The organism is Enterobacter cloacae complex sp. P6RS, from assembly GCF_014982245.1.
In the GTDB taxonomy this organism is placed as follows: domain Bacteria; phylum Pseudomonadota; class Gammaproteobacteria; order Enterobacterales; family Enterobacteriaceae; genus Enterobacter; species Enterobacter bugandensis.
On sequence record NZ_JADCLB010000012.1, the window covers coordinates 57,672 to 115,342 of the forward strand.

Here is a 57,671-nt window from a genome sequence, read left to right on the forward strand (position 1 = left end):
GCCAATACCCGGCACGTTGGTCTGATAGACCCCGCTCATCACATCTTCACGCGCATCCGCATCCGTGAGGTACAAATACCCGCGTCGAATTTGCGCGTCACCGCTACAATCCACCGTCACCGCTTTACTCTCGACGCTGGCGTCATAAAGCACGGTGCCGACGGGCGTGTCGGGGGCGACAATAATGACCGGGGGAAGCTGAAACGTCACCACGGCATCCGCGTCAGCGCTGCCGTTGAAGGTACAATCTGCCCGGGCTGAATGGCAAAATGCCCCTGCCAGCACAAGCATTACCGGTGGCAGGAATGTGTTAACGATACGACGTAGGTTCATGAGATACCTCAGTTAAGGCAGTTGACCGTGGCTTTCACGATCCCTGCCGCGCTGTGCGAGGGAAGATCCAGCGTCCCGTGACACTGCCGATCGCGCTCTTCTCCCCACTGCACGCTAAACGTTGTTTTGCCGGACAGCCCGGTCAGGTAAACCTCCCCATCATCGCCCACGATGGCCGTGGTGTTGTCCAGCGCCACCAGGGCGCCAAACGGCACGGGCTTACCCGCGTAGAGCAAGGTCACCAGCGCGCGTCGTCCCACGCGCGCGTCGAACGTGGCCGGCACTGCCGCCCCTTTCGTCGGCACGAGATCCAGCGTTGCCGCGTCGATATCAATATCTTCCCGATCCTGCGTATTCACGGTGATGATGTTGTGCCGGTAGGCCGTCAGAGAAGGAACAATCGCGTTACCAAAACGGTCCGTCGTGATGCCGCGCCCGTTTTGTACTTTGACGTTATCACCATCTTTAATGTGCACAATGGCGAAGGCGTCGCGTACGGGTTGCCCCAGCGTCACGCCATGCTCGTGGGCCACAATCGATCCCTGAGCGCTGTAGTTCCATTGCCGGTTATCGCCACCGTAGCTGTACCCCATGCCGACCTCGCCGGAAGCCCCCCGGTAACGACCGGAGAGGCTGCCGCCGTAGCCCGTATTCTGATTGGCATAGCTCTGCTGAAGGTTGTAGCTCAGCTTATTGTCCTCCAGCGCGGTACCGCCAAGCCCAACCTGATGCGAGACAAATCCGCCACTGGAGGTATTAGCACTGTAGGTTGCCCAGGAATTCGGCAGCCACTTTGATAACGGAATGTTGACCGTCAACGCCATTTGCCGGTCGGTAACGGCATCTGGCGTGCGGGTCAGGTTGTAGCTTATCGACCAGGTGATGTCGCGCCAGCTGGAGCTGAACCCCGCGCTGACGCTGCGCTCATGGCCGTCCATATCCCAGTAGTCCTGCTGATAGCCGTTAAGATAGGCCGAGCCCCAGTCAGAAACCCGCTGGGAAAGGTTGAGCTGCATGCGGCTACGGCGGTTATTAGTTCTGCGGTAGGTATAAATGCCGTCATCGATTTCGCTGTCACGCTGATCGATAGCTTCCTGAAAGGTATAGAACCCCGATGTGGAGTAGCGATAGCTGGCAAGCGTGATGGTGGTATCCGTATCGGGAATATCTTTTGAATACTGCGCCCGCCAGGATAAACCGCTGGCATCGTCACGCCCGTCATCAAACGCGGTACGCGCGGCCGTGAGGTCGACAGAGGCGGAGCCGAAATGCCCCAGATCGGCACCGAGCCCCAGCAGCAGCGCGTGATACAGTGATGCCCCCAGCGCGCCGGTATACGCCGTGACGCCGTAAGGCAGACCATAGATGGCTGTGCCTTGCGCAAAGGTGGGTTCGTCTTCACCTTCATTACCGCGATAGCGCCCTGCGGCCAGCGAATACTTAAAGCCGCCTTCCCGCTGTAACACCGGCACCGACGCGCTGGCCTGGATGAAGCTATGCTCGCTGCCGTCCGCCTCTTCGACGGTCACTTCCAGATCGGCTCCGGATGTTACCTGGCTTAAATCGCGGATCTCGAACGGCCCCGGCGAGACGTTTGCCTGATAGATGGTGTAGCCGTTTTGCTTGATAGTGACTTTCGCATCGCTATTGGCAATACCGCGCACGACGGGCGCAAAGCCCTGCTGACTAACAGGCAGCATAGAAGTATCCGTTTCCAGCTTCACGCCGGTCATCTGAACGCTGTCAAAAAGTTCACCATTGGTATATGTCTGACCAATCTCAAGCTGGCTTTTCAGCGTTTTGATGTCGCGTTGTAACGTGCTGGCAATGGCCTCCCAGCCAGAAGCGTCGCTCCAGGTGCTGTTATTCCGCAGCCGCCACGCCCCAAGGTTAATCCCCGACTCCAGGCCAAGCCAGGTCGAAGAGGTTTTGCCCGAACTGTAGTGCTGCTGAGAACCGCTGAGTTGATAGCTTGTCCAGGCGGCAGGCGCGCCGTCATCCCAGAATTTTGGATGTATCGCGCCAGCGGCAGCATGGTCGCGATACGCCTGCGGGATGACCAGTTTCAGGGTCTGGTCATCCTGATTGTATTCGTAACGGGCATTTTCAATGAAATGGGAGATATCGCGGACATAAGCGCCGTCATCCAGATCTTTTAAGTCCGGGATCGTGTCGACTTTCACGCCGTAATCGCGCAGATCCGCTTTCGTCAGCTCCGGCAGCAGGCGCTGTTTATCGTCAGACAGCACGAAAGCGATGGGACGTTTATCCACAACGTCCCGATCCCACATAACAGTCGTAAGGTAGCTTCCGGCAAGTAGCCCGTTATCGTTAATGAAGTTTTTTAATGTAGAGGTATTTTCGAGGGGCGTATCCAGCTCAAGGATCCGCAGGTTAAATTCGTCATCAGCACTTGCAGGCTGGATCGCGGCGAGCAGCGTCAGCGCGATCCCGTACAGTACCTGTTTGTGAAGCAGAGATGACGACATAAAATACCAACATGATGATTTAAAGAGCCTGCTTGCGCTGCGGGGTTTGCCCACCGAAATCATTGATTGCTGTCCAGGTCACCGCGCCCTTTGCTGAATTCGGTAACGCGAAACGCTGCTCGCTGAACGGAGCCACCATCATTGAAATGGCGCCTGGCGTGGTTTTGGTCTCTTTCACCGGAACACTTTTCCCACCAACGGCCAGCTCGCCAAACGAGACGTAAAACGGGGTCGGGTTGTTTGCAATTAGCGTGTCGCCCTGACGCTTGAATGTGATTTTTGCGTAGGCTTCCAGGGCATCGCTTTCCTTCAGCTGAGCCGGACGCCAGAAAAGCTTCAGCCGCGTTTTCATTGCAAATTGCAGCGTGTTTTTCTCTTTCAGCTCCGGCGAGAGTGCCGATACGGATTTAACGTTTGCCAGAAACAGAGATTCCCGGTCTACGGGCAGGCTTTTTTTATCGCCGGTAAAAATAACGTGCAAAAGGGTTTGACGATTTTCCTGCAATTTGTAAACAGGGGGAGTAATAATAAACGGCGCTTTCGCATCATTGGGGTAAGTGACCCAGCTTTGCACCAGATAACGTGTATGCGGATCTTTATTTTTAAGTGCTATCTGAACTTCTGATTTATTCGATGGATAAATAATTCGCGTACCACCGAGAACAACACTTGCCTGTACTGAACAGCAGGAAATAATTAAACAACCACATAACAATTTAAATAAAGTCTTCATACAATGTTCCAAAAAGGCAGCCGTTCAGGCTGCCCGTCATTGCTTAGCGATAGACAACCTCGAATGTCGCAGAGGAGGAGTAATGGCCCGCGGTTGGCGCGGTATCCCCCACCTGAATCACTTTCGCGGTGTAGTTAAAGACAGAAGCCGTTGCCCCGGTTGCGTCGTTGTTCACATCGGTACCCGCATCCGGTACTGAACCGTCGAAAACAACATCGCCTTTAGCGCCGTTCTCATTGCTGACGATGATGCCAACGTTGGTCGCATTGCCTGCGCCAGTCAGATCGTTCTTCAAACGCTTGTTAGCGGCGTCTGTTGTCGTGCCGCTAAACTTGAGGTTCAGTTTAGCGACCAGCGGGTCACATTTTTTCACTTCAATCTTAAAGGCTTTTGAGGTGCCAACCGTACCGTCAGCGCCAAAATCCGAAGGATAGGTATCTGCGAAAGTGACGGTGGAAGCGTTAGTTCCTGTGCCATCAACGTTAATTTCACAGGTATCGGCAACAATTTTTCCGGCGAAGTTCACCGTACCGGAATCGTTTGACGCAAATACAGGCAGAGACAGCGCGGCCATAACGCTTCCGGCTAAAAATGCAGAGACAACTTTTTTGTTCATGAAAAATATCCTTATATTTGACAATTGTGGCATCCATTCGCACTACAAATATTTTGAGTCGAAATGTTATCCAGCATGTTACGCATGACTGACTATTTAGGAATATCCTTTGAGCCAGTGAATTTCTTATGGCGATTACATCAGATTATTCTTCATTGTGTCCAGAGAGGATAAAGTTACGCAACATGTAGAAGATTTCAAATGCATGTTTTAGATGAAAAAAATGAGAACTTAAAAATTCTAAATTAGATATTTAATTTTTTTAAAAATTGCAGAATGTAAAAAACAAAAAAGCCGCTTTATATTAAAGCGGCTTTTTATTCAGGGAATTAATTAATTCCCACCAAACATATCCTTGATCCAGCCGGCCACGCCATCACTGTCTTTCTTCTCGTTCTGCTGCTGGGCCGGTTGTTGTTGCGGCTGCTGCGGCTGAGAAGATTGATCGAACGGGTTGCCCGTTGGCTGTTCTGGCTGGCTCTGCTGGCACAGTGAGTCCGGGTTGGTCGTCCAGACCGGCAGGGTACGCATCCCGCCGCCGCAGATAAAGTTCCCGGAACCATCCACGCCCATATCGACGATATCTTCCGGCGCGACCAGGTTCAGCGGCACAGGTGACTGGTTCGCCAGGTAGCGCTGGTAAATCGACATCGCCCCGCTCGCCCCGTAAAGTTTGGTCGGCTGGTTGTTGTCACGGCCTACCCAGGTGATCACCACTTCACGGCCATCAATACCGGCAAACCAGGTATCGACGTTGTTGTTGGTGGTCCCGGTTTTACCCGCCAGATGCAGACCAGGATACTTCGCCCCCAACTGACGACCGGTACCGCGCTGCACAACCTGCTGCATCGTCCACAGCGTCATGTAGGCTGCCTGCGCAGGAACGGCACGTTCAGCCTGCGGGAAGCTCTGATACAGCACGGAGCCATCTTCGGCAATCACCGAACGCAGGGCAGAGAGCGGTGCGCGGTTACCTCCGCTGGCAATGGTCTGGAACGCCTGCGCCACTTCGATCGGCGTCAGGTTAAGCGCCCCCAGAATCATCGCCGGAACAGGGTGCAGCTGATCTTTCGGTACGCCCAGCTTCTGCCAGGTGTCGACAATGGCCGGCAGGCCCAGCGCCATACCGAGGTTAACCGTAGGTACGTTCATGGAGCGGGTTAACGCATCCACCAGCATCACCTGTCCGCTGAACTGTTTATCATCGTTCTGCGGTGACCAGACCTGGCCGTTAGGCTGACGCAGGGAGATTGGCGCATCGGCGATCCAGGTGTTCAGGCGATACAAATTCGGCTGGCTCAGCGCGGTGAGATAGGTCGCCGGTTTAGCCAGAGAGCCAATCGAACGACGCGCCTGCATGGCACGGTTGTAGCCCGCATACTGCGGCTCTGCGCCGCCCACCATCGCGCGCACTTCGCCGGTGTTACGGTCAACCACCACCATCGCGGTTTCCAGATCGGAGAGCTTGCGCTGCTTCTTCAGCACCGGGATCCCTTCAACCGCCGCTTTTTCTGCCGCGTCCTGGGCTACCGAATCAAAGGTTGTGAAGATCTTCACGCCGGAGAGATCTTTGACCTTATCACCGAGCTTGCTTTGCAGCTCCTGGCGCACCATCTGCATGAAAGCAGGCTGCGGAGAGATCACCCCACCGCGCGGCTGCACGCCCAGCGGACGTGCGCTAAGCATGTCGTATAATTCCTGGTCAATCACCTGCTGCTGTTGCAGCAGACGCAGTACCAGGTTACGACGCTCCAGCGCCAGTTTCGGGTTGCGCCACGGGTTATAAATGGACGCCCCTTTCACCATGCCCACCAGCAGCGCCTGCTGGTCAAGGCTGAGCTCTTCCACCGGACGGCCAAAGTAGTACAGGCTCGCCAGCGGGAAGCCGCGGATCTCGTTATCGCCGCTCTGGCCGAGGTACACCTCGTTCATGTACAGCTCAAGGATACGATCCTTGCTGTAGCGCGCATCCATCAGCACGGCCATGTACGCTTCGTTGGCTTTACGCCAGTAAGAACGCTCGCTGGAGAGGAACAGGTTCTTCACCAGCTGCTGGGTAAGCGTACTCGCCCCCTGCACGGTACGACCCGCAGTCAGGTTCGCCAGCACCGCACGGCCGATGGAGTAGAGACTGATACCGTCGTGCTCGTAGAAATGGCGGTCTTCGGTTGCCAGCAGGGTATCCACCAGCAGATCCGGGAAGCCGTTACGCGCCACGAACAGGCGCTGTTCGCCATTGGCGGACGAGAGCATGGTGATCAGACGCGGATCAAGACGGAAGAAACCGAACTGGCGGTTATTGTCCATGTTCTCAATGGTTTCCAGCCGATCGCCGTCAAAAGTCAGACGCGCGCGCACCTGCCCCTCTTTGCTGTCCGGGAAGTCGAACGGGCGGCGGATCATCTCAATGCTTTTCGCCTGGACGGTAAATTCGCCCGGGCGGGTCATTTTCGTGACCTGACGATACTGCGTAGCTTGCAGCAGTTTCACCATCTCGTTCTTGCTGATGGACATGTCCGGCTCAAGGTTCACCATGCGACCATACACTGCCGCAGGCAATTGCCAGACTTTCCCGTCGATACGGCTGCGGATCTTCTGATCCAGATACACGCCGTAAATCGCGATCAGCACAACAAAAACAATGAACAGCTTCAGCAGCAGCCAGAACCAGCCGCGCTTCCCACGAGGCTTACGCCCTTTGCCTTTCCCTTTACGCGGCATCGGTTCTTCATCCTCATAATCGTCTTCATAGTCATCGTCATAGTCCTCATCTCTGAGGCGACGACGGCTTACTTTTTCTTTCGCCGGACGCGCGGGTTTTCCCTTACGTCCTATTGGCTCGCGGTCATTCCCCGCCATGCTTTTTCTCCGCAACTTTCAGGCGCAAAGGCCAGATTTTCCTTTCTTTCACAGGTCTGTGGAAGAAGAAATCTCTCAAAATAAACAGCAAGACTTTCCTGTCAGGAATACTTCTTCGTCCGCCGCGTCGGCGCCGTATTCGCCGGATCGTCCGGCCAGACGTGTTTGGGGTAGCGCCCTTTCATCTCTTTCTGCACTTCACGGTAGCTCCCGGCCCAGAACGCTCCCAGATCGCGGGTGATCTGCAACGGACGATGCGCAGGCGAGAGCAGCTCAAGCACCAACGGCACCCGCCCTTCCGCAATAGACGGTGTGGTTGCCTCACCAAACATCTCCTGCATCCGAACCGCCAGCGCCGGAGGATTATCCTCATGATAACGAATGGCAATCCGGCTCCCGGTGGGCACAGTGTAATGCCCAGGAAGCTCACTATCCAGACGTTGACGTAATGACCAGTCCAGTAAATTCTGTAACGCAGTCTTAACATCAAGCGCCTTAAGGGCGCGCAGAGAGTGCACGCCGCTCATTTGCGGCAGCAGCCACTGCTCAAGCGTCGCGAGCAGCGTCTCATCATCCACCGCGGGCCAGCCGTATTCCGGAAGCCACTTCGCGGCGCAGTGCAAACGAATGCGATACTGTTCAGCTTCCGGCGTCCAGTTCAGAACGTTAAGGCCCTTTTCCCGAATGCCGTTCAGCATTGCCTGGTGTAACTCTTCTTCCGACGGCTTCGCCAGCGGTTTCGTCCCGAGGATCAGTTTGCCAATCTGACTACGCCGAAACGCCTTTAGCGTCCCCTGAGCGTCATCCCATTCCACGATGTCCGATTGCTGGAGCAGCTGCGGGCAGGTACGCGTCAGGGCATCTATGTCCACGGCAATCGCCTGTAAAATACGGGCATCAGGAGACTGGCTGCCCTGAAGCAGGAGCGGCGCGATCAGCCATTCATGTCGCGTCAGGGCATCATCGCTGTCCAGCATCGCCCCCATGCCGTTTGCCAGCTGGTAGCGTCCATCCAGCCCGCGGCGGCGCGCAATCCTGTCCGGGAAGGCCAGCGCCAGAAGGGAGGCAATCTTATCGCCGTCAGGTGAACCGCCCCGGCAGTTCAGGCGTTTGCACAGCTGCTGCGCCCGCTGCTGCCAGTTTCCCTGATTGCGCGAAAACGCCTGCCCCAGATCGCTGCTGCCTCCGCGCGGCGGCTCCTCAAGAATAGCCGCCAGTTTCGCCGCTGTGGCAATTTCATCTTCGCCCTGCGCGGCCACCAGCATCGCCGCCAGACGCGGATCGTTGCCCAGCGCAGCCATTTTCTGGCCGCGCGCCGTCAGACGTTCACCTTCCAGCGCGCCAAGCTGGGTGAGCAGGCTGCGCGCGGCGGCGAGATTCACGACAGGCGGTGGATTAAGCCAGGTGAGCTGTTCAGGATCCGGGCAGCCCCACAGCAGGAGATCCATCACCAGCCCGGAGAGATCGCTTTGTAAAATCTCCGGCGTGCTTTGCTGTGCCGCGCGTTCAGCCTGCTCCGCGCTGGTCAAATGCAGGCAAATACCCGGCTCAAGACGCCCCGCACGGCCCGCGCGTTGCACCATTGACGCCTGGCTGATGCGTTGTGTCAGCAGTTTAGTCAGCCCGGTGCGCGGATCAAAGCTAGCCACCCTCTCCTGCGCGCTATCCACCACCAGGCGAATGCCTTCGATGGTCAAACTGGTTTCGGCAATGTTGGTTGCCAGGACGACTTTACGCTGCCCCGCCGGGGCGGGAAGGATAGCTTTACGCTGCTCGGTCAACGACAGGGCGCCATAGAGCGGGCAAAGCAGTACGTCACTGCCCACCCTGGAGGCCAGCCGCTCCTGCACGCGCTGAATCTCCCCCACGCCGGGCAAAAACAGCAGCAGCGAGCCGGGCGCCTGGCGAAGCAGGTCAGCAGTGGCAATAGCTACCGCTTCGTCAAAGCGCTGATGGGCAGGAAGCAGCTGATAGCGACGCTCAACAGGAAATGCCCTTCCTTCTGAGCTGATGACCGGCGCATCGGGTAATGCCTGTCGTAGCCGCTCGTTATCCAGCGTTGCCGACATAATCAGCAGCCGCAGATCGTCGCGCAGCCCCTGCTGAACGTCGAGCAACAGCGCGAGGGCCAGATCGGCCTGCAGGCTGCGCTCGTGGAATTCATCCAGGATCACCAGCCCGACGCCGTTCAACTCCGGGTCGTTTTGCAGCATGCGGGTAAGAATGCCCTCGGTGACCACCTCAAGCCGCGTGGACGGGCCGACGCAGGTTTCGGCGCGCATCCGGTAGCCTACCGTTTCACCCGGTTTTTCATTCAGCAGTTCCGCCAGGCGCTGCGCCACGTTGCGCGCGGCCAGCCTGCGCGGCTCCAGCAGGATAATTTTCCCGGCAATATTCCCCTCTTTAAGGATCTGCAATGGCAGCCAGGTAGATTTACCCGCCCCCGTAGGCGCGTTAAGCAAAACCTGCGGGGCATGTTGTAAGGCAGCGAGAAGCTCAGGAAGAACGACGGCGACCGGCAATGAGGACACTAACAGCTCCAGAGGGTTAACATTAGTCGGCGTACATTGTAGCATCGGCGCATATCATTACCGAGTCCCCCCTATGTCTGAGTCGAAACGGCTGTTTTTTGCCATTGAATTGCCCACCACCCTACAGCGGCAAATCGTTCGCTGGCGCGCGGAACATTTTCCGCCGGAAGCGGGCCGGCCCGTTGCGGCGGCAAACCTGCACCTGACGCTGGCCTTTTTGGGTGACGTGAGCGCCGAAAAGCAGCGGGCATTAGCCGCCATGGCCGGGCGTATTGTCCAGCCGGCGTTTACGCTGCACCTTGACGATGCGGGTCAGTGGCTGCGTTCGCGCGTGGTCTGGCTGGGTACGCGCCAGCCGCCGCGCGGGTTGTTACAGCTCGCCAATATGTTGCGCGCGCAGGCAGCGCGCAGCGGCTGTTACCAGAGCCCGCAGCCGTTTCATCCGCACGTCACGCTGCTGCGCGATGCCGGTCAGGCCGTTGCTATTCCGCCGCCGGGTTTTCACTGGGCTTTTCCGGTTAATGAATTCGCGCTTTATGAATCCGTCTTTGCACGGGGACGCACCCGCTACAGGCCGCTACAGCGCTGGACGTTGGGCGACACCACAAGGAATTCCGATGAAGTTTAGTCCTGCACTACAGTCCGCGACGCTTGTCCAACGCTACAAACGCTTCCTCGCCGACGTGGTGACGCCGGAAGGCGAAGAGCTCACCCTGCACTGCCCCAACACCGGCGCCATGACCGGTTGCGCCGCGCCGGGTGACACGGTCTGGTATTCCACTTCAGAAAATACTAAACGCAAATATCCCCATACCTGGGAAATAACCGAAACGCAAAACGGGGCGTTTATTTGTGTTAATACTCTGCGTGCAAATCAGCTGGTTAAGGAAGCGCTGACCAATGGCGCCATTCCCGAACTGGTGGGTTACGGTACGCATAAAACAGAAGTGAAATACGGCGATGAAGGCAGCAGAATTGACTTCATGTTACAGGCGGAAGACAGGCCGGAGTGCTATATTGAAGTAAAATCAGTGACGTTAGCGGAACAGGAAAACGGCTTCTTTCCGGATGCGGTAACGCTACGCGGGCAGAAGCATCTGCGAGAGCTAATGAGTGTTGCGGCGGCGGGCAAACGCGCCGTATTGCTGTTTGCGGTGTTGCATACAGCGATTGAACGGTTTTCCCCTGCCCGCCATATCGATCCTAAATACGCACAACTGTTGAATGAGGCACAAAAGCTGGGGGTAGAGGTTTTAGCTTATAAAGCGGAACTTTCTGCCGATAATATGACTCTGAGATCGTCTCTTCCCATTGTCTTATAAGGGATTAGACGATTGATGAATAAGTGTTCTGGCCGCGTGCGCAAATACGCTTTTCCTCACAGGCTTGTCAAGTGTTACGTTTAGATAATTGCCATACGGAAAAGCATCTGCTATTTATAGCGACCTGATTTTCCCCCAACACGGGGATCGATAGTGCGTGTTAAGGAGAAGCAACATGCAAGAAGGGCAAAACCGTAAAACATCGTCCCTGAGTATTCTCGCCATCGCTGGGGTGGAGCCGTATCAAGAGAAGCCGGGCGAAGAGTATATGAACGAAGCCCAGCTGTCGCACTTCAAGCGTATTCTTGAAGCATGGCGTAATCAACTCAGGGATGAAGTGGATCGCACCGTTTCGCATATGCAGGATGAAGCTGCTAACTTCCCGGATCCGGTAGACCGTGCCGCTCAGGAAGAAGAGTTCAGCCTCGAACTGCGTAACCGTGACCGCGAACGCAAGCTGATCAAAAAGATCGAGAAAACGCTGAAAAAAGTCGAAGACGAAGATTTTGGCTACTGCGAATCCTGCGGTGTTGAAATCGGTATTCGTCGCCTGGAAGCGCGTCCAACCGCCGATCTGTGCATCGACTGTAAAACGCTGGCCGAAATCCGCGAAAAACAGATGGCCGGCTAACGCCAGCGCTGTTTATACACTCCAAAGGCGGGAGTCTCTCCCGCCTTGTTACTATTGATATGTCTGAATCACACTATATCGGGCGCTTTGCGCCATCTCCTTCCGGTGAATTACACTTCGGCTCATTAATTGCCGCGCTTGGCAGCTACCTGCAGGCTCGCGCCAGTCAGGGTAAATGGCTCGTCCGCATCGAAGATATTGACCCTCCGCGTGAAGTTCCCGGTGCTGCAGACACCATTCTGCGTCAGCTGGAACATTACGGTCTTCACTGGGACGGCGACGTTCTGTGGCAGTCACAACGTCATGAGGCTTATCGGGAACGTCTGGCCTGGCTCAGCGCTCAGGGGCTCTCCTATAACTGCACCTGCACCCGCGCGCGTATCCAGAGCGTGGGAGGTGTGTATGACGGCCGCTGCCGCACGCTGAATCTTCCCCCGAAAAATGCCGCCGTACGCTTGCTACAGCGCGCGCCCGTCACTCGCTTCCACGATCGGCTCTCCGGTGAGATTAGGGCGGATGAACGTCTGGCATGTGAAGATTTTATTATTCACCGTCGTGATGGTCTGTTTGCGTATAACCTGGCGGTGGTCGTCGACGATCGTTTCCAGGGCGTGACGGAAATTGTGCGCGGGGCGGACCTGGTCGAACCGACCGTACGGCAAATCTCGCTTTATCATCAGTTTGGCTGGACGGCACCGGATTACATTCATCTGCCGCTGGCGGTCAATGCGCAGGGCGTTAAGCTCTCCAAGCAGAACCACGCCCCGGCCCTGCCAGACGGCGATCCGCGTCCTGTTTTGATCGACGCGCTGCGATTTCTCAACCAGAATGTAACCAACGAATGGCAGGATCTGCGCATTGACGAATTGCTGAAAATAGCCATTGCCAACTGGACGCTCGCGGCGGTGCCGAAAATCCAGCATTCTCAAATGCGTTGCGCTGAGCTATGATTAGCCGCTTTTTTCATAACAAAACACACTACGAGGTGTACCATTTTTACCCGAGTCGCTAATTTTTGCCGTAAAGTGCTAAGCCGCGAAGAGAGCATGGCGAACGACGCTATTGCACAGCCACACATGTCGGTTATTCCGCGTGAGCAGCACAATATTTCCCGCAAAGATATCAGTGAAAATGCCCTCAAGGTACTCTATCGTCTGAATAAAGCGGGCTACGAGGCCTATCTCGTTGGCGGTGGGGTGCGTGATTTACTGCTGGGCAAAAAACCGAAAGATTTCGACGTGACGACCAGCGCCACGCCCGAGCAGGTGCGTAAATTATTCCGCAACTGCCGTCTCGTTGGCCGCCGTTTCCGTCTGGCTCACGTGATGTTTGGGCCGGAAATCATCGAAGTGGCGACCTTCCGCGGCCACCACGAAGCGGGTGCATCCGACCGCACCACGTCACAGCGCGGCCAGAACGGTATGCTGCTGCGCGACAATATCTTCGGCTCTATCGAAGAAGATGCCCAGCGTCGCGACTTCACCATCAACAGCCTTTATTACAGCGTGGCGGATTTCACCGTGCGTGATTACGTCGGCGGCATGCAGGACCTGAAAGAGGGTCTGATCCGCCTGATCGGCACGCCGGAAACGCGCTATCGTGAAGATCCGGTGCGCATGCTGCGCGCCGTGCGTTTTGCCGCCAAGCTGAACATGCGCATCAGCCCGGAAACCGCAGAGCCGATCCCGCGTCTGGCGACGCTGATTAACGACGTGCCGCCTGCCCGCCTGTTTGAAGAGGCGCTGAAGCTGCTGCAGGCCGGCTACGGGTTCGAAACCTACAATCTGCTGCGCGAATACAACCTGTTCCAGCCTCTGTTCCCGACCATTACCCGTTACTTCACCGAAAACGGTGACAGCCCAATGGAGCGGATGATTGCGCAGGTGCTGAAAAATACTGACACCCGCATCCATAACGATATGCGCGTGAACCCGGCATTCCTGTTTGCGGCAATGTTCTGGTACCCGCTGCTGGAAACGGCTCAAAGAATCACCCAGGAGAGCGGCCTCGCCTATTACGATGCCTTCGCGCTGGCCGCGAACGATGTATTGGACGAAGGGTGCCGCACGCTGGCTATCCCAAAACGTATTACTACGTTGGTGCGCGACATCTGGCAGCTTCAGCTGCGCATGTCCCGCCGTCAGGGCAAACGTGCCTGGAAGCTGATGGAGCATCCAAAGTTCCGCGCCGCCTTCGACCTGCTGTCGCTGCGTGCGGAAACTGAACGCAATCAGGAGCTGCAGCGCCTGGCGCAGTGGTGGGCCGAATTCCAGGTTTCCGCCCCGCCGGAGCAGAAAGATATGCTGACCGGGCTGGATGAAGAACCTGCCCCGCGTCGCCGTCATCGTCGTCCGCGCAAACGCGCACCGCGTCGTGAAGGGACAGCATGACCCTTGCGTATATCGCCATCGGCAGCAATTTAGCCTCTCCGCTGGAGCAGGTGAATGCTGCCGTACAGGCGCTGGGTGAGATCCCGCAAAGCCGTATCGTGGCGGTCTCCTCCTTTTACCGCACGCCGCCGCTAGGCCCGCAGGATCAACCTGATTATCTGAACGCCGCCGTGGTGCTGGAAACATCCCTCGATGCCGAAACGCTGCTGGACAACACTCAGCGCATCGAACTGCAGCAGGGGCGCGTACGCAAAGCCGAACGCTGGGGGCCGCGCACGCTTGATCTCGATATTATGCTGTTCGGCCATGAGGTGATTAACACTGAACGCCTCACCGTACCGCATTACGACATGAAAAATCGTGGCTTTATGCTCTGGCCGCTCTTTGAAGTGGCGCCCGATCTCACCTTCCCGGAAGACATCCCGCTCAAGGCCGTTCTGGACAACCTGAACGCGGAAAGACCCGCTCGCTGGTGATCCTCTTCCCTCACCGGTTGACCACAAAATAATTGTGGTTAATCGGTTGCCTAAAATCATTGTTCCCTCGAATGTTACTGTTAGAATGCGCAAAGATTCGCTTTTGGGCTATCAGGAAACAGTATGAAACCAACCACCATCTCCTTACTGCAGAAATGCAAACAGGAAAAAAAACGCTTCGCCACCATCACCGCGTATGACTACAGCTTCGCCAAACTGTTTGCCGAAGAGGGGATCAACGTCATGCTGGTCGGAGATTCGTTAGGGATGACGGTACAAGGACATGATTCCACCCTGCCGGTCACGGTCGAAGATATTGCATATCACACCCGTGCGGTACGCCGCGGTGCGCCAGGCTGCCTTCTGCTTTCCGACCTGCCATTTATGGCCTATGCCACGCCAGAGCAGGCATTTGAAAACGCGGCGGCAGTGATGCGCGCTGGCGCTAACATGGTCAAAATTGAAGGCGGCGCCTGGCTGGTGGAGACGGTGAAAATGCTCACCGAACGCGCCGTGCCGGTGTGTGGTCATTTGGGCCTGACCCCGCAGTCCGTGAATATCTTCGGCGGGTATAAGGTGCAGGGCCGCGGCGACGCGGCGCAGACGCTGTTTGAGGATGCCCTGGCGCTGGAAGCCGCAGGCGCCCAGCTGCTGGTGCTGGAGTGCGTGCCGGTTGAGCTGGCGAAACGCATCACCGACGCACTCTCCATTCCGGTGATTGGTATTGGTGCAGGCAACGTGACCGACGGTCAGATTCTGGTGATGCACGACGCCTTTGGTATTACTGGCGGGCATATCCCGAAATTTGCCAAAAATTTCCTCACTGAAGCGGGCGACATGCGCGCTGCGGTCAGGCAGTATATTGCCGACGTTGAATCCGGTGTTTACCCGGGTGAAGAACACAGTTTCCATTAAGGAGTCTCGTTGTGCTAATCATTGAAACCCTGCCGCTGCTTCGCCAGCATATCCGCCGCGCGCGTCAGGAAGGTAAACGTATCGCACTGGTCCCGACCATGGGCAATCTGCATGATGGCCACATGAAGCTCGTCGACGAAGCCCGTGCGCGAGCAGATATCGTGGTGGTCAGTATCTTCGTGAACCCCATGCAGTTTGACCGCGCCGACGATCTGGCACGCTATCCGCGCACCCTGCAGGAAGATTGCGAGAAGCTCAAAAAACGCCACGCGGATATCGTCTTCTCACCTGCACCGGCGGACGTTTATCCGCAGGGTACCGAAGAGGCGACCTACGTTGACGTCCCGGGCATTTCCACCATGCTCGAAGGCGCCAGCCGTCCGGGCCACTTCCGCGGAGTCTCCACCATCGTCAGCAAGCTATTTAACCTGGTGCAGCCGGACGTTGCCTGCTTCGGTGAGAAAGATTTCCAGCAGCTGGCGCTGATCCGCAAGATGGTCGCCGACATGGGATATGATATCGAGATCGTCGGCGTACCGATTGTGCGTGCCAAAGACGGGCTGGCACTCAGCTCGCGGAATGGTTACCTGACCGCCGAACAGCGTAAAATCGCGCCGGGCCTGAGCAAGGTGATGAACACCATGGCAGAGCAAGTGCTGGCAAAAGAGTTAACAGCAGAAGAGATTATTGCCCTTGCCGAGCAGGCGCTTAACGATAAGGGCCTTCGTGCTGACGACGTACAAATTCGTGATGCTGATACGCTGCTGGAATTAACCCAGAACAGCAAGCGCGCAGTCATCCTGGTGGCGGCATGGCTCGGCCAGGCACGCCTGATTGACAATAAAGTGGTTGAGCTGGCGTAGTTCTTCACCCTTGATAATTAAAGGTAAACGTAATGATTCGCAAAATGCTGCAAGGTAAGCTTCACCGTGTGAAAGTCACGCAGGCCGACCTGCACTATGAAGGCTCCTGCGCCATTGACCAGGATTTCCTCGACGCGGCGGGTATCCTTGAAAACGAAGCGATTGATATCTGGAACGTGAACAACGGTAAACGCTTCTCTACTTACGCGATTGCCGCCGAGCGCGGTTCTAAGATCATCTCCGTTAACGGCGCTGCGGCGCACTGTGCGGACGTGGGCGACATTGTGATCATCGCCAGCTTCGTGATGATGTCTGACGAAGAAGCCCGCCGCTGGCAGCCTAAAGTGGCCTACTTCGAAGGCGACAATGAAATGAAGCGCACCGCAAAGGCGATTCCGGTTCAGGTTGCCTGATGTTTATCCCTGCGGCTGATTGCTGATCAGCCGCGACATCGTCTCCAGCGAATCCGTTCTTAAGATATAGAGTCGTTTCAGTAAGAACGGATTATCCCCCGGCTTCACCTTCCCCTTCACCGTGGTCACGGCCAGATGGAAACCGGCATCATTCGCCGCCTTGACCGCCTTATTGTCATAGCCGCCAAACGGATACGAAAGGTAGAGCACACGCGGGTTGAACTGTGACAGCGCGCGACGAGAACGCTCAAAATCAAACAGGATCACGTGATAGCTGCGGCTCAGTAAGATCGGGTGTTTATACCCGTCCACGCGGTGCAGGAAGTGCGTGTGCGACTGAATGTCGAACACATCCTGAATGCCTTTGATTTCCTGAACGCTCATAAACTGCAGCGATTTCGGATCCCACTTCTGCGGATGGCCTTTAATACGTGACGAAATGATAAACGCCGTCGCGTTGAAGCCATACTCTTTCAGCACAGGATACGCGTAACGGCTCACCGACTTCAGGCCGTCGTCAAAGGTAATCACCACCGCCTTCGCGGGCAGGTTCATCTTGTTGCGCACGTAGCCTTCCAGCTGATACATCGTCAGCGTGGTGTACCCCTGGTCGCGAAGCCAGGTCATCTGGTTGCTGAACGCGCGCACGCTGGTGGTGGTGGAGGTATGGCGAAAACGGGTGTTCTCCTCATCGCGCAGGATATGGTGATAGGTCAGAACCGGAATGCCGTTATCTTCCTGCGCGTCCAGGCTGCTTATCCACGCCAGGCGGTTGCCGATGCGGATCTGATACCAGGTCTGGTTCAGGCGGTCTTTGAGTTTATTCAGAATGGGATAGCGCAGGTTGGCGCTCAGGGTGCCAAAGGGCGCGCTTCCGCTATTGGGCGCGTTATAGACGGGCGTATCTTTCCAGGTGATGAGATTCTGGTTACTGAGCGGCTTGTTCAGGTCGCCCAGGCTGTCCTCAACGCGTTGCTTGCCCTGCACTTTCTCAAGGTGGTCTTTATCAATAAAGCCAGTACCGAACCCGAAGCGAAATTCGTAATAATCCGCCGCCGCGGGAAAGACCGCGATGATCTGCCCTGCGCGAATATTGCCCACGTTAACCACGGAGTTACCTACCTGAGCCCAGATGGCAGCAGCCTCAGTGGTTTGCATATATTGAGCAGGAAGCCCTTGCTGACTTATCAGGCTGGCAGACGCCCCGCCGGAAACCAGCAGCAAAAGGAGAAAGAACACGCGCATGAACATAGGATATAAATCGACACGGGAAATCAGTCGCCATTGTAGCAAAAGCGACATCAATACCAATGTTTAATGCTTATACAGATCGTGAAGCAGAACAAAAGGCGGGTTTTTCTGCTGCTGGTGCCACAGGCTGCTCACCTCCGGCTGGCCCTCCGCCACGATAGCGTGCCGAAACTCTGCGCTGCTCAATGAGGCGCGAAGCGGATAGAGGGCTTCGAGTAAAGGCAGGCTGATACCGGAGATCACTTCACAATTATCATGCTTGTGGCTCAGCAAAGCGGCCGCGCGGTAAGGCGCCGCGCCGGATTTATCGGTAAGAAAAATGACGCCCTCTCCGGAGTCGGTTTCATGCAGGGCATCGCACATCATGCGGCTGAGCATGTTAGTGCTTAGCCCGCGCCAGTAGTTAACCACCCGGCATTGCGCCAGCGGGCCAAATTTGGCCTCAAGCGTATCCAGCATGTCCTGCGCTCGTTCATCGTGGCAGGTGATTACCCATCCCAGCATAACTCTCTCCTTAGCAGGCAAGTAGTTTAGCGGAGTGAAGGTTTGCTTACGGTGATAATCGTCAAAGAAAGTGCCCGGCAACCAGAGCGTCGCCGGGCAGAGGGTTAACTACGCAGACCGCGCCCGCGCTGGATCAGATACCAGCACAGCAGGTAGAAGGCGATGATGAATACCACCAGCACCGCCACCGTGGTAAACAGCGGAACATCGGTAATGCCGAGGAAGCCAAAGCGGAAGCCGCTGATCATGTAGACGATCGGGTTCAGATGCGACAGTGCCTGCCAGAACGGCGGCAGCAGCGTCAGGGAGTAAAACACCCCGCCGAGATAGGTCAGCGGCGTCAGCACAAAGGTCGGGATCAGGCTGATGTCGTCAAACGTTTTAGCGAACACCGCATTCAGCAGACCGGCCAGCGAGAACAGAATTGCCGTCAGCAGCAGAGTCAGCGCCACGAACAGCCACGAGTGCACCTGGAACGGCACGAAGAACAGCGAAATCGCCGTCACCAGGATGCCCACGCACAGCCCGCGCGCCACGCCGCCGCCCACGTAACCGGCTATGATGACGTGCGTTGGCACCGGCGCCACCAGCAACTCTTCAATATTGCGTTGGAACTTAGCGCTGAAGAACGACGAGGCCACGTTTGCGTAGGCGTTGGTGATCACCGCCATCATAATCAGGCCCGGCACGATAAACTGCATATAGGTAAAACCGTGCATCTCACCAATGCGGGAACCAATCAGGTTGCCGAAGATGATGAAATAGAGCGTCATGGTGATGACCGGCGGTACCAGGGTTTGCACCCAGATACGCATAAAGCGGTTTATCTCTTTCGCCCAGATACTTTTCAGCGCGACCCAATAAAGATGCGTCATGCCTTGTCTCCTTGTTTATCCTGCACCAGAGAGACAAACAGCTCTTCCAGTCGGTTCGCTTTGTTACGCATACTTAAAACCTGAATCCCCTGCGCGCTCAGCTGGGAGAACACGCTGTTGATCCCCTGCTCGCGCAGCACTTCCACTTCCAGCGTTGAGGTATCAACCAGGCGATACTGGTACCCTTCAAGCTTCGGTAGCGGGCTTTTTGCCGCCAGATCGAGAATAAACGTTTCGGATTTCAGCTTGGAGAGCAGATCCTTCATCGAGGTGTTCTCCACCAGCTCGCCGTGCTGAATGATGCCGATGTTGCGGCACAGCATCTCTGCTTCTTCAAGGTAGTGGGTGGTCAAAATGATGGTGGTGCCTTTGTCATTAAGATCCTTTAGGAAACCCCACATAGAACGACGCAGTTCGATATCCACGCCTGCGGTGGGTTCATCAAGGATCAGCAGCTTCGGCTCGTGCATCAGCGCACGGGCAATCATCAGGCGGCGCTTCATCCCGCCGGACAACATCCGCGCACGTTCGTTACGCTTTTCCCACAAATCGAGCTGTTTCAGGTACTTTTCGCTACGCTCAAGCGCCTCTTTACGCTCAACGCCGTAATAACCCGCCTGGTTAACGACAATCTGCTGCACCGTCTCAAACGGGTTGAAGTTGAACTCCTGCGGTACCAGCCCCAACTGGCGCTTGGCGTTTACCACATCTTTTTGCAGGTCGTAACCAAAGACGCTCACCCGTCCGGACGTTTTATTCACCAGCGAGCTGATGATCCCGATGGTGGTGGATTTCCCCGCCCCGTTCGGCCCCAGAAGCGCGTAAAAATCCCCGGCCTCTACTTTTAGGTCTATCCCGCGTAGCGCCTGAACGCCACCCGGATAGGTTTTTTTAAGCTGCTCAAGCTCCAGTGCAATTGCCATGAATTTAACTTACCTTCAGTTCTTACACACGTTGTGTGGTTTCATTAAAAGTCGGGTTACCCTATAGTAGCGCAACGCAATTACTTGGTTACAGGTCGCTAACCTCCATGAACGACATAGATACACTCATTAGCAACAATGCACTATGGTCAAAAATGCTGGTGGAGGAAGACCCCGGATTTTTTGGAAAACTCGCACAAGCCCAGAACCCGCGCTTTCTCTGGATTGGCTGTTCAGACAGCCGCGTACCTGCCGAGCGCCTGACCGGCCTTGAGCCCGGCGAACTGTTTGTTCACCGCAACGTCGCCAACCTGGTGATTCATACCGATCTCAACTGCCTTTCCGTGGTTCAGTATGCCGTTGACGTCCTGGAAGTCGAGCACATCATTATTTGCGGCCACTACGGCTGCGGCGGCGTGCAGGCGGCGGTTGAAAACCCGGAACTGGGTTTAATTGATAACTGGCTGCTGCACATCCGCGATATCTGGTTCAAACATAGTTCACTGCTCGGCGAAATGCCGCAGGAGCGACGCATGGACACGCTGTGCGAGTTGAACGTGATGGAGCAGGTATATAACCTTGGGCATTCGACCATCATGCAGTCGGCGTGGAAACGCGGGCAGAAGGTATCAATCCACGGCTGGGCGTACGGTATTCACGATGGCCTGCTGCGCAATCTGGAAGTCACCGCCACCAACCGCGAAACGCTGGAGCAGCGTTACCGTTCGGGGATTGCCAACCTCAAGCTTAAGCATGTGAACCATAAATAAAGCCGGGGGTTTTCGCCCTCTCCCCGTGGGAGAGGGTCGGAGTGCGGGCATCAGCCCGCAATTACTCGTCCAGCAATACCACTTTCCCAACATACGGCAGATGACGATAACGCTGCGCGTAATCAATGCCGTAACCCACCACGAACTCGTCCGGGATGGAGAAACCGACAAACTCCACCGGCACCTGCACTTCACGACGCTCCGGTTTATCCAGCAGCGTACAAATCGCCAGCGATTTCGGCTCGCGCAGGCTCAGGATCTCGCGCACCTTTGAAAGGGTGTTGCCGGAGTCGATAATGTCCTCAACGATCAACACATCTTTGCCACGAATATCTTCATCCAGATCTTTCAGGATTTTCACATCACGGGTTGTGGACATGCCGCTGCCGTAGCTGGAAGCGGTCATAAAATCGACCTCGTGCGGTACCTGCACTTCACGGCACAGGTCTGCCATGAACATGAAAGAACCGCGCAGCAGACCAACCAGCACCATTTCGCTGCCGCTGTCCTTGTAATGCTCGGTGATTTGACGACCCAGTTCGGCGATACGCGCTTTGATCTCGGCTTCCGGGATCATCACTTCAACAGTATGTTTCATATTACTAACCAAATGATTTTGATGAAAATCTTTCAATGCGGATGAATCTTGCTCCGGCATCGATACGCAAGCCAGCCATTATATCAGTAAATGGATAAGCCTGGCGTATGAGTTATAAAAAGCAAATATTGTGATTCCGATCACACTTGTTAACACCTATAATTAGTTGCTAGCAAATTATTAACAAAAACTGACGAGTACACTTTCTATGGCTGAAACAAACACTAAACAGCCGCGTCTACTGGTGACACTAACAGCGCTATTCGCCGCCTTCTGCGGCCTGTACCTGTTAATCGGTGGCGTCTGGCTGGTCGCGATCGGCGGCTCCTGGTACTACCCGATTGCGGGCCTGGTTATGCTTGGCGTAACCGTCCTGCTCTGGCGTAGAAAACAATCCGCACTGTGGCTGTATGCCGCCCTCCTTCTTGCCACCATGATCTGGGGGGTCTGGGAAGTCGGTTTCGATTTCTGGGCCCTGACGCCGCGCAGCGACATCCTGGTCTTCTTCGGTATCTGGCTGATCCTGCCGTTTGTCTGGCGCCGCCTGATTGTCCCTTCCAGCGGTGCCGTTGCAGCCCTGCTGGTGGCGCTGTTAATCAGCGGCGGCATTCTCACCTGGGCTGGCTTTAACGACCCGCAGGAGATCAACGGTACGCTGAACGCGGAGTCCACGCCTGCGGCAGCTATCTCGCAGGTCGCTGACGGTGACGGTGACGGTGACGGTGACGGTGACTGGCCAGCTTATGGCCGTAACCAGGAAGGTCAACGCTACTCCCCGCTGAAGCAGATCAACGCGGACAACGTTAAGAACCTTAAAGAAGCCTGGGTATTCCGTACCGGCGACCTGAAGATGCCAAACGATCCGGGCGAGCTGACCAATGAAGTGACGCCAATTAAAGTCGGCGATATGCTTTACCTGTGTACGGCGCACCAGCGTCTGTTCGCGCTCGATGCGGCTACTGGTAAAGAGAAATGGCACTTTGATCCACAGCTGAACTCCAACCCGTCCTTCCAGCATGTCACCTGCCGCGGCGTTTCTTACCACGAAGCGCGCGCCGATAATGCCAGCCCGGAAGTCATTGCCGACTGTCCTCGCCGCATTATGCTGCCGGTGAACGATGGCCGTCTGTTTGCCATCAACGCTGAGACCGGCAAGCTGTGCGAAACCTTCGCCAACAAAGGCATTCTGAACCTGCAGACCAACATGCCGGACACCACGCCGGGTCTGTATGAGCCAACCTCCCCGCCAATCATCACCGATAAAACCATCGTGATTGCCGGTTCGGTAACGGATAACTTCTCTACGCGTGAAACCTCCGGCGTTATCCGTGGTTTCGACGTGAACACCGGTAAACTGCTGTGGGCTTTCGACCCGGGCGCGAAAGATCCAAACGCGATCCCGTCTGACGAGCACACCTTTACCTTCAACTCGCCGAACTCCTGGGCACCAGCCGCGTATGACGCGAAGCTGGACCTGGTCTACCTGCCGATGGGCGTATCCACGCCGGATATCTGGGGCGGTAACCGCACGCCGGAGCAGGAACGTTATGCGAGCGCTATCCTGGCGCTGAACGCAACCACCGGTAAGCTGGCGTGGAGCTATCAGACCGTTCACCACGATCTGTGGGATATGGATATGCCGTCCCAGCCGACGCTGGCGGACATTACCGTTAACGGCAAAACCGTGCCGGTCATTTACGCTCCGGCTAAAACCGGCAACATCTTCGTGCTGGATCGCAGCAACGGTAAGCTGGTTGTGCCTGCCCCGGAAAAACCGGTTCCGCAGGGTGCGGCCAAAGGCGATTACGTCAGCAAAACCCAGCCGTTCTCTGACCTGAGCTTCCGTCCGAAGAAAGACCTCAGCGGTGCAGACATGTGGGGTGCCACCATGTTTGACCAGTTGGTGTGCCGCGTGATGTTCCATCAGCTGCGCTATGAAGGCATCTTCACGCCGCCGTCTGAGCAGGGTACGCTGGTCTTCCCGGGCAACCTGGGAATGTTTGAGTGGGGCGGTATTTCCGTCGACCCTAACCGTCAGGTGGCGATTGCCAACCCAATGGCGCTGCCGTTCGTTTCCCGTCTGATCCCACGCGGTCCGGGTAACCCGATGGAGCAGCCGAAAGACGCGAAAGGCAGCGGGACCGAAGCCGGTATCCAGCCGCAGTATGGCGTACCGTTTGGCGTTACCCTGAACCCGTTCCTGTCTCCGTTTGGTCTGCCGTGTAAACAGCCAGCCTGGGGTTACATCTCCGGTCTGGATCTGAAAACCAACCAGATCGTCTGGAAAAAACGTATTGGTACCCCACAGGACAGCATGCCGTTCCCGATGCCGGTTCCGGTGCCGTTCAATATGGGTATGCCAATGCTGGGTGGTCCAATCTCCACAGCCGGTAACGTGCTGTTCATCGCGGCAACCGCAGATAACTACCTGCGCGCGTACAATATGACCAACGGTGAAAAACTGTGGCAAGGCCGTCTGCCGGCCGGTGGACAGGCAACGCCGATGACCTATGAAGTGAATGGCAAGCAGTACGTTGTCATTTCTGCGGGTGGTCACGGTTCGTTTGGTACGAAGATGGGCGACTATATTGTCGCGTATGCATTGCCGGACGAAGGCAAATAAAAGCAAAACGGCAACGAAAGTTGCCGTTTTTAGCAATGCAGGCCGGGTAAGGCGAAGCCGCCACCCGGCTTTTTTTATACGGTAAAACCGAGCATCATCCCCGTATCTTCATGCTCCAGCAGATGACAGTGCGCCATATAGGCAAACTCTTCAGGCGCTTCGTGGTCGAACTTTACCAGCACCTCGCTGACGCCGCCTTCCACTCTCACCGTATCTTTCCAGCCTGCTCGATGCGCTTCCGGCGCTTTGCCGTTCTCAGACAGAATGCGGAACTGCGTGCCGTGGATATGGAACGGGTGCAGCATCATGTCCCCTTCACCTGAAACCACCCAGCGCTCAAACTGCCCCTTCGTGGCGGCAAACATCGGCGTGTTCATATCGAACGCTTTGCCGTTGATCTTGTTGGCGTTGTGGAAATCGAACCCGTGACCGCCGTGATCCATACCGCCCATTTTGCCGTGGTCCATATTCATGTGGCCCATCATCTGGCCGTGGTGCATTCCCGCCATGGCCTGATTGCCATACTTTTTCATCAGCGCCTGCATGCCCATCATGTCAAGCATCGGGTCCATGGAGAGCTGAAGCTTACGCTGCGTGAGCCCATCCAGCGACGGGAGAGCTGGCAGCTTGGCTAAGGTGTCCGGCAGCATACCGGAGGCCGTGACCTGTAGCGGCTGAATGCGCAGCACCGGATGCGGTTTATCAAACGGCGCCACTGCCATCCCCATCTGGCTGACAGGCAGCGTTACCAGGTCAAACGGCTTGCCGTCGCTGATGTCCACCAGCACTTCGAAGCGTTCGCCCATCAGCATCGGCAGCTCGCTCACTTTTACCGGTTCTGGCAGCAGGCCGCCGTCGCTTGCCACCACGTAAAGCGGGCGCTTATCGCTGGTGGCGAAGTTCAACGAGCGGGCGTTACAGCCGTTAAGCAAGCGCAGGCGCAGCCAGCCTTTCGGGGCGGCGTGCTGCGGATAGATCGCACCGTTGGCCAGCAGCGTATCGCCAAACCAGCCGACCGCCGCGCTCGTCACGTCCAGCTGGTAGTCAATCTGCCCGTCCGCGCTGAATTTTTTGTCCTGCACAATCACCGGCACATCGTCGATACCCCACTGTTTCGGCAGGCGCAGCAGGCGGCTTTCGTCATCCTCAATCAACACCAGTCCGGCCAGCCCCATTGCCACCTGATGGCCCGTTTTGCCATGCTGATGCGGGTGGAACCAGCAGGTTGCCGCCCGCTGGTCAGGGGTAAAGGTTACGCTGCGTTTACCCCCAGGCTTGATAACACCCTGGGGACCACCATCCACTTCGCCCGGGACTTCCAGCCCGTGCCAGTGCAGTGTGGTCTCCTCGGCAAGCGTATTGTGGATATCCACCGTCACCGCTTTTCCTTTGCGTAACTGAAGCGCCGGGCCGAGCAGATTGCCGTTGTAGCCCCAGGTTGTGGCGCTGTGCCCGCCGAAGGAGGTTTTACCGGCCTGAACAACGAGCTGAATACGGCTACGGGCGTCTGCGGTCAGTAAGTCAGGAATGGGTAAGGCAGGCCTTTCAGCCGCAAAAACCGCGCGGCTCCAGAGTGGTAATGCGCTGGCAACCCCCAGCACAGCGGAATATTTTAAAAAATCACGACGTTGCATGTTCATTTCCTTATTTCCAGCAGGCGATCTTTTGAGCATAAACCCTCCCCTTACCGGAAGGTCAAGTAAAGCGGCAATAATAAAGATCGTCGCACTGGCATCAAGTGTGCTAACGTTAATTTTCCGTGAAGAAGTGGTAGAAGCAATGAAGACGTTTTTCAGGACAATTTTGTTCGGAAGCCTGATGGCAATGTGTGCGAACAGCTATGCGCTCAGTGAAAATGAAGCGGAAGATATGGCCGATTTAACGGCGGTTTTTGTATTCCTGAAAAATGATTGTGGCTACCAGAATTTACCCAACGGGCAAATTCGCCGCGCGCTGGTCTTTTTCGCCCAGCAGAACCAGTGGGATCTCAGCAATTACGACAGCTTTGACATGAAGGCGCTCGGTGAAGACAGCTACCGTGACTTGAGCGGTATTGGCATTCCCACGGCTAAAAAATGCAAAGCGCTGGCCCGCGATTCGCTCAGCCTGCTCGCCTACGTGAAATAACCTTCCCGACGCCCCCTGTTCAACCTATACCCGTGCAACCACGGTTATAGTTAGCTATCATGTTTCGCTCATTTTTTGTGAGCGTTACGGATGTTAACAAAGGAGGAGTCCGCGTATGGCCGACCACACGTTGTGGCATGAAACACTGCATGACCAGTTTGGTCAGTACTTTGCCGTTGATAACGTGCTCTATCATGAGAAAACGGATCACCAGGATCTGATCATCTTCGAAAACGCCGCCTTTGGCCGCGTGATGGCCCTGGATGGCGTAGTGCAAACGACCGAGCGCGACGAGTTTATCTATCATGAGATGATGACCCACGTTCCGCTGCTGGCCCACGGACACGCGAAGCATGTTCTGATTATCGGTGGCGGCGACGGCGCAATGCTGCGCGAGGTTTCACGTCATCGTTCCATTGAAACCATCACCATGGTTGAGATCGATGCGGGCGTGGTCTCTTTCTGCCGCCAGTACCTGCCCAACCATAATGCCGGCAGCTATGACGATCCGCGCTTTAATCTGGTTATCGACGACGGCGTTAACTTTGTTAACCAGACCACGCAGACCTTCGACGTGATTATCTCTGACTGTACCGACCCCATCGGCCCTGGCGCGTCGCTGTTTACCTCCTCGTTCTACGAAGGCTGCAAGCGCTGCCTGAACCCTGGCGGGATCTTCGTCGCACAAAATGGCGTCTGCTTCCTGCAGCAGGATGAAGCCCTCGACAGCCATCGCAAGCTCAGCACCTATTTCGGTGACGTCAGCTTCTATCAGGCGGCCATTCCGACGTACTACGGCGGGATCATGACCTTTGCATGGGCAACGGATAACGACGTGCTGCGTCATCTCTCTACCGAAATAATCCAGGCCCGCTTCCATCAGGCCGGGCTCACGTGCCGCTACTACAATCCGGCTATTCATACCGCAGCGTTTGCTCTGCCGCAGTACCTGCAAGACGCATTATCCACTAAGGGGGTGAGCTAATTGAAAAAGCTTAAACTACATGGCTTTAACAACCTGACCAAAAGCCTGAGTTTTTGTATTTACGATATCTGCTATGCCAAAACAGCGGAAGAACGCGATGGTTACATCGCCTATATCGATGAACTCTACAACGCCAACCGTCTGACCGAGATCCTGTCAGAAACCTGCTCGATCATCGGTGCCAATATTCTGAACATCGCCCGACAGGATTATGAGCCCCAGGGTGCCAGCGTCACCATTCTGGTCAGCGAGGAGCCGGTCGACCCGCAGCTTATCGACAAAACTGAACATCCCGGCCCGCTGCCCGAAGTGGTCGTCGCCCACCTCGACAAAAGCCATATCTGCGTTCACACCTACCCGGAAAGCCACCCGGAAGGCGGGCTGTGCACGTTCCGCGCGGATATTGAAGTGTCGACCTGCGGCGTGATTTCTCCGCTGAACGCGCTGAACTATTTAATCCACCAGCTGGAATCGGACATCGTCACGATTGATTATCGCGTGCGCGGTTTTACCCGTGATATCAACGGCATGAAGCACTTCATCGACCACGAGATCAACTCCATTCAGAACTTTATGTCCGAGGACATGAAATCGCTGTACGACATGATGGACGTGAACGTGTATCAGGAAAATATCTTCCATACCAAGATGTTGCTGAAGGAATTCGACCTTAAGCACTATATGTTCCACACGAAGCCGGAAGATTTAAGTGAAGAAGAGCGCAAGGTCATCACCGACCTGCTCTGGAAAGAGATGCGCGAAATCTACTACGGCCGCAATATTCCGGCCGTGTAAGTGTTGCCCGGAGCAGGGACGCTTCGGGGAGTTACTTCTGTTTCATAAACTCACGGTAGGCATTCACTACCTGCAGGAAGTCTTCCACGCCGCACAGCGACAGGCTCTCTTCGTCGTAGTAGCTCATCCCCTCTTCCATCTCATCCCCTGAAAACTCAAGCTGGTTGGCGCGCACCATCACCTCTTCGCCGTCCATCCACAGGGTGTATTCATGTCCGGCGCGTTGCCAGGAGCGCTCGCTGCCTTTTACCGTATTTGCCGCCTGTTCGACTTCATCAAGAAGGGCGAGATTTTCTTTCACCTCTTCGTTAAACCAGTGTCCAACGGCTTCGTGCCCCATCGACATGCGCACTTTCACCACACCGGTGATGTCGCGCAAAAATTCGTAATCCATAGCGTTTTCCTCTGCAAAGCCATTAGGGTAATTATCGCAGCAGAGGGAAAGAAAAAAAGCGGGAGAGGTGGGAGGAATGAAAATAAAAAGGTGAGAGCAAGACCCTGCGGCCTGATGCCCTCACCCCGTCCCTCTCCCACGAGAGGGTGCAAATACTAAAAACCGTCTCGTAGAGACGGTTTTGCTGATTATACCGCCGTCTGGAAGATCACCCCGTCAGCCTTCTCGGTGTACTGAGAAAGCTGGTCGAAGTTCAGATAGCGATAGGTATCCACCGCCGTCTTATCCACCTGCGCCACGAAGGTCTGGTACTCTTCCGGCGTTGGCAGTTTGCCAATCAGCGCCGCAACCGCCGCCAGCTCCGCAGAGGCCAGGTAGACGTTCGCACCGGTACCTAAACGGTTCGGGAAGTTACGGGTAGAGGTGGAAACCACCGTCGCACCGTCGGCCACGCGCGCCTGGTTACCCATACACAGGGAGCAGCCAGGGATTTCGATACGCGCCCCGCTCTTACCGAACACGCTGTAGTAACCCTCTTCGGTCAACTGAGCCGCGTCCATACGGGTTGGCGGTGCCACCCACAGGCGGGTCGGCAGCTGGCCTTTGTGGGTATCCAGCAGCTTACCGGCGGCGCGGAAGTGGCCGATGTTGGTCATGCAGGAGCCGATGAACACTTCGTCGATCTTATCGCCCTGCACGTCAGAGAGCAGACGCGCATCGTCCGGATCGTTCGGCGCACACAGGATTGGCTCTTTAATATCCGCCAGATCGATGTCGATCACCGCCGCGTACTCTGCGTCTGCGTCAGCTTCCAGCAGTTGCGGATCCGCCAGCCATTTCTCCATGCCCTGAATACGACGCTCCAGCGTGCGGCGGTCGCCGTAACCTTCTGCGATCATCCACTTCAGCAGCACGATGTTGGAGTTCAGATACTCAATGATCGGCTCTTTGTTCAGCTTGATGGTACAGCCTGCTGCAGAACGCTCGGCGGAGGCGTCGGTCAGCTCGAACGCCTGCTCAACTTTCAGATCCGGCAGACCTTCAATTTCCAGGATACGGCCAGAGAAGATGTTTTTCTTCCCTTTCTTCTCAACGGTCAGCAGGCCCTGTTTGATGGCATACAGCGGGATCGCGTGAACCAGATCGCGCAGGGTGATGCCCGGCTGCATTTTGCCCTTGAAGCGCACCAGCACGGATTCAGGCATGTCCAGCGGCATTACGCCGGTCGCTGCAGCAAACGCCACCAGGCCGGAGCCCGCCGGGAAGGAGATACCAATTGGGAAACGGGTATGGGAGTCACCGCCGGTACCCACGGTATCCGGCAGCAGCATACGGTTCAGCCAGGAGTGGATGACGCCGTCGCCCGGACGCAGTGACACGCCGCCGCGGTTCATGATGAAGTCTGGCAGCGTGTGGTGCGTGGTCACGTCAACCGGCTTCGGATAGGCCGCCGTGTGGCAGAAGGACTGCATCACCAGGTCAGAAGAGAAGCCCAGGCACGCCAGGTCTTTCAGTTCGTCACGAGTCATTGGGCCAGTGGTGTCCTGAGAGCCCACGGAGGTCATCTTCGGCTCGCAGTATGCGCCAGGGCGAATACCGGCGACGCCGCAGGCACGACCCACCATTTTCTGTGCCAGCGAGAAGCCGCGGTTGCTTTCTGCCACGTCTTTCGCGTGACGGAAAACGTCGGAGTGCGGCAGACCCAGCGCTTCACGCGCTTTGGTGGTCAGGCCACGCCCGATGATCAGCGGAATACGGCCACCAGCACGCACTTCGTCAATCAGCACGTCGGTTTTCAGTTCGAAGCTTGCCAGCAGCTCGTTGGTTTCGTGGTTGCGCACTTCGCCTTTATACGGGTAGACGTCAATCACGTCGCCCATGTTCAGGTTGCTCACATCCACTTCAATTGGCAGCGCGCCCGCATCTTCCATGGTGTTGAAGAAGATTGGCGCAATTTTGCCGCCGAGGCACAGGCCGCCGCCGCGCTTGTTCGGCACGTGCGGAATATCGTCGCCCATGAACCACAGTACGGAGTTGGTGGCAGACTTACGGGAAGAGCCGGTACCCACAACGTCACCGACGTAGGCCAGCGGGAAACCTTTTTGTTGCAGCGCTTCGATCTGTTTGATCGGGCCCACCACGCCCGGCTGATCCGGCTCAATGCCTTCACGGGCGTTTTTCAGCATCGCCAGGGCGTGCAGCGGGATATCAGGACGAGACCACGCGTCCGGTGCCGGAGACAGATCATCGGTGTTAGTTTCACCGGTCACCTTAAAGACGGTCACGGTAATTTTTTCCGCCAGAGCAGGGCGGTTCAGGAACCATTCGGCATCGGCCCAGGACTGCATCACCTGCTTCGCATAGACGTTGCCCGCTTTGGCTTTTTCTTCTACGTCGTAGAAGTTATCGAACATCAGCAGCGTGGAAGAGAGCGCTTTAGCGGCAATCGGTGCCAGCTTGTCGTTATCCAGCGCGTCAATCAGCGGATGAATGTTGTAACCACCCTGCATGGTGCCGAGCAGTTCAATGGCTTTTTCAGGAGTAACCAGTGGGGAGGTGGCTTCGCCTTTGGCGATAGCAGCAAGGAATCCGGCTTTTACGTAGGCAGCTTCATCTACGCCAGGCGGTACGCGGTTGATCAACAGATCTAACAGGAATTCTTCTTCGCCCTTAGGCGGGTTCTTCAGCAGCTCGACGAGCGCGGCCATTTGGGTTGCATCTAAAGGTTTGGGTACAATTCCCTCGGCGGCACGTTCTGCTACGTGCTTACGGTATTCTTCTAGCACGACGGTTCTCCTCGCTCTCATTGTCATATGCGGCGGGCGTTCTCTTCACGCTCCTGTGAGACAGCAGTTTGTAGGGTAAATGCCCGATACCGCGTCGGGCAGCATAGCAGGATTTCTGCACAGTGTTAATCCGTTTACAAAAAAGCAACATTAAAAAGTTTGCTGAATCGTTAAGCATGGTGTAGCGGGGAGGAGAGGTGAATTTTGGGGACAAAAAACCGCCTGGTAGCGGTTATTTTGTTGCCTTGCGGTGGTAGCACACCGGGTTGGCAGATTTGCGGCAATGCACTCGGCATGAATAATGCTCCTGAGTATGCAGATCCGCAAGCACATGTTTTGTGTTTACGAGCCGCCATCCAGTTTCGAATGTAAAAGGATGAAACTGTATTTCACCTCTTTTCAGTCCATTTCGGCTGTAATACTGTTGCCCCCGGCCTGCTTCGCTGGTGTAGCAACCAATCACCGGGCCCGGAAGCAGTTCCGTAACCTACGCGGCAATGTACTCATTTGCCTGGTTCTGCCTTTTCCGGTGAAGAAGGAACCCGCGTAGCCTGTTCAGGAACGCACGCAATGGAGATGCGAATCACTGCGCTGATCGTTGCAATTGGTTTACTGCTTACCGCGCTGCACGGTGGCTGGAACATATCCGACATCACGGTGCTGTTTGTCGTCAACCTCGGCAACTAGCTGCTGGCCGCTCGTAAGAACGGCCTTCTGAATTCCCGGCGCCTTTTCCCGCATCGCATATAATTGTGTAATAAATACTCACACTCTTTATCCGGACGTACCGGACGCTTCCCAATAAAAGTCAAAACAGTAAAAGACGGGTGAATAATACTCACGCCAACCGTAACGCCTCACGGCACAGCGCCTGTCTCGTTGGAGTCATTTTATGAAGTTGCCCTTTAAGCCACATCTGCTTGTCCTTCTGTGCAGTGCCGGGCTGTTTGCCGCCTCAGGCGTCATGTTTGTCAAAAGTCGTGCAACGGAACCCGTTGCGCCAGCCCCCGTCGCGCAACCACCGTCAGCGCCTACCGCAGCCCAGCCGGCCCCTGTCGTCGCGCCAACCTACACTGCCGCGCAAATCGATCAGTGGGTTGCCCCCATCGCGCTCTACCCGGATGCTCTGCTGTCACAAATCTTGATGGCCTCGACCTACCCGGCCAACGTGATTCAAGCGGCGCAGTGGTCCAAAGACAACCCCAAAATGGAAGGGGACGCCGCGATTCAGGCCGTTGCCAGCCAGCCCTGGGATCCCAGCGTAAAATCCCTGGTCGCGTTTCCTCAGCTTATGTCGCTGATGGGAGAGAATCCGCCGTGGGTACAAAATCTGGGGGATGCGTTTCTCGCGCAGCCGAAAGATGTGATGGATTCGGTACAACGGTTGCGCGCGCTGGCGCAGAAGACCGGCGCCTTGCAATCTACGCCTCAGCAGACGGTCACCACGGTAACGAAACCCGCACCGGCTAAAACCAGCACCACCGAGGCAACGACAACAACGACGTCTGCGCCCGCCCCAACGGTGATCAAAATTGAATCTGCCGATCCGCAGGTCGTTTATGTTCCCACCTATAACCCGAATACGGTTTACGGAACCTGGCCCAACACCGCCTATCCGCCAACCTATCTCCCGCCGTCACCCGGGAAGCAGTTTGGCAATAGCTTCGTCAACGGCTTAGGTTTCAGCCTGGGTGTCGCCACAACTTATGCCATCTTCAGCAACATCGACTGGGATGATGACGATGACTGGGACCATCATCATGACGGTGACTGGGATAATCACGGCGGCTACAACCGCAACGGTGATAACAACATCAATATTAACGTTGAGAACTTCAATAAAATCAGCGGACAACGTCTGACGGACGCCAACCGTACCTGGCAGCACAACCCGGCCTATCGGGAAGGTGTCCCCTACCCGACAAACCAGCTCAACACGCGTTTCCACTCCACCAACACGGCCACGGGGCTTAGTGCAACGCAGCAACCGGTTAATCGCGATAGCCAGCGTCAGGCGGCGCTGAGCCAGATGGAGAAATCGACAGGTAAAACCTTCCCACAGACAGCTCGCCCGGGCACGAAAGCGGCGCAGCGACAGGCCTCAAGTGAACAGCTGAAACAGATTTCTCAGCGCAATAACTACCGTGGCTATGACACCAAACCGCAGACGGCGAAGCGGGCCACCACGCAGCAGCGAGAAAACCGCCAGACCACCGCGCAGAGACAAGAGAAACGGGTTCAGCCCTCTCAGCAACGTCCCTTCCAGCAGCGAAACAGTCAGCTCCGGGCCAATGCACTGAGCGGCAACGACAGCCGTTCCGCCAACTGGCAGGCGCAGCAGCAGCGTGGGGCGCAAAGCAGACACCTCGCCGCTCGTCAGCAGCAGCTACGCCCGGCAGCGGCTGGACGTGCTGAACACCGTGAATTCCGTCATCGCTAAGGGAGCCGACATGAAACGTAAATTACTCAGTGGAATGGTGTTGTTCATGGTCTCGGCGACCGTCATGGCGCAGCAATCCTTCAGCTCACCAGAACAGGCTACCAATGCGCTGGAAAGCGCTATCCGCGAGCAAAACGAAAGCGCGATGAGCAACCTGCTCGGTGAGAACTGGCGCGACTTCCTGCCCCCTGAAGGCGTTGATCCTGACGCAGTCGATCGCTTTCTGCGCGACTGGAAAGTCCGTCATAACACCATTGTCGAAGGCGATAAAGCGCATCTGGTTGTCGGAGACAGCGGCTGGCAACTTCCCATTCCGGTGATCAAAACCGCCTCCGGCTGGCAGTTTGACATCAAAGAAGGCGCCGAGGAGATCCTGACCCGCGAAATTGGGCGCAACGAACTTGCCGCCATCGAAGCCCTGCATGCTTACGTGGCCGCTCAGCAGAGCTATTTTGCGATGAACCAGAAATACGCGCAGAAGATTGTCAGTTCTGAGGGGAAAAAGGACGGTCTGTACTGGCCCGTCTCGCCCGGCGAAGCGCCAAGCCCGCTTGGTCCGGCATTTAGCCCTAAAGAGCCAGGCGCGGGTTACCATGGCTATAGCTTCCGCATCCTGCCCGATAATCACGGTTTCGCGATGGTGGCGTGGCCTGTCAGCTATGGTCAGACAGGCGTCATGAGCTTTGTGATAAACCAGGACGACAAGGTGTACCAGTCCGATCTCGGCAGCGATTCGGAGCAGAAGGCCCGGGCGCTGGCCTCATACGCACCTAATAACACCTGGCAGCCTGTAGTACCCTGAACGCCGCGCATAAAAAAAGCGGCCTCAGGCCGCTTTTTTCATCTGAAGAAACTTATTTCTTCTTCGCTTTCGCGTTTGGCAGGTCAGTGATGCTACCTTCAAACACTTCAGCCGCCAGGCCCACGGACTCGTGCAGAGTCGGGTGCGCGTGGATGGTCAGCGCGATGTCTTCCGCGTCACAGCCCATTTCGATAGCCAGACCGATTTCACCCAGCAGCTCACCGCCGTTGGTACCGACAATCGCACCACCGATTACGCGGTGAGTCTCTTTGTCGAAGATCAGTTTGGTCATACCGTCTGCGCAGTCGGAAGCGATAGCACGGCCAGAAGCAGCCCACGGGAAGGTGGCGGTTTCGTAGCTGATGCCTTTCTCTTTCGCTTCTTTCTCGGTCAGACCGACCCATGCAACTTCTGGCTCGGTGTACGCGATAGATGGGATCACTTTCGGATCGAAGTAGTGCTTCATGCCGGCGATAACTTCAGCGGCAACGTGACCTTCGTGAACGCCTTTGTGCGCCAGCATTGGCTGACCGACGATGTCGCCGATAGCAAAGATGTGCGGCACGTTGGTGCGCAGCTGTTTGTCAACGCGGATGAAGCCACGGTCGTCCACTTCCACGCCAGCTTTGCCCGCGTCGAGGTTTTTACCGTTCGGTACACGACCGATAGCCACCAGCACGGCGTCGTAACGCTGTGGTTCGGATGGGGCTTTTTTGCCTTCCATGGAAACGTAAATACCGTCTTCTTTCGCTTCAACGGCTGTCACTTTGGTTTCCAGCATCAGGTTAAACTTCTTGCTGATGCGCTTGGTGAAGACTTTAACGATGTCTTTGTCAGCAGCCGGGATAACCTGGTCGAACATTTCAACCACGTCAATGTCTGAACCCAGCGCATGGTACACGGTACCCATTTCCAGACCGATGATACCGCCGCCCATAACCAGCAGACGCTCAGGAACGGTTTTCAGTTCCAGGGCATCGGTGGAATCCCACACGCGTGGATCTTCATGTGGAATGAATGGCAGTTCGATTGGGCGAGAGCCTGCCGCGATGATCGCGTTGTCGAAGTTGATAACGGTTTTGCCGTTTTCGCCTTCCACTTCCAGGGTGTTCGCACCGGTGAATTTACCCAGACCGTTAACCACTTTTACCTTACGGCCTTTCGCCATACCCGCCAGACCGCCGGTCAGCTGAGTGATAACTTTCTCTTTCCAGGTACGAATTTTGTCGATGTCGGTTTTTGGCTCGCCGAAGACGATACCGTGTTCAGCCAGCGCTTTGGCTTCTTCGATAACTTTCGCTACGTGCAGCAGCGCTTTAGAAGGGATACAGCCGACGTTCAGACAAACACCGCCGAGGGTGCTGTAACGTTCTACGATGACGGTTTCCAGACCTAAATCCGCTGCGCGAAATGCTGCGGAGTAACCTGCCGGGCCTGCCCCAAGTACTACGACCTGAGTTTTGATTTCTGTGCTCATCATGACCTCTTAATGTATACCCGTCGTCCACCGGGTCGTTCTATCCGCCCGTATTTTACAAAATTGTTAACAATTTTGAAACAACAAACGGCTCACGAATTATCGCTTTCACCAATAACCTCAAAAGCCCCATGAGGTTATCAGAAAAAAGCCGGCCGACTGGCCGGCTTTTCGATTACATCACCAGGCGGCGAATGTCGCTCAGGGTGTTGTTGATGATGGTGATGAAACGCGCACCATCAGCCCCGTCGATCACGCGGTGGTCGAAGGACAGAGAGATTGGCATCATCAGACGCGGCACGAACTCTTTGCCATTCCACACCGGCTCCATCGCGGACTTGGACACACCGAGGATTGCCACTTCCGGCGCGTTCACAATCGGCGCGAAGTGGGTGGTACCCAAGCCGCCGATGCTGGAGATGGTGAAGCAGCCGCCCTGCATTTCGCCGGCAGTCAGCTTACCATCACGCGCTTTCTTGGAGATGGTGGTCAGTTCACGGGACAGCTCGGTAATGCTCTTCTTGTTCACGTCCTTGAAGACCGGAACAACCAGACCATTTGGCGTATCTACCGCAACACCGATATTGATGTATTTCTTCAGCGTCAGCTTCTGGCCGTCTTCGGACAGGGAGCTGTTGAAGCGTGGCATCTGCTCCAGAGCAGCGGCAACGGCTTTCATGATGAAGACCACTGGGGTGAATTTCACGTCCAGCTTACGCTTCTCGGCTTCGGCGTTCTGCTGTTTACGGAACGCTTCCAGATCGGTGATATCGGTTTTGTCGAAGTGGGTAACGTGCGGGATCATCACCCAGTTACGGCTCAGGTTCGCACCAGAGATTTTCTGGATACGGCCCAGCTCCACTTCTTCGATTTCGCCGAACTTGCTGAAGTCCACTTTCGGCCATGGCAGCATGCCCGGGATACCGCCGCCAGCGGCTGCAGCTGGTGCAGCTTCGGCGCGTTTCACCGCGTCTTTCACGTAAGCCTGAACGTCTTCGCGCAGGATACGCCCCTTACGGCCGGTACCTTTCACTTTCGCCAGGTTCACACCGAATTCGCGCGCCAGGCGACGAATCAGCGGGGTGGCGTGGACGTACGCGTCGTTTTCAGCGAACTCTGATTTTTCTGCTTTTGCAGCAGGGGCAGCGGCTGGTTTAGCAGCCTGAGCCGGTGCAGCAGCCGGAGCTGGAGCAGCCGCGGCAGCCGGAGCGGCTGCAGGCGCAGCGCCTTCCACTTCGAAGACCATGATCAGGGAGCCGGTAGACACTTTGTCGCCGGTGCTGATTTTGATCTCTTTAACGGTACCGGCGAACGGCGCAGGCACTTCCATGGAAGCCTTGTCGCCTTCAACGGTGATCAGTGACTGTTCAGCGGCAACTTTGTCGCCCACTTTTACCATCACTTCGGTGACTTCAACTTCGTCACCGCCGATGTCCGGTACGTTAACGTCTTTCGCACCGCCAGCAGCGGCTGGTGCAGCGGCCGGAGCCGGAGCAGCGGCCTGTACAGGCGCGGCAGCAGGTGCAGCACCCGCCACTTCGAAGATCATGATAAGCGACCCGGTAGACACTTTGTCGCCGGTGTTGATCTTGATCTCTTTAACGGTACCGGCGAATGGCGCTGGTACTTCCATAGAGGCTTTGTCGCCTTCTACGGTGATCAGTGACTGCTCGGCCGCAACGGTATCGCCCACTTTCACCAGGATTTCAGTGACTTCAACTTCGTCACCGCCGATGTCAGGCACGTTCACTTCTTTCGCTGCCGCGGCAGCTGCTGGAGCAGCGGCGGCCGGAGCGGCTTCTTTCTTCTCTTCCTGCGCAGGTGCAGCTGCTGCTGCACCGTCGGCGGAATCGAAAATCATGATCAGTTTGCCGGTCTCGGTTTTATCGCCAACGGAGACCTTGATCTCTTTAACGATGCCAGCCTGAGGAGACGGGACTTCCATAGAGGCTTTGTCGCCTTCTACGGTGATCAGCGACTGTTCAGCTTCAACTTTGTCGCCCACTTTGACCAGGATCTCGGTGATTTCAACTTCATCAGCCCCGATGTCCGGTACATTGATTTCGATAGCCATTATTCTTTTACCTCTTACGCCAGACGCGGGTTAACTTTTTCTGCATCGATGTTGAATTTGGTAATTGCGTCCGCAACCACTTTCTTATCGATTTCGCCACGTTTAGCCAGTTCGCCCAGTGCTGCTACAACCACGTAAGAAGCATCAACTTCGAAGTGGTGACGCAGGTTTTCGCGGCTGTCAGAACGACCGAAGCCGTCAGTACCCAGAACGCGATAATCATCAGCTGGAACGTATGTACGAACCTGCTCAGCGAACAGTTTCATATAGTCAGTGGACGCCACCGCTGGCGCGTCGTTCATCACCTGAGCGATGTACGGAACGCGTGGGGTTTCCATTGGGTGCAGCATGTTCCAGCGCTCACAATCCTGGCCATCACGCGCCAGTTCGGTGAAGGAAGTCACAGAGTACACGTCGGAACCCACGCCGTAGTCTTTCGCCAGGATCTGCGCTGCTTCACGCACGTGACGCAGGATAGAGCCGGAGCCCAGCAGCTGAACTTTACCTTTGCTACCTTCAATGGTTTCGAGTTTGTAGATACCTTTACGGATACCTTCCTCGGCACCTGCTGGCATTGCCGGCATGTGGTAGTTTTCGTTCAGGGTGGTGATGTAGTAGTAAATGTTCTCTTGCGCTTCACCGTACATGCGCTGCAGACCGTCATGCATGATGACTGCCACTTCGTACGCGTAAGACGGGTCGTAAGAGATACAGTTCGGGATAGTCAGAGACTGAATGTGGCTGTGGCCATCTTCGTGCTGCAGACCTTCACCGTTCAGAGTCGTACGACCAGAAGTACCACCGATCAGGAAGCCGCGAGCCTGCTGGTCGCCTGCCTGCCAGCACAGGTCACCGATACGCTGGAACCCGAACATGGAGTAGTAAATGTAGAACGGGATCATCGGCAGGTTGTTGGTGCTGTAAGAGGTCGCAGCAGCCAGCCAGGATGCGCCTGCGCCCAGCTCGTTGATACCTTCCTGCAGAATCTGACCTTTCTCGTCTTCTTTGTAGTATGCAACCTGCTCACGGTCCTGCGGGGTGTACTGCTGGCCGTTCGGGCTGTAGATACCGATCTGACGGAACAGACCTTCCATACCGAAAGTACGCGCTTCGTCGGCGATGATTGGCACCAGGCGATCTTTGATCGACTTGTTCTTCAGCATCACGTTCAGGGCACGAACGAAAGCGATAGTGGTAGAGATCTCTTTGTTCTGCTCTTCCAGCAGCTGAGAGAAGTCTTCCAGCGCTGGCAGTTCCAGCTTCTCGGTGAAGTTAGGCTGACGAGCTGGCAGGTAGCCTTTCAGCGCCTGACGACGTTCGTGCAGGTACTTGTGCTCTTCAGAGCCTTCCGGGAAGGTGATGTAAGACAGGTTTTCTACCTGCTCATCGGTCACTGGAACGTTGAAACGGTCGCGGATATAGCGCACGCCGTCCATGTTCATTTTCTTAACCTGGTGAGCGATGTTTTTACCTTCTGCGGTATCACCCATGCCGTAACCTTTGATGGTGTGGGCCAGGATTACAGTCGCTTTACCTTTGGTTTCACGCGCTTTTTTCAGTGCAGCGTAAATTTTCTTCGGATCGTGACCACCGCGGTTCAGGGCCCAGATCTGCTCATCAGTCCAGTCGGCAACCAGCGCTGCGGTTTCAGGGTATTTGCCGAAGAAGTGCTCACGCACGTAGGCACCGTCTTTGGATTTGAAGGTCTGGTAGTCGCCGTCAACGGTTTCGTTCATCAGCTGGATCAGTTTACCGCTGGTGTCTTTACGCAGCAGTTCGTCCCAACGGGAACCCCACATGACTTTGATCACGTTCCAGCCAGCACCTGCGAAGATGCCTTCCAGTTCGTTGATGATCTTGCCGTTACCGGTTACCGGACCATCCAGACGCTGCAGGTTACAGTTGATGATGAAGCACAGGTTGTCCAGCTTCTCACGGGTTGCGATGGTGATCGCACCTTTAGATTCTGGCTCATCCATTTCGCCGTCGCCCAGGAAGGCGTAAACGGTCTGCTCAGAGGTGTCTTTCAGACCACGGTGTTCCAGATACTTCAGGAATTTAGCCTGGTAGATCGCACCGATTGGGCCCAGACCCATAGATACGGTCGGGAACTGCCAGAATTCAGGCATCAGTTTAGGGTGCGGATAAGAAGACAGACCTTTACCGTGAACTTCCTGACGGAAGTTGTTCATCTGCTCTTCAGTCAGACGACCTTCCAGGAATGCACGTGCATAGATGCCCGGAGAGATGTGGCCCTGGAAGTACACCAGATCGCCGCCGTCTTTCTCGTTCGCTGCACGGAAGAAGTGGTTGAAGCACACTTCGTAAACGGTCGCAGAAGACTGGAAGGACGCCATGTGGCCACCCAGCTCCAGGTCTTTCTTGGACGCGCGCAGAACGGTCATGATGGCGTTCCAGCGGATTGCAGAACGGATACGACGTTCCAGATCCAGATTGCCCGGGTATTCCGGTTCGTCTTCAACGGCAATCGTGTTTACGTAGTTGCTAGCCCCTGCACCTGAAGCAACCTTCACGCCGCCTTTGCGAGCTTCAGAAAGCAGCTGATCAATCAGATACTGAGCGCGCTCAACACCTTCTTCACGGATGACCGATTCGATCGCCTGTAGCCAGTCGCGAGTTTCGATCGGATCCACGTCATTTTGGAGACGTTCTGACATGGGGGTATTCCTTATCTATCTAATACGTTGATTTGTCTGGAACCTGTCCCATTGTGCTCTTGGGCAAGAACACAATAAGACAGGTTCTGCGTTTAGTTGCCGCGCTCTAAAAGTACCTGGCGCTTAATCCTTTCGTTGCTGTATGCGGCGTAATGAACGTTCGCGACGCGATTGTTCACGGCTGCGGTCCAGCAAGATTTCCTCAATGAAAGCCAGGTGACGGTGCGACGCTTCGCGCGCCTGCTCCGGCTCCCCGGCCATTATCGCCTCGAATACTCGGGTGCGATGGTTGCTTACCAGCGGGAGCATCTCCCGACGGGCATACAACAATTCAAAATTCTGACGAACGTTCTGGGCCAGCATCGGCTCCATGCAGCGTAGCAGATGGAGGAGCACCACGTTGTGTGCCGCTTCGGTAACGGCGATTTGATACTGGACAACGGCGCTGGACTCGGCGTCTAAATCGCCGGACTGCTGTGCCCGTTCAATGGCCTGATGCAGTTCGCGGATACGCACGCGATCTTCATCAGTGCTGCGAAGGGCGGCGTAATAGGCCGCAATACCTTCAAGCGCGTGACGGGTCTCAAGCAGGTCAAACTGGGATTCTGGGTGGTCAGAGAGAAGTTCTACCAGCGGATCGCTGAAGCTCTGCCACAGGCTGTTTTGCACAAAGGTTCCGCCGCCCTGGCGACGAAGCAGCAAGCCCTTTGCTTCGAGGCGTTGAATCGCCTCACGCAGAGAGGGACGTGAAACGTCGAACTGTTTTGCCAGCTCGCGTTCTGGCGGAAGTTTCTCACCCGGGCGCAGAGTCCCTTCGAGGATTAAAAACTCCAGCTGCTGCTCAATCACATCAGATAGTTTTGGTTGGCGAATTTTGCTGTAGGCCATATTCCCTGTCTTACGCCTTTTTGCCCGGAGTCAATTGGTCTTACCAATTTCTAGTTCGTATCGCTAAAGTAACAAAGTATTCACCTTCTGTCCATATTGGTTTTGATTGAAATCAGTAAACCCTGCACATTTTAACAACCTTACAGAAATAACGTTTCAGAAATGTAACTTTGCACAAATGAGTTGATTACTCCCGAAGAGGGAGTTTTAACCATAATGAAACGAGGGTTTTTGCAATCTGAAGCGATTCAACATGGCAAATAATGAAAATTCGCCCACTTAAGAAGCATTTCTATTCTATAGGTTGGGTTAGGAAGAATAAGCGGGCCGATTTACAAATGCTTTCTTTTTATTCAAGTCGTCAGCATCCCTTCATAAAGCAGGTGCATTCGCAGGCGCTTACCACTATTCTGGCGCTTACGGAAGTCATCTCCGCTTTTTTCGGTTTGTTTAACCGTAAAGAAATAAATACAGAATATGGACTTTCATAATTACACACGCACAGCGTGAACATAACAACCACACACGAGGTTTCAAATGGAAGCTCAACAGCACGGCGATCAGCTAAAGCGCGGACTTAAAAACCGCCATATACAGCTCATCGCACTGGGCGGTGCGATTGGTACCGGCCTGTTTCTGGGCAGCGCATCCGTTATCCAGTCAGCCGGTCCGGGTATTATTTTGGGTTACGCGATTGCGGGTTTCATCGCTTTTCTGATCATGCGCCAGCTTGGCGAAATGGTCGTTGAAGAGCCGGTCGCAGGCTCGTTCAGCCACTTTGCCTATAAATACTGGGGCAGCTTTGCGGGCTTCGCCTCCGGCTGGAACTACTGGGTGCTGTACGTTCTGGTTGCTATGGCCGAGCTGACCGCCGTCGGGAAGTACATTCAGTTCTGGTACCCCGAGATCCCCACATGGGCGTCTGCTGCAGCCTTCTTCGTGATTATCAACGCCATTAACCTGACCAACGTAAAAGTGTTCGGCGAGATGGAGTTCTGGTTTGCCATTATCAAAGTCATTGCCGTTGTGGCGATGATCATCTTCGGTGGCTGGCTGCTGTTCAGCGGCAACGGCGGCCCGCAGGCTACCGTGCGTAACCTCTGGGAACAGGGCGGCTTCCTGCCTCACGGCATGACCGGTCTGGTGATGATGATGGCGATCATTATGTTCTCCTTCGGCGGCCTGGAGCTGGTGGGTATTACCGCTGCCGAAGCCGATAACCCGGAGCAAAGCATCCCGAAAGCCACGAATCAGGTTATCTACCGTATTCTGATCTTCTATGTGGGCTCACTGGCCGTGCTGCTCTCCCTGCTGCCGTGGACGCGCGTGACCGCTGACACCAGCCCGTTTGTTCTCATCTTCCACGAGCTGGGCGATACCTTTGTCGCCAACGCCCTGAACATCGTGGTGCTGACCGCAGCGCTCTCCGTTTACAACAGCTGCGTATACTGCAACAGCCGTATGCTGTTCGGCCTGGCCCAGCAGGGCAACGCGCCGAAGATGCTGCTCAACGTGGATAAACGCGGCGTGCCGGTGAATACCATCATTGTTTCAGCCATCGTGACCGCCCTGTGCGTGCTGATTAACTACATGGCACCGGAATCGGCGTTTGGCCTGCTGATGGCGCTGGTAGTCTCTGCTCTGGTTATCAACTGGGCGATGATCAGCCTGGCGCACATGAAGTTCCGCCGCGCGAAACAGCAGCAGGGCGTTACCACGCGCTTCCCTGCCCTGCTCTATCCGCTGGGTAACTGGATTTGCCTGCTGTTTATGGCGGCCGTGCTGGTGATCATGCTGATCACGCCGGGCATGGCGATTTCCGTCTACCTGATCCCGGTCTGGATTGCGATCCTTGGCGTTGGCTATCTCTTCAGCCAGAAAAGCCGTAATGCCATGAAGGCGCACTAAACCTCTCGCCGCGGCACCTGTTTTTGCGGGTGCTGCGCGTTGTTACCTCCTTCACACTTTCACGCCAACAGCACATTTATCCATATCACCGCCCTGATACTGCAACGCATATATTCCTTTGCCAGCGAATAATTCTCCCCATACCGTAAACCGGAGAGCTGTCGATGGATAACAACAAACTGTCAGTAAAAGAAAAGATCGGCTATGGGATGGGCGACGCGGGATGCAACATCATCTTCGGCGCCATCATGCTGTTTGTTAACTATTTCTATACGGATATTTTTGGCCTGGCGCCTGCGCTGGTCGGCGTGCTGCTGCTGTCCGTCCGCGTGATTGACGCCGTAACGGACCCGATTATGGGGGCGATTGCCGACCGTACCCGCAGTAAATATGGCCGGTTTCGTCCATGGCTGCTGTGGATTGCGTTCCCCTACGCGCTGTTCAGCATTCTGATGTTCACCACCCCGGAGTGGAGCTATAACAGCAAAGTTATCTATGCGTTTGTCACCTACTTCCTGCTCTCGTTAACCTATACGGCCATCAACATCCCTTACTGCTCGTTAGGTGGAGTGATCACCAACGATCCAAAAGAGCGCGTGGCCTGCCAGTCGTATCGCTTCGTGCTGGTCGGCATCGCCACGCTGCTGCTCTCCTTAACGCTGCTGCCGATGGCCGACTGGTTTGGCGGGGATAACAAAGCCAAAGGCTACCAGATGGCGATGACCGTCCTGGCGCTGATTGGTACCTGTATGTTCCTGTTCTGCTTCGCCACCGTGCGCGAGCGCGTGCGTCCGGCAGTGCAAACCAACGACGAGCTGAAAAACGACCTGAAAGACGTGTGGAAAAACGACCAGTGGGTGCGCATTTTGCTGCTCACGCTGTGCAACGTCTGCCCGGGCTTTATCCGCATGGCGGCGACCATGTATTACGTCACCTGGGTGATGGGCCAGAGCACCCACTTCGCCACGCTGTTTATCAGCCTGGGCGTTGTCGGCATGATGCTTGGCAGCGTGCTGGCGAAAGTGCTGACCGACCGCTGGTGTAAGCTGAAGGTCTTCTTCTGGACCAATATCGTGCTGGCGGCATTCTCCTGCGCCTTCTATTTCTTCGACCCGAAAGCCACCGTTACCATCGTTGTGCTCTATTTCCTGCTTAACATCCTGCACCAGATCCCGTCTCCGCTGCACTGGTCGCTGATGGCCGACGTGGACGACTACGGCGAGTGGAAAACCGGGAAACGCATCACCGGGATCAGTTTCTCGGGTAACATCTTCTTCCTGAAACTGGGCCTGGCGATTGCCGGTGCGATGGTCGGCTTCCTGCTCTCCTGGTACGGTTATGACGCGGGCGCAAAAGCGCAAAGCGCGGATGCCATTAACGGGATCGTGCTGCTCTTTACCGTCATTCCGGGCATTGGATACTTAATTACCGCTGGGGTGGTACGTCTGCTGAAGGTGGACCGCGAAACCATGAAGCAGATCCAGGCCGATCTGGAAAAGCGCCGTACCAACTACCGCGAGCTGAATGACTATCAGGAACTCAAAGCCGCTGAGACTAAATAAGGAAAGCCGCATGCCTAACTGGCCAAACCCGTTTATCGAACAACGCGCCGACCCGTACATTTTACGCCATGAGGGACAGTACTATTTTATTGCCTCCGTGCCGCAGTACGACAGGCTGGCGATCCGCCGCGCAGACTCGCTGGAAGGACTACGCGACGCTGAAGAGGTGGTGGTCTGGCGCAAACCCGAGACCGGCCCGATGAGCCAGCTAATCTGGGCGCCAGAACTGCACCACATTGACGGAAAGTGGTACATCTATTTTGCCGCGACGCACACCCAGGCGCTCGACGCGCTCGGGATGTTCCAGCACCGCATGTTTGCGATTGAGTGTGCGGACCGCGATCCGCTCAGCGGTACCTGGATCGAGAAAGGGCAAATCAACACCCCGTTCGACACCTTCGCCCTGGACGCCACCACCTTTGTTCATCAGGGCAAACGCTGGTACCTGTGGGCGCAAAAAGCCCCGGATATTTCCGGCAACTCTAACCTCTATCTGTGTGAAATGGAGAACCCGTGGACGCTGAAAGGCGAGCCGGTGATGCTCAGCAAGCCAGAATACGACTGGGAATGCCGTGGTTTCTGGGTCAACGAAGGTCCGGCGGTGCTGGTTCACGGCGATAAGCTGTTTATCAGCTACTCCGCCAGCGCCACCGATGAGAACTACTGCATGGGGTTACTGTGGATAGACCTTAACGCCGATCCGCAAAACCCGGCAAACTGGCACAAATCCCCTCGCCCGGTTTTCGTCACCAGCTATGAGAACCGCCAGTACGGGCCAGGCCACAACAGCTTTACGCAAACGCCGGAAGGGGAAGATGTATTGGTGTATCACGCAAGAAATTACACCGAAATTGAAGGCGATCCGCTTTACGATCCGAACCGTCATACCCGCCTGAAGCTTGTCCGCTGGGACGAAAACGGGATGCCTGATTTCGACATCCCGCCTGCGGATACGTTATAGCCTCTGCGGCGCGCTGGGTTACACCAGCGTGCCGTAAATCGTCAGCAGCGCCACAATCACCACCACCACAAACGAGGTTTTCTTCGCCATGGAGACGGCGGCCTTTGGCGTTTCGATCTTGTCGGTATGCGGTTCGCGCGCCAGCGAGAACTGCGCCAGGCGCGTCAACACCTGGTACTGGGACGTATGGCGGTCCCCAAGAGAAGCGAACCATGCGGGCAGCGCTTTTTCACCGTGCCCAATTAAGGCGTACACCACGCCCACCAGACGCACCGGTAGCCAGTCGAGCACGTGCAGTATGGCATCAATGCCGGACAGCAAACGCTCATGCGGCGTCAGATAACGGGCAAGCCAGGTCTGCCAGGCGCGCAGGAACGCATAGCCCATCAGCAGTACCGGCCCCCACGGGCCGCCCACCACAAACCAGAACAGCGGAGCCAGGTAGTAGCGGAAGTTAATCCAAAGCAGCGCGTTTTGCAGCTCGCGCAGGAACTCGCGCTCGTCGCAGTCCGGCGGCACGCCGTGGATCATCGTCAGCTCGCTCGCCATCGCGCCGCGCGCGTGGGCATCGTCACGGGAGGCGGCTTTCAGGTAGGCGTGATAGTGCAAACGCACCTTGCCCGCACCAATGCACAGCACGCCGAGCAGGATCCACACCACCAGCAGCGGCACGTTGAAAAAGAGTCCGTACAGCGAGCGCAGCAGCAGGAAGGTAATCAGCATGACGCCCGCCATCATCAGCAGCGTGCGCAGCATGGAAAAGTGCTTAATGCGGCGGAATAACACCTCCAGCCGGTGATCCAGTTGCCAGTGCTCACCGAGCTTGAACAGGCGTTCAGCGATGATAACCAGCAGCATGGTAAACAACGTCATGGTATCTCCTTATTCTGACGACGCGGCAAGCATGGCGCGAAACCGCGGCCAGTCAAATGCCGGGCCGGGATCGGTTTTTCTCGCCGGAGCGATATCGCTGTGCCCGGTAATATTGTCGGCGATTGCCGGGTAGAGTCCGATAAGCGTGTGGGTAATAGCAACCAGCTGCTGATACTGGGCATCGGTGTAGGGGGTAGTATCCGTGCCTTCCAGCTCAATCCCAATCGAGAAATCGTTGCACCGTTCGCGCCCGTGATACATCGATACCCCGGCATGCCAGGCGCGCTTATCAAAAGGAACATACTGAACTACCTCACCATCACGGCGAATCAGGCAGTGAGCCGACACGCGCAGATGCGCAATCTCAGCGAAGAAGGGATGAGCATTGGGATCTATCGTTCCCGTGAATAACGCATCGATCCACGGGCCGCCAAACTCACCCGGCGGGAGGCTAATATTATGAACCACCAGCAGTGTGGGCTTTTCATCCTCCGGGCGGCAGTCGTGGTGCGGCGAGGGCACATGCCGCGCATCCACCAGCCATCCGTTTTCTAACAACATGCTGGAACTCCTTCTGTATGGTGCAATGACTCGGTTCAGAGTAGCATGTTTCAATATTATGATTCGTTACCAATTTGGAGTTTTATCATGCCGCCTCGCCGCTACAACCCCGACCACCGACGTGAAGCGCTTCTGGAACGTATTAATATGGATATTCCGGCAAGCGTCGCCCATGCGTTGAAAGAAGACCTGGGGGGTGACGTTAACGCCGATAAAGATATTACCGCACAATTGTTGCCAAAAGAGACACGCTCGCACGCGGTCATTATCACCCGTGAGGAGGGCGTTTTCTGCGGCAAGCGTTGGGTTGAAGAGGTCTTTACTCAGCTGGCGGGTGACGATGTACAGGTGACATGGCACGTTGATGATGGTGATGCAGTGACCGCCAATCAGCCGCTGTTCGAGCTGGACGGTCCTTCCCGCGTATTACTGACCGGCGAGCGTACCGCGCTCAATTTTGTCCAAACGCTCTCTGGCGTCGCCAGTGAAGTGCGCCGCTACGTTGACCTGCTGGCCGGCACCCGTACCCAGCTGCTTGATACCCGCAAAACGCTGCCGGGCCTGCGCACGGCGCTGAAGTATGCGGTGCTCTGCGGCGGCGGCGCAAACCATCGTCTGGGCCTGTCCGACGCTTTCCTGATTAAAGAGAACCACATTATTGCCTCGGGCTCCGTGCGTCAGGCGGTGGAGAAGGCCTTCTGGCTGCACCCGGACGTGCCGGTTGAGGTGGAGGTCGAAAGCCTGGAAGAGCTGGAGCAGGCGATCAAGGCCGGGGCCGATATCATCATGCTCGATAACTTCGAGACGGAGCAGATGCGCGAGGCGGTGAAACTGACCAACGGCCGGGCCCAGCTTGAAGTGTCCGGAAACGTCACTTTCGAGACGATCCGTGAGTTCGCCGAAACCGGCGTGGACTACATCTCCGTTGGCGCGCTGACCAAGCACGTGCGCGCCCTCGATCTCTCAATGCGCTTCAAATAACGCACGCTCCCCTCTCTGTCCGGAGAGGGGAATTTCAGCCTCGCTCGCAAATCCATTGTCCTTCTCTGCAACACGGAATGAATTCTCTGAAGCTCCTTTCTCGTTCTCTTTTTTGCCCCTCGTTTCTGCCCTGTCCCGCTGACAAAGTAGCGCCACTTTGCATAAGGAGCAGATATGGACAGACAACAAGGATTCACACTCATTGAGCTGATGGTGGTCATTGGCATCATTGCGATTCTGAGCGCCATCGGCGTTCCCGCCTATCAGAACTACCTGTGTAAAGCAGCCCTCACCGATATGCTGCAAACTTTCGTTCCCTATCGCACTGCCATTGAGCTTTGCGCGCTCGATCGCGGCGGCGTGGAGAGCTGCGATGCCGGCAGTAACGGTATTCCCTCTCCTGCCACGACGCGTTACGTTTCAGGAATGAGCGTGGCGAAAGGGGTCGTGACCTTAACAGGCCAGGAGAGCCTGAACGGGCTGACGGTAACCATGACGCCGCAGTGGAGCAACGGCAACGGTATGACGGGCTGGACGCGTGACTGCAATATCAGTGCTGACAGCGCGCTTAAGCAGGCCTGCGAAGACGTCTTCCGCTTCGACACTAACTAAGGAGCGGATAATGAACACCGATCAACTCGTGGCGCTTTGTCTTCGCCACCATGCCCTGCTGCTCACCAGTGACAGCGACATGATTAGCATCGCCGTCGTGGGAACCCCCGCGCCTGAACTGATGGAGGCCCTGCGCTTCGCGACCCAGAAGCGGATTGATATCGAATGCTGGAGCGCTGAACGCATGGAAAAGCACCGGCAGTTAACCGCGCAATCGCATCTGCCCGTCGTTTCGCAACCCCACTCCGCGGTGGACATCCTCAACCACACGCTGCAGCAGGCAGTAAACCAGCGCGCGTCTGACATCCATATCGAACCAATGGAGCACGCGTGCCAGATCCGCTTACGTATCGACGGGGTACTTTATCCGCAGCCTCCCCTTTCCGCCGCGCTGGCGACGATGCTCAGCGCCCGGTTAAAAGTGCTGGGTAATCTGGATATTGCGGAACGACGCTTGCCGCAGGACGGTCAGTTTACGATTGAGCTGACAAACGAGCCGGTCTCGTTTCGTATCGCCACGCTTCCATGCAACGGCGGTGAGAAAATTGTGCTGCGTTTGCTACATCAGGTTCAGCAGGCGCTGGAACCGAACGCGCTTGGCATGAGCGCTAAACAGCTGGCCTGTTTTAATGAGGTACTCCACCAGCCTCAGGGGCTAATTCTGGTCACCGGCCCGACGGGCAGCGGCAAAACCGTAACGCTCTACAGCGCGCTGCAGGCGCGTAACACCCCTGACGTCAACATCTGCAGCGTGGAGGATCCCATCGAGATCCCGCTTGCGGGGTTAAATCAGACGCAGGTTAACCCCCGCGCGGGCTTAACATTCCAGAGCGTACTGAGAGCGCTGCTCCGTCAGGATCCGGACATCATTATGGTCGGGGAAATTCGCGATGGTGAAACGGCAGAAATTGCCATTAAAGCCGCGCAGACCGGGCATCTTGTATTGTCGACGCTGCACACCAACTCGACGACGGAAACCCTCATTCGTCTGGAGCAGATGGGCGTGGCGCGCTGGATGATCTCTTCCGCGCTTTCGATGGTGATTGCCCAGCGGCTGGTTCGGCGCCTTTGCCCGCACTGCCGACAGAAAACAGGGGAGCATACGGACCTGCCGCGCTCGGTTTGGCCGCGGCAACTTCCTCGCTGGCAGCCTGCAGGCTGCGATCGTTGTTATCACGGTTTTTACGGGCGCGTGGCCATTTTTGAAGTACTTGCGATCGATAATCCCCTACGCCAGGCTATTGCCAGCGGGGCAGGCACCGAGGTGATTGAAGCCAGCGCCCGACAGGCTGGACTCATCTCGCTGTTTGAACACGGCTGCATGGCCGTTGAACAAGGGATGACCACGCTTGAAGAGTTAGTGCGTGTTCTGGGTATGCCCAATGGCTGCTAATCAACTCTGGCGCTGGCGAGCAATCTCCGCTGAAGGAGAACCCCGAAACGGGGTACTCTGGGCCACCGACCGCAACGCAGCCTTCACCAGGCTGATGCGTAACGACCTCCATCCTCTGGCCCTGACTCGATGCGCTCAAAGGCACCGCTGGCGTCCACATCACTGCTACGAGATGTTTCGTCAGCTCGCAACGCTCCTGCAGGCCGGGCTGACGCTCGCGCATAGTCTGCAAATGCTGGCAGACCAACATCCAGTAGAACCGTGGCGGGGGCTACTGCAAAACGTTGCCGATGAACTCAGTGAAGGCTGTCCTTTTTCTGAGGCGCTCAAACGGTGGCCAGCGGTCTTTAGCCCACTGCATATCTCAATGGTGAAAACCGGAGAGCTAACGGGGAAGCTTGAAGCGTGCTGCCGAGCGCTTGCAGAGCAGCAAAAAGCGCAGCAGCAGCTCAGCGCGAAGGTGAAAAAAGCGCTGCGCTACCCGGCGATCGTCCTGACGCTGGCCGTGCTCGTCGTGCTGGCAATGGTCACCCTGGTTTTGCCCGAATTTGCCGCGATCTACAAAACCTTTAATACCCCGCTTCCGGCGCTGACGCGAATTGTTATGGGGATAGCCGCGTTTATGCAGTCATATGCCCTTGCGCTGTTCGCGATGCTGCTTGTTCCCGTAACCGCAGCCTGGCCTCTGCGACGCCATCCTCGCTGGCAGCGTATTCTGCTGAGTTTTCCCGTAATGGGCGCGCTGGCGAAAGGGCAAAAACTGGGGCAGATCTTCACCGTGCTGTCGCTCACGCAGCAGGCGGGCATAGCATTCTTACAGGGGCTTGAAAGTGCAGAAGAGACTGTTGAAAGCCGGTACTGGCAGGGAATACTCCGCAGCATACGCGAGAACATTGAAAAAGGTCTCCCCGTCTGGTCGTCCTTTCAGAAGGCGGCAATGTTTACCCCGCTCTGTATTCAGCTTTTACGAACCGGCGAGATGTCAGGTTCGCTGGACGTCATGCTGGCAAACCTTGCTCGCCATCACACGGAACAGACCTTTCAACGGGCAGACAACCTGGCGGCGCTTCTGGAGCCACTGCTCCTGGTTGTTACGGGGGTTATCATCGGCACGCTGGTGGTGGCAATGTATCTGCCGATTTTCCATCTGGGAGATGCGATGAGCGCGGGGTAGTGCAGCAGCGCTGGCGCACGAGCATGCGCCAGCGAAAGCCATTACAGGCTATTGAAAACGCGGTTTTCCTGCTCCTGAACGCGAATAAACGTTGTGCGTTTCGTCAGCTCTTTCAGGCGGGATGCACCCACGTAGGTACAGGCTGAGCGCAGGCCGCCCAGGATGTCGCGCGCGGTGTTTTCAACCGGGCCGCGCAGAGGCAGCTTCACGGTTTTGCCTTCTGCCGCACGGTATTTTGCCACGCCACCGACGTGGCGGGTCATAGCGGATTCAGAGCTCATACCGTAGAACAGCATGAATTTCTCGCCGTTCTCTTCCACCACGGTGCCGCCGCTCTCTTCGTGGCCTGCCAGCATACCGCCGAGCATGACGAAGTCCGCGCCGCCGCCAAAGGCCTTTGCGACATCGCCCGGCATGGTGCAACCGCCGTCGCTGATGATCTGGCCGCCCAGGCCGTGCGCCGCGTCGGCACATTCAATGACCGCGGAAAGCTGCGGATAACCAACTCCGGTTTTCACGCGCGTGGTGCATACGGAGCCCGGGCCAATGCCCACTTTCACGATGTCGGCACCGGAAAGGATCAGCTCTTCACACATTTCACCGGTCACCACGTTGCCCGCAATGATAGTTTTGGTCGGCCAGGCTTCGCGAGCCTTGCTGACGAACTGCACGAAGTGCTCGGAGTAACCGTTCGCCACATCAATACAAACGAAGCTAAGCGCCGGGTTGGCATTCAGGATCTGTTTGGTTTTCTCGAAATCGGCATCGGAAGTACCGGTGGAAACCATCACGTGCTTCACCACGTCAGCAGAGGCGGACGCAACAAACGCATTCCACTCTTCAGGAGTGTAGTGCTTGTGGACTGCAGTAAGAATATCGAACTGAGCCAGCGCCGTTGCCATCTCAAAGGTACCGACTGTATCCATGTTGGCAGCAATGATTGGCACGCCAGACCACGTCTGACCGGAATGCTTAAAGGTGAATTGACGTTCGAGTTCAACGTCTGAGCGACTTTTCAGTGTAGAGCGTTTAGGGCGGATAAGAACGTCTTTGAAACCTAACTTCAGATCTTCTTCGATACGCATGTGCGGATTCCTGGGGTTAGAGGCAAATATGTTAAAAGCACAACTCCAGTGACGCTATCATACGCACTAATACCTGCTCCGCAAGACTGCGAAATTCTCTTTTTTTACGCTACAATCCTATAAATTTACCTGGTAAAAAGCCGGTAAAGAGAATCAAACAATTACTGTCGCACGTTTGTTTTTTAAGCAACTGATTTCCATAATGAATAATTCCCAGGATTTGATTTAATGGGGTATATCGTCGCAGTAACCGGCGGCATCGGTAGTGGCAAAAGTACCGTTGCGGACGCGTTTTCTCGTCTCGGCATCGCGATTATTGATGCTGATATTATTGCCCGTCAGGTGGTAGAGCCCAATACACCCGCGCTAAAGGCCATCGCCGACCATTTCGGTCAGGCAATCATCAATGCCGATGGCACACTGAACCGCCGTCAGCTTCGCGAATATATTTTTTCCGATTCTGCGGAAAAAGCCTGGCTTAATGCCCTGCTCCACCCCATTATCCACCAGGAAACTCAGCGTCAGATAGCCGCAGCCCGCTCGCCCTATGTCCTGTGGGTGGTTCCGCTCCTGGTAGAAAATCAGTTGTATAAGAAAGCCAATCGGGTATTGGTGATTGATGTCACACCCGAGACGCAAATCCAGCGAACCATGACGCGCGACCACGTCTCGCGTGAACATGCTGAACAAATTCTTGCCGCTCAGGCCACTCGCGCTCAGCGCCTTGCCGTTGCGGATGATGTTATTGATAATAACGGCGCACCAGATGCCATTGCATCGGATGTTGCCCGCCTGCACGAGCAGTATCTAACCTTCGCCGCGCAGGCCGTTGCACAGGAAAAACCATAATGTCGACTCACATCCTTTTTGAGCACCCGCTTAATGAAAAAATGCGTACCTGGCTGCGCATTGAATTTCTCATCCATCAGCTTTCACAACATCTGCCTGTTAACGATCATGCCACGGCGTTGCACTTCTTTCGCAACGTAGGCGATCTGCTGGATGTGATTGAACGTGGCGATGTCCGCACGGAGTTGTTGAAAGAGCTGGAGCGCCAGCAGCGTAAATTACAGGCCTGGGCCGAAGTACCGGGCGTGGATCAAAGTCGAATTGACGCCTTACGCCAGCAGTTGAAAAACAGCAGCACGACGCTGATGGCCGCGCCGCGCGTTGGGCAATATTTACGAGAAGACCGTTTGATAGCGCTGGTGCGCCAGCGCCTGAGCATACCGGGCGGTTGCTGTAGCTTTGATCTGCCAACGCTGCATATGTGGCTGCATATGCCGCAGGAACAGCGCGATCGCCAGGTAAACAGCTGGCTGGGTAGCCTGGAGCCGATGAATCAGACGCTATCGCTGATCCTTGATCTTGTGCGTAACTCTGCCCCGTTCCGCAAGCAAACCAGTCTCAACGGTTTTTATCAGGACAACGGCGACGACGCCGATCTTCTGCGTCTAAATTTGTCTCTTGGCGAGCAGCTTTATCCACAAATTTCCGGGCATAAAAGCCGTTTCGCGATCCGCTTTATGCCGCTGGACAGTGAAAATGGCACCGTGCCGGAACGCCTCGATTTTGAACTGGCCTGTTGTTAAGGAGTGCCAATGTCTGACGTCACCACCGTAAACTGCCCAACCTGTGGGAAAACTGTCGTCTGGGGAGAAGTGAGTCCGTTTCGCCCGTTCTGCTGCAAGCGCTGTCAGCTCATTGATCTGGGCGAATGGGCGGCGGAAGAGAAACGAATTCCGAGCGAAGGCGACCTCTCGGATAGCGATGACTGGAGCGAAAGCCAGCAGTAACGTTCAAAGCCTGCTGGCGATTCGTTCGGCAGGCCTACATGTTTGTCGCTAAGCGGCGGATCACAGGCTCATTGGCTGGCGGGAATTTGTCGGCATCACTGACCTGAAGTTCCACCCAGTTACCCGGCTGTCCCTCTTTTCCCCAGGGTTCACCTTCCCAGCTTTCCACAAGCCAGAACCACAGCGTGATGTGCCTGTCGGGAAACTGATACTCCAGCTTATCGAACAGCGTGGCGCCAAGCGGGGTAATCCCCACCTCTTCCTGCAGCTCACGCACCAGCGCCTCTTCCGGTGTTTCTCCTGATTCGATTTTCCCGCCAGGAAACTCCCACTTGTTCGCCATATGGGCGTCAGCAGCGCGCTGGGTGATGAAGATTTGGTTTTGCGGGTTGCGAATAATCCCGACGGCAATTTGCAGTATTTTCATAGCGTCACTCCCATAAAAAAGGCGCAGATATCTGCGCCTTTTCAGTTAGTTATGTTCTTAGCTCAGGCGGCCGTGGCACGCCTTGTATTTTTTACCGGAACCACACGGGCACGGATCGTTACGACCGACTTTACGATCGCCGGTCTGCGCGGCGATCGCTGCTGCGGCTTCGCTTTCGTCAGTCTGGTGGCTCAGCTGTTGCATCTGCGCCAGACGCTCAGCTTCTTCACGACGCTGCTGCTCCATCGCTTCCACTTCTTCCGGCATGCGCACCTGAACCTTGCTCAGGGTGCTGATCACTTCGTACTTCAGTGACTCCAGCATAGAGGCAAACATGGAGAAGGATTCACGCTTGTATTCCTGCTTCGGATCTTTCTGCGCATAGCCGCGCAGGTGGATACCCTGACGCAGGTAGTCCATCGCCGCCAGGTGCTCTTTCCACAGGGAGTCCAGCGTCTGCAGCATCACGCCTTTTTCGAAGTGACGCATCATCTCAGCGCCAACCACTTCTTCCTTACGCTTATAAACCTCCAGCGCGGTTTCAAAGATACGTTCGCGCAGGGTCTCTTCATGCAGCTCAGGCTCTTTATCCAGCCACTCTTTGATTGGCAGATCGAGATCGAAGTCGTTTTTCAGACGTTCCTGCAGGCCTTCAACGTCCCACATCTCTTCCAGAGACTGCGGTGGAATATGCGCGTCGATGGTGGCTTTGAACACATCTTCGCGGATGCTGTTGATGGTTTCGCTCACGTCGGACACGTCCAGCAGTTCGTTACGCTGGGTGTAGATCGCGCGACGCTGATCGTTGGCCACGTCATCATATTCCAGCAGCTGCTTACGAATATCGAAGTTGCGGCTTTCAACTTTACGCTGGGCGTTAGCGATCGCTTTAGTCACCCATGGGTGCTCAATGGCTTCACCAGGCTTCATGCCCAGCTTACGCATCATGCCGGACACGCGGTCGGAGGCGAAAATACGCATCAGCGCATCTTCCATAGACAGGTAGAAGCGGGAAGAACCGGCATCACCCTGACGGCCCGCACGGCCGCGCAGCTGGTTGTCGATACGACGAGATTCGTGACGCTCGGTACCGATGATGTGCAGACCACCGGATGCCAGCACCGCGTCGTGACGCACCTGCCAGTCGGCTTTGATCTGCTCGATCTGCTCTGGCGTTGGGTTTTCCAGCTCAGCGACTTCAGCCTGCCAGCTACCGCCGAGCATAATATCGGTACCACGACCCGCCATGTTGGTGGCGATGGTCACGGCTGCCGGATAGCCCGCCTGAGCAACAATGTCCGCTTCTTTAGCGTGGAACTTGGCGTTCAGAACGTTGTGCTTGATGCCTGCTTTGGTCAGCTCATTGGAAACCACCTCGGATTTCTCGATGGAGATGGTCCCCACCAGAACCGGCTGACCATTGGCAGTACGGTCGCGAATATCTTCGATGATCGCCTGAATTTTTTCCGCTTCGGTCATGTACACCAGGTCCGGCATATCCTTACGGATCATCGGACGGTTGGTTGGCACAACCACGGTATCCAGCTTGTAGATGGAGCTGAATTCAAACGCTTCGGTATCTGCGGTACCGGTCATCCCCGCCAGCTTCTCATACAGACGGAAGTAGTTCTGGAAGGTGATTGAGGCCAGCGTCTGGTTTTCGTTTTGAATGTCCACGCCTTCTTTCGCTTCCACCGCCTGGTGCAGGCCATCGGACCAGCGACGACCCTGCATGGTACGGCCGGTGTGTTCATCGACAATGATGACTTCACCGTCTTTCACGATGTAATCAACGTCGCGGGTGAACAACGCGTGGGCACGCAGCGCGGCGGTTACGTGATGCATCAGCATAATGTTGCTCGGAGAGTACAGAGACTCACCTTCTTCCATAATGCCTTCAGCCACCAGCAGCTCTTCGATTTTCACCAGACCGCGTTCGGTCAGGTTCACCTGGCGCGCTTTTTCATCTACGGAGAAGTGACCTTCACCCTGGAAGGTATCGGAGTCTTCTTTCTCCTGACGCAGCAGGTGTGGAATGATTTTGTCGACTTTACGGTACATGTCAGAGCTGTCTTCGGCCGGGCCGGAGATGATCAGCGGGGTACGCGCTTCATCGATCAGAATGGAGTCAACCTCATCCACCAGCGCATAGTGCAGCTTACGCTGGACGCGCTCTTCCGGGCTGAACGCCATGTTGTCGCGCAGGTAGTCGAAGCCGTATTCGTTGTTGGTGCCGTAGGTGATGTCCGCGTTGTAGGCTTCGCGCTTGGCGGGTGCCGGCAGTCCGGACATGTTGATGCCGACGGTCATGCCGAGGAATTCGAACAGCGGACGGTTGTTTTCGGCATCACGCTGGGCCAGATAGTCGTTGACGGTAACGACGTGAACGCCCTTACCGGTCAGTGCATTCAGGTAAGCCGGCAGCGTTGCGGTCAGGGTTTTACCTTCACCAGTACGCATTTCCGCGATGCAGCGTTCGTTAAGCACCATACCGCCTAGCAATTGAACGTCGAAGTGACGCATGCCAAACACACGTTTACTCGCTTCACGCACAACGGCGAAAGCTTCCGGGATCAGGCTCTCTAAGGTTTCGCCTTTTTCCAGGCGTGCGCGGAACTCCGCGGTTTTCGCCTTCAGCTCATCATCAGAGAGCTTCTCCATCGCCGGTTCCATACCGTTGATGATGTTTACAGCTTTGCGCATACGGCGCAGGGTACGATCGTTACGACTACCAAAAACTTTGGTTAATAATTTGATTAGCATAATAAATTCTCAAA

At 55.9% G+C, this 57,671-nt stretch carries 50 protein-coding genes (1 of these 50 only partly in view); 27 read left to right on the forward strand and 23 right to left on the reverse strand.

Going from position 1 to position 57,671, the window contains the following annotated elements:
• From INF73_RS07210 to hrpB, 6 genes are all read right to left on the reverse strand, one after another.
• On the reverse strand, positions 1-333 hold the beginning of the coding sequence (locus tag INF73_RS07210; protein ID WP_193540301.1) for a fimbrial protein. 672 nt of this gene lie to the left of the window's left edge; the window shows 333 of its 1,005 coding nt (coding positions 1-333); it begins with the start codon at positions 331-333; the stop codon falls past the left edge of the window.
• An 8-nt stretch (positions 334-341) separates the two neighbouring features.
• The gene (locus INF73_RS07215) at positions 342-2,822 is read right to left on the reverse strand and encodes a fimbria/pilus outer membrane usher protein (protein WP_193540299.1); all 2,481 of its coding nucleotides are present in this window, start codon (positions 2,820-2,822) and stop codon (positions 342-344) included.
• A 19-nt stretch (positions 2,823-2,841) separates the two neighbouring features.
• Positions 2,842-3,555, reverse strand: coding sequence for a molecular chaperone (locus INF73_RS07220; protein WP_193066659.1), 714 nt, complete (start codon positions 3,553-3,555; stop codon positions 2,842-2,844).
• 43 nt (positions 3,556-3,598) lie between these two features.
• Positions 3,599-4,171 (reverse strand): fimbrial protein, encoded by a 573-nt coding sequence (locus tag INF73_RS07225; RefSeq protein ID WP_193540297.1) that lies wholly within the window; start codon positions 4,169-4,171, stop codon positions 3,599-3,601.
• Between the two features lie 333 nt (positions 4,172-4,504).
• Positions 4,505-7,030 carry a bifunctional glycosyl transferase/transpeptidase gene (mrcB, locus tag INF73_RS07230; RefSeq protein WP_193541126.1) on the reverse strand — a complete coding sequence of 842 codons (2,526 nt, stop codon included), beginning with the start codon at positions 7,028-7,030 and terminating at the stop codon, positions 4,505-4,507.
• Positions 7,031-7,131: 101 nt separating this feature from the next.
• The gene (gene hrpB, locus INF73_RS07235; protein WP_193541124.1) at positions 7,132-9,561 is read right to left on the reverse strand and encodes an ATP-dependent helicase HrpB; all 2,430 of its coding nucleotides are present in this window, start codon (positions 9,559-9,561) and stop codon (positions 7,132-7,134) included.
• A gap of 73 nt (positions 9,562-9,634) precedes the next feature.
• Here hrpB and thpR point away from each other — a divergent pair, with 73 nt between their 5' ends.
• The 9 genes from thpR to panD all read left to right on the forward strand — a co-directional run bounded on the left by thpR (position 9,635) and on the right by panD (position 16,571).
• Complete coding sequence (gene thpR, locus INF73_RS07240) at positions 9,635-10,189, forward strand: RNA 2',3'-cyclic phosphodiesterase (RefSeq protein WP_045259483.1); 555 nt, start codon at positions 9,635-9,637, stop codon at positions 10,187-10,189.
• Positions 10,179-10,883 carry a DNA/RNA nuclease SfsA gene (gene sfsA, locus INF73_RS07245; RefSeq protein WP_193541122.1) on the forward strand — a complete coding sequence of 235 codons (705 nt, stop codon included), beginning with the start codon at positions 10,179-10,181 and terminating at the stop codon, positions 10,881-10,883. The genes thpR and sfsA overlap by 11 nt, the downstream gene beginning before the upstream one ends.
• A 175-nt stretch (positions 10,884-11,058) precedes the next feature.
• Positions 11,059-11,514: an RNA polymerase-binding protein DksA gene (dksA, locus tag INF73_RS07250; protein WP_013095632.1), complete on the forward strand. Its 456-nt coding sequence runs from the start codon at positions 11,059-11,061 to the stop codon at positions 11,512-11,514.
• 59 nt (positions 11,515-11,573) lie between these two features.
• On the forward strand, positions 11,574-12,464 hold the full coding sequence (gene gluQRS, locus INF73_RS07255; protein WP_193541120.1) for a tRNA glutamyl-Q(34) synthetase GluQRS: 891 nt from the start codon (positions 11,574-11,576) through the stop codon (positions 12,462-12,464).
• 42 nt (positions 12,465-12,506) lie between these two features.
• Positions 12,507-13,904 (forward strand): polynucleotide adenylyltransferase PcnB, encoded by a 1,398-nt coding sequence (gene pcnB, locus INF73_RS07260; RefSeq protein ID WP_028015552.1) that lies wholly within the window; start codon positions 12,507-12,509, stop codon positions 13,902-13,904.
• Positions 13,901-14,380, forward strand: a complete 480-nt coding sequence (gene folK / locus INF73_RS07265) for a 2-amino-4-hydroxy-6-hydroxymethyldihydropteridine diphosphokinase (RefSeq protein WP_045259480.1) — start codon at positions 13,901-13,903, stop codon at positions 14,378-14,380. Before pcnB ends, folK begins: the two co-directional genes overlap by 4 nt.
• Positions 14,381-14,503: 123 nt before the next feature.
• Complete coding sequence (gene panB / locus INF73_RS07270; RefSeq protein WP_045259479.1) at positions 14,504-15,295, forward strand: 3-methyl-2-oxobutanoate hydroxymethyltransferase; 792 nt, start codon at positions 14,504-14,506, stop codon at positions 15,293-15,295.
• 11 nt (positions 15,296-15,306) lie between these two features.
• On the forward strand, positions 15,307-16,158 hold the full coding sequence (gene panC, locus INF73_RS07275) for a pantoate--beta-alanine ligase (protein ID WP_155026304.1): 852 nt from the start codon (positions 15,307-15,309) through the stop codon (positions 16,156-16,158).
• A 32-nt stretch (positions 16,159-16,190) separates the two neighbouring features.
• The gene (panD, locus tag INF73_RS07280; protein ID WP_003856284.1) at positions 16,191-16,571 is read left to right on the forward strand and encodes an aspartate 1-decarboxylase; all 381 of its coding nucleotides are present in this window, start codon (positions 16,191-16,193) and stop codon (positions 16,569-16,571) included.
• 3 nt (positions 16,572-16,574) lie between these two features.
• Here panD and INF73_RS07285 read toward each other — a convergent pair whose 3' ends face one another.
• The 4 genes from INF73_RS07285 to INF73_RS07300 form a co-directional block, all read right to left on the reverse strand.
• Positions 16,575-17,822 (reverse strand): polysaccharide deacetylase family protein, encoded by a 1,248-nt coding sequence (locus INF73_RS07285; RefSeq protein ID WP_193541128.1) that lies wholly within the window; start codon positions 17,820-17,822, stop codon positions 16,575-16,577.
• A 63-nt stretch (positions 17,823-17,885) separates the two neighbouring features.
• Positions 17,886-18,326, reverse strand: coding sequence for a PTS sugar transporter subunit IIA (locus tag INF73_RS07290; RefSeq protein WP_126300281.1), 441 nt, complete (start codon positions 18,324-18,326; stop codon positions 17,886-17,888).
• A gap of 104 nt (positions 18,327-18,430) precedes the next feature.
• Positions 18,431-19,201, reverse strand: a complete 771-nt coding sequence (locus INF73_RS07295) for an ABC transporter permease (RefSeq protein WP_023334536.1) — start codon at positions 19,199-19,201, stop codon at positions 18,431-18,433.
• Positions 19,198-20,124 (reverse strand): ABC transporter ATP-binding protein, encoded by a 927-nt coding sequence (locus INF73_RS07300; RefSeq protein ID WP_028015540.1) that lies wholly within the window; start codon positions 20,122-20,124, stop codon positions 19,198-19,200. Before INF73_RS07300 ends, INF73_RS07295 begins: the two co-directional genes overlap by 4 nt.
• Positions 20,125-20,231: 107 nt before the next feature.
• Here INF73_RS07300 and can point away from each other — a divergent pair, with 107 nt between their 5' ends.
• Entirely contained in the window at positions 20,232-20,894 is a 663-nt protein-coding gene (gene can / locus INF73_RS07305; RefSeq protein ID WP_014882586.1) for a carbonate dehydratase, read from the forward strand.
• Positions 20,895-20,955: 61 nt separating this feature from the next.
• On the opposite strand, the gene hpt is transcribed toward can, so the two are convergent.
• A complete protein-coding gene (gene hpt, locus INF73_RS07310; protein ID WP_032644976.1) occupies positions 20,956-21,492 on the reverse strand; it encodes a hypoxanthine phosphoribosyltransferase in 537 nt (178 codons plus the stop codon).
• A gap of 208 nt (positions 21,493-21,700) precedes the next feature.
• On the opposite strand from hpt, the gene INF73_RS07315 reads away from it, so the two are divergent.
• The gene (locus tag INF73_RS07315) at positions 21,701-24,115 is read left to right on the forward strand and encodes a glucose/quinate/shikimate family membrane-bound PQQ-dependent dehydrogenase (protein WP_193541118.1); all 2,415 of its coding nucleotides are present in this window, start codon (positions 21,701-21,703) and stop codon (positions 24,113-24,115) included.
• 74 nt (positions 24,116-24,189) lie between these two features.
• Here INF73_RS07315 and cueO read toward each other — a convergent pair whose 3' ends face one another.
• Positions 24,190-25,749, reverse strand: coding sequence for a multicopper oxidase CueO (gene cueO / locus INF73_RS07320; protein WP_193541116.1), 1,560 nt, complete (start codon positions 25,747-25,749; stop codon positions 24,190-24,192).
• Between the two features lie 145 nt (positions 25,750-25,894).
• Between cueO and INF73_RS07325 the strand changes: the two genes are divergently transcribed.
• The 3 genes from INF73_RS07325 to speD all read left to right on the forward strand — a co-directional run bounded on the left by INF73_RS07325 (position 25,895) and on the right by speD (position 28,022).
• Positions 25,895-26,242 carry a YacC family pilotin-like protein gene (locus tag INF73_RS07325; protein ID WP_014882582.1) on the forward strand — a complete coding sequence of 116 codons (348 nt, stop codon included), beginning with the start codon at positions 25,895-25,897 and terminating at the stop codon, positions 26,240-26,242.
• 115 nt (positions 26,243-26,357) lie between these two features.
• Entirely contained in the window at positions 26,358-27,227 is an 870-nt protein-coding gene (speE, locus tag INF73_RS07330) for a polyamine aminopropyltransferase (RefSeq protein ID WP_028015536.1), read from the forward strand.
• A complete protein-coding gene (gene speD, locus INF73_RS07335; protein WP_126326314.1) occupies positions 27,228-28,022 on the forward strand; it encodes an adenosylmethionine decarboxylase in 795 nt (264 codons plus the stop codon).
• A 31-nt stretch (positions 28,023-28,053) separates the two neighbouring features.
• Here speD and yacL read toward each other — a convergent pair whose 3' ends face one another.
• Entirely contained in the window at positions 28,054-28,416 is a 363-nt protein-coding gene (yacL, locus tag INF73_RS07340) for a protein YacL (RefSeq protein ID WP_041911228.1), read from the reverse strand.
• Positions 28,417-28,604: 188 nt separating this feature from the next.
• A complete protein-coding gene (gene acnB / locus INF73_RS07345; protein WP_049000520.1) occupies positions 28,605-31,202 on the reverse strand; it encodes a bifunctional aconitate hydratase 2/2-methylisocitrate dehydratase in 2,598 nt (865 codons plus the stop codon).
• 892 nt (positions 31,203-32,094) lie between these two features.
• Here acnB and INF73_RS07350 point away from each other — a divergent pair.
• Both INF73_RS07350 and INF73_RS07355 read left to right on the forward strand, forming a co-directional pair.
• The gene (locus tag INF73_RS07350; RefSeq protein WP_193541114.1) at positions 32,095-33,642 is read left to right on the forward strand and encodes a DUF3300 domain-containing protein; all 1,548 of its coding nucleotides are present in this window, start codon (positions 32,095-32,097) and stop codon (positions 33,640-33,642) included.
• Between the two features lie 10 nt (positions 33,643-33,652).
• Positions 33,653-34,444 (forward strand): DUF2950 family protein, encoded by a 792-nt coding sequence (locus INF73_RS07355; protein WP_193541112.1) that lies wholly within the window; start codon positions 33,653-33,655, stop codon positions 34,442-34,444.
• Positions 34,445-34,496: 52 nt separating this feature from the next.
• Here INF73_RS07355 and lpdA read toward each other — a convergent pair whose 3' ends face one another.
• The 4 genes from lpdA to pdhR form a co-directional block, all read right to left on the reverse strand.
• Positions 34,497-35,921 carry a dihydrolipoyl dehydrogenase gene (gene lpdA, locus INF73_RS07360; RefSeq protein ID WP_080328669.1) on the reverse strand — a complete coding sequence of 475 codons (1,425 nt, stop codon included), beginning with the start codon at positions 35,919-35,921 and terminating at the stop codon, positions 34,497-34,499.
• Positions 35,922-36,096: 175 nt separating this feature from the next.
• Complete coding sequence (aceF, locus tag INF73_RS07365) at positions 36,097-37,995, reverse strand: pyruvate dehydrogenase complex dihydrolipoyllysine-residue acetyltransferase (RefSeq protein ID WP_193541110.1); 1,899 nt, start codon at positions 37,993-37,995, stop codon at positions 36,097-36,099.
• A 14-nt stretch (positions 37,996-38,009) separates the two neighbouring features.
• Positions 38,010-40,673, reverse strand: coding sequence for a pyruvate dehydrogenase (acetyl-transferring), homodimeric type (aceE, locus tag INF73_RS07370; RefSeq protein WP_028015529.1), 2,664 nt, complete (start codon positions 40,671-40,673; stop codon positions 38,010-38,012).
• A gap of 123 nt (positions 40,674-40,796) precedes the next feature.
• Positions 40,797-41,561, reverse strand: a complete 765-nt coding sequence (gene pdhR / locus INF73_RS07375; protein ID WP_006173806.1) for a pyruvate dehydrogenase complex transcriptional repressor PdhR — start codon at positions 41,559-41,561, stop codon at positions 40,797-40,799.
• A 263-nt stretch (positions 41,562-41,824) separates the two neighbouring features.
• Between pdhR and INF73_RS07380 the strand changes: the two genes are divergently transcribed.
• The 4 genes from INF73_RS07380 to INF73_RS07395 all read left to right on the forward strand — a co-directional run bounded on the left by INF73_RS07380 (position 41,825) and on the right by INF73_RS07395 (position 45,992).
• Complete coding sequence (locus tag INF73_RS07380) at positions 41,825-42,052, forward strand: hypothetical protein (RefSeq protein WP_082827687.1); 228 nt, start codon at positions 41,825-41,827, stop codon at positions 42,050-42,052.
• Positions 42,053-42,098: 46 nt separating this feature from the next.
• Positions 42,099-43,469, forward strand: a complete 1,371-nt coding sequence (gene aroP, locus INF73_RS07385; RefSeq protein WP_028015528.1) for an aromatic amino acid transporter AroP — start codon at positions 42,099-42,101, stop codon at positions 43,467-43,469.
• Positions 43,470-43,633: 164 nt separating this feature from the next.
• On the forward strand, positions 43,634-45,031 hold the full coding sequence (locus INF73_RS07390) for a glycoside-pentoside-hexuronide (GPH):cation symporter (RefSeq protein WP_045259469.1): 1,398 nt from the start codon (positions 43,634-43,636) through the stop codon (positions 45,029-45,031).
• Positions 45,032-45,041: 10 nt separating this feature from the next.
• Positions 45,042-45,992: a family 43 glycosylhydrolase gene (locus tag INF73_RS07395; protein WP_193541108.1), complete on the forward strand. Its 951-nt coding sequence runs from the start codon at positions 45,042-45,044 to the stop codon at positions 45,990-45,992.
• Between the two features lie 18 nt (positions 45,993-46,010).
• On the opposite strand, the gene ampE is transcribed toward INF73_RS07395, so the two are convergent.
• Positions 46,011-46,865 (reverse strand): beta-lactamase regulator AmpE, encoded by an 855-nt coding sequence (ampE, locus tag INF73_RS07400; RefSeq protein WP_028015525.1) that lies wholly within the window; start codon positions 46,863-46,865, stop codon positions 46,011-46,013.
• Between the two features lie 9 nt (positions 46,866-46,874).
• Positions 46,875-47,426, reverse strand: a complete 552-nt coding sequence (gene ampD / locus INF73_RS07405; protein WP_028015524.1) for a 1,6-anhydro-N-acetylmuramyl-L-alanine amidase AmpD — start codon at positions 47,424-47,426, stop codon at positions 46,875-46,877.
• Positions 47,427-47,513: 87 nt separating this feature from the next.
• Here ampD and nadC point away from each other — a divergent pair, with 87 nt between their 5' ends.
• From nadC to hofC, 4 genes are all read left to right on the forward strand, one after another.
• Positions 47,514-48,407, forward strand: a complete 894-nt coding sequence (gene nadC, locus INF73_RS07410; RefSeq protein WP_045259465.1) for a carboxylating nicotinate-nucleotide diphosphorylase — start codon at positions 47,514-47,516, stop codon at positions 48,405-48,407.
• Between the two features lie 174 nt (positions 48,408-48,581).
• Positions 48,582-49,019: a prepilin peptidase-dependent pilin gene (ppdD, locus tag INF73_RS07415; protein WP_059357875.1), complete on the forward strand. Its 438-nt coding sequence runs from the start codon at positions 48,582-48,584 to the stop codon at positions 49,017-49,019.
• Between the two features lie 10 nt (positions 49,020-49,029).
• Positions 49,030-50,412 (forward strand): type II secretion system protein GspE, encoded by a 1,383-nt coding sequence (gene gspE / locus INF73_RS07420; RefSeq protein ID WP_059357874.1) that lies wholly within the window; start codon positions 49,030-49,032, stop codon positions 50,410-50,412.
• Positions 50,402-51,586, forward strand: coding sequence for a protein transport protein HofC (gene hofC / locus INF73_RS07425; RefSeq protein ID WP_059357873.1), 1,185 nt, complete (start codon positions 50,402-50,404; stop codon positions 51,584-51,586). The genes gspE and hofC overlap by 11 nt, the downstream gene beginning before the upstream one ends.
• Before the next feature lie 41 nt (positions 51,587-51,627).
• On the opposite strand, the gene INF73_RS07430 is transcribed toward hofC, so the two are convergent.
• A complete protein-coding gene (locus tag INF73_RS07430) occupies positions 51,628-52,671 on the reverse strand; it encodes a GMP reductase (protein ID WP_028015519.1) in 1,044 nt (347 codons plus the stop codon).
• A gap of 228 nt (positions 52,672-52,899) precedes the next feature.
• On the opposite strand from INF73_RS07430, the gene coaE reads away from it, so the two are divergent.
• Genes coaE through yacG form a run of 3 tightly spaced genes read left to right on the forward strand, consistent with a single transcriptional unit; the run spans position 52,900 to position 54,467 of the window.
• Positions 52,900-53,520: a dephospho-CoA kinase gene (gene coaE, locus INF73_RS07435; RefSeq protein ID WP_041911241.1), complete on the forward strand. Its 621-nt coding sequence runs from the start codon at positions 52,900-52,902 to the stop codon at positions 53,518-53,520.
• Positions 53,520-54,263 carry a cell division protein ZapD gene (gene zapD, locus INF73_RS07440; RefSeq protein WP_193541106.1) on the forward strand — a complete coding sequence of 248 codons (744 nt, stop codon included), beginning with the start codon at positions 53,520-53,522 and terminating at the stop codon, positions 54,261-54,263. The genes coaE and zapD overlap by 1 nt, the downstream gene beginning before the upstream one ends.
• Before the next feature lie 9 nt (positions 54,264-54,272).
• Positions 54,273-54,467, forward strand: a complete 195-nt coding sequence (gene yacG, locus INF73_RS07445; protein WP_028015516.1) for a DNA gyrase inhibitor YacG — start codon at positions 54,273-54,275, stop codon at positions 54,465-54,467.
• Between the two features lie 34 nt (positions 54,468-54,501).
• On the opposite strand, the gene mutT is transcribed toward yacG, so the two are convergent.
• A complete protein-coding gene (gene mutT, locus INF73_RS07450) occupies positions 54,502-54,894 on the reverse strand; it encodes an 8-oxo-dGTP diphosphatase MutT (protein WP_028015515.1) in 393 nt (130 codons plus the stop codon).
• Between the two features lie 57 nt (positions 54,895-54,951).
• On the reverse strand, positions 54,952-57,657 hold the full coding sequence (gene secA, locus INF73_RS07455; protein WP_045259459.1) for a preprotein translocase subunit SecA: 2,706 nt from the start codon (positions 57,655-57,657) through the stop codon (positions 54,952-54,954).
• Positions 57,658-57,671 lie beyond the last annotated feature (14 nt).

Excerpts from the sequence above, each read along its gene's own strand:
- INF73_RS07220 (WP_193066659.1), bottom strand. The coding sequence starts at position 3,555 with ATGAAGACTTTATTTAAATTGTTATGTGGTTGTTTAATTATTTCCTGC.
- ppdD (WP_059357875.1), top strand. The coding sequence starts at position 48,582 with ATGGACAGACAACAAGGATTCACACTCATTGAGCTGATGGTGGTCATT.
- pdhR (WP_006173806.1), bottom strand. The coding sequence starts at position 41,561 with ATGGCCTACAGCAAAATTCGCCAACCAAAACTATCTGATGTGATTGAG.
- yacL (WP_041911228.1), bottom strand. The coding sequence starts at position 28,416 with ATGGATTACGAATTTTTGCGCGACATCACCGGTGTGGTGAAAGTGCGC.
- INF73_RS07350 (WP_193541114.1), top strand. The coding sequence starts at position 32,095 with ATGAAGTTGCCCTTTAAGCCACATCTGCTTGTCCTTCTGTGCAGTGCC.
- folK (WP_045259480.1), top strand. The coding sequence starts at position 13,901 with ATGACCCTTGCGTATATCGCCATCGGCAGCAATTTAGCCTCTCCGCTG.
- INF73_RS07315 (WP_193541118.1), top strand. The coding sequence starts at position 21,701 with ATGGCTGAAACAAACACTAAACAGCCGCGTCTACTGGTGACACTAACA.
- nadC (WP_045259465.1), top strand. The coding sequence starts at position 47,514 with ATGCCGCCTCGCCGCTACAACCCCGACCACCGACGTGAAGCGCTTCTG.
- INF73_RS07295 (WP_023334536.1), bottom strand. The coding sequence starts at position 19,201 with ATGACGCATCTTTATTGGGTCGCGCTGAAAAGTATCTGGGCGAAAGAG.
- can (WP_014882586.1), top strand. The coding sequence starts at position 20,232 with ATGAACGACATAGATACACTCATTAGCAACAATGCACTATGGTCAAAA.
- speE (WP_028015536.1), top strand. The coding sequence starts at position 26,358 with ATGGCCGACCACACGTTGTGGCATGAAACACTGCATGACCAGTTTGGT.
- INF73_RS07225 (WP_193540297.1), bottom strand. The coding sequence starts at position 4,171 with ATGAACAAAAAAGTTGTCTCTGCATTTTTAGCCGGAAGCGTTATGGCC.
- yacG (WP_028015516.1), top strand. The coding sequence starts at position 54,273 with ATGTCTGACGTCACCACCGTAAACTGCCCAACCTGTGGGAAAACTGTC.
- gluQRS (WP_193541120.1), top strand. The coding sequence starts at position 11,574 with ATGTCTGAATCACACTATATCGGGCGCTTTGCGCCATCTCCTTCCGGT.
- INF73_RS07290 (WP_126300281.1), bottom strand. The coding sequence starts at position 18,326 with ATGCTGGGATGGGTAATCACCTGCCACGATGAACGAGCGCAGGACATG.
- INF73_RS07355 (WP_193541112.1), top strand. The coding sequence starts at position 33,653 with ATGAAACGTAAATTACTCAGTGGAATGGTGTTGTTCATGGTCTCGGCG.
- panB (WP_045259479.1), top strand. The coding sequence starts at position 14,504 with ATGAAACCAACCACCATCTCCTTACTGCAGAAATGCAAACAGGAAAAA.
- INF73_RS07325 (WP_014882582.1), top strand. The coding sequence starts at position 25,895 with ATGAAGACGTTTTTCAGGACAATTTTGTTCGGAAGCCTGATGGCAATG.
- INF73_RS07285 (WP_193541128.1), bottom strand. The coding sequence starts at position 17,822 with ATGTTCATGCGCGTGTTCTTTCTCCTTTTGCTGCTGGTTTCCGGCGGG.
- panD (WP_003856284.1), top strand. The coding sequence starts at position 16,191 with ATGATTCGCAAAATGCTGCAAGGTAAGCTTCACCGTGTGAAAGTCACG.
- INF73_RS07380 (WP_082827687.1), top strand. The coding sequence starts at position 41,825 with ATGAAAATTCGCCCACTTAAGAAGCATTTCTATTCTATAGGTTGGGTT.
- cueO (WP_193541116.1), bottom strand. The coding sequence starts at position 25,749 with ATGCAACGTCGTGATTTTTTAAAATATTCCGCTGTGCTGGGGGTTGCC.
- thpR (WP_045259483.1), top strand. The coding sequence starts at position 9,635 with ATGTCTGAGTCGAAACGGCTGTTTTTTGCCATTGAATTGCCCACCACC.
- INF73_RS07215 (WP_193540299.1), bottom strand. The coding sequence starts at position 2,822 with ATGTCGTCATCTCTGCTTCACAAACAGGTACTGTACGGGATCGCGCTG.
- sfsA (WP_193541122.1), top strand. The coding sequence starts at position 10,179 with ATGAAGTTTAGTCCTGCACTACAGTCCGCGACGCTTGTCCAACGCTAC.
- aceF (WP_193541110.1), bottom strand. The coding sequence starts at position 37,995 with ATGGCTATCGAAATCAATGTACCGGACATCGGGGCTGATGAAGTTGAA.
- dksA (WP_013095632.1), top strand. The coding sequence starts at position 11,059 with ATGCAAGAAGGGCAAAACCGTAAAACATCGTCCCTGAGTATTCTCGCC.
- mrcB (WP_193541126.1), bottom strand. The coding sequence starts at position 7,030 with ATGGCGGGGAATGACCGCGAGCCAATAGGACGTAAGGGAAAACCCGCG.
- aceE (WP_028015529.1), bottom strand. The coding sequence starts at position 40,673 with ATGTCAGAACGTCTCCAAAATGACGTGGATCCGATCGAAACTCGCGAC.
- ampE (WP_028015525.1), bottom strand. The coding sequence starts at position 46,865 with ATGACGTTGTTTACCATGCTGCTGGTTATCATCGCTGAACGCCTGTTC.
- gspE (WP_059357874.1), top strand. The coding sequence starts at position 49,030 with ATGAACACCGATCAACTCGTGGCGCTTTGTCTTCGCCACCATGCCCTG.
- INF73_RS07300 (WP_028015540.1), bottom strand. The coding sequence starts at position 20,124 with ATGGCAATTGCACTGGAGCTTGAGCAGCTTAAAAAAACCTATCCGGGT.
- aroP (WP_028015528.1), top strand. The coding sequence starts at position 42,099 with ATGGAAGCTCAACAGCACGGCGATCAGCTAAAGCGCGGACTTAAAAAC.
- ampD (WP_028015524.1), bottom strand. The coding sequence starts at position 47,426 with ATGTTGTTAGAAAACGGATGGCTGGTGGATGCGCGGCATGTGCCCTCG.
- INF73_RS07390 (WP_045259469.1), top strand. The coding sequence starts at position 43,634 with ATGGATAACAACAAACTGTCAGTAAAAGAAAAGATCGGCTATGGGATG.
- coaE (WP_041911241.1), top strand. The coding sequence starts at position 52,900 with ATGGGGTATATCGTCGCAGTAACCGGCGGCATCGGTAGTGGCAAAAGT.
- INF73_RS07395 (WP_193541108.1), top strand. The coding sequence starts at position 45,042 with ATGCCTAACTGGCCAAACCCGTTTATCGAACAACGCGCCGACCCGTAC.
- INF73_RS07430 (WP_028015519.1), bottom strand. The coding sequence starts at position 52,671 with ATGCGTATCGAAGAAGATCTGAAGTTAGGTTTCAAAGACGTTCTTATC.
- lpdA (WP_080328669.1), bottom strand. The coding sequence starts at position 35,921 with ATGAGCACAGAAATCAAAACTCAGGTCGTAGTACTTGGGGCAGGCCCG.
- hofC (WP_059357873.1), top strand. The coding sequence starts at position 50,402 with ATGGCTGCTAATCAACTCTGGCGCTGGCGAGCAATCTCCGCTGAAGGA.
- hpt (WP_032644976.1), bottom strand. The coding sequence starts at position 21,492 with ATGAAACATACTGTTGAAGTGATGATCCCGGAAGCCGAGATCAAAGCG.
- zapD (WP_193541106.1), top strand. The coding sequence starts at position 53,520 with ATGTCGACTCACATCCTTTTTGAGCACCCGCTTAATGAAAAAATGCGT.
- secA (WP_045259459.1), bottom strand. The coding sequence starts at position 57,657 with ATGCTAATCAAATTATTAACCAAAGTTTTTGGTAGTCGTAACGATCGT.
- mutT (WP_028015515.1), bottom strand. The coding sequence starts at position 54,894 with ATGAAAATACTGCAAATTGCCGTCGGGATTATTCGCAACCCGCAAAAC.